Origin of the sequence: Streptomyces sp. NPDC047072, assembly GCF_040643855.1 — a bacterium.
Classification (GTDB): domain Bacteria; phylum Actinomycetota; class Actinomycetes; order Streptomycetales; family Streptomycetaceae; genus Streptomyces.
Genome location: NZ_JBEYVC010000009.1, coordinates 1 through 54,385 on the forward strand (window position 1 = coordinate 1; position 54,385 = coordinate 54,385).

Genomic DNA, 54,385 nt, shown 5'->3' on the forward strand with positions numbered 1-54,385 from the left:
GAGCGGTTCCTCGGGGGGCACGGCCGGGGGCGCGGCCGCCTCGGAGGGGCTGGGCGCGCCCGTGAAGGCCGGTATCGCGGCCGGTGTGGTCGCGGTGGCGGCCACGGCGGTGGCGCTCGCCCTGATGAACCACAGTGAGCCGGAGAAGAAGCCGGACGCCAAACCGCCCGCGTCCACACCGGTGATCGAGCCCGCCAGAAACACCCCGACACCCACGCCGACGACACCGGAACCACAGCCCCCGGTGATCGTCGCGGCAGCCTCCCCGACCCCGACGCCCACGCCGTCGCCCACCCCCACGCCGAAGCGCACCCCGACGCCGACACCGACCCCCACCCCGAAGCCCGAGCCGACCCCGACACCCACTCCCACCCCGACACCCGCCCCGGTCCCCCCGCCGCCACCGGCCGTCTACCAGTGGAGCGAGCTGTCGTACGACGTCTCGGGCGACGGCACCGGGCCCGAGATGCGGATCGGCGAGAGCAGCTGGGTCTGGCAGCGGTACGGCGTCTCGATCGGCGGCCGGGAGTACGCCCACGGGGTGACCGTCCACGGCGACTCCTCCGTCACCGTCGACCTCAACCGCGCGTGCACGTCGTACGACGCGCTCGTCGGCGTCGACGACATGACGCTGGGGCTCGGCAGGATGTACTTCTCGGTGTACGCCGACGGGGTGCGGCTGTGGAGGTCCGGGCTGGTGGCGGGCGGGGACCCGGCGGTGCCGGTCCATGTGAACCTCGCGGGGCGCACGACCGTACGCCTGGTGGTCGAGCCGCACAGTCACTGGGACGACCTGATGCTCGCCGACTGGGCCGAGTCGAAGTTCAGCTGCGGGTAGCCGCGCCGGGCCGGAGCGCCTCGTCCAGTTCTTCGAGGACCTGCCGCGGGGTGAGCGGGGTGCCTCGGGTGTGCTCCGCGGTGTAGCGGGCCGGGCCGAGCGTGGTGCGGGCCGTCGCCTCGGCCCGGTCGACCTGCTCGCGCTCCGGGTGCGGGCGGGGGCTGCCGTCGCGCCAGCGCTCGGCGGCGGCGAGCAGCCGTACCGCGCGCGGGAGGTCGCCCAGGTCGGTGAGGAGGGTGGCCGTGGCGTCGACGAGGGTGGCCACGACGGTGTCGGCGCAGCGCTTCTCGACCGCCTCGCGGACGGTCGCGGCCATCAGGGGCAGACCGTGCTCCGGGCCGGACTCGGCGACGGTCACCATCGCCTCCATCGAGTGGAACATCACGGTGAACTGAGGCGGCGCCGAGGTCTCCTGGACGTCCGCGCGGACCGCGTCGAGCAGTTCGCGCGCGCGGGCGACGTCCTTGTCCTCCAGGGCCATGTAGGCGTACAGCAGCCGGACGAAGGCCCAGGTCTCCGCGACGCCGTACCGGTCACCGGCCTCGCTCGCCTCCTCCAGGGCGGCCAGCGCGGCCTGCCGGTCGCCCGTGCGGTAGGCGACCTCGGCGAGCCGGGCGATGAGGAACGGCGTCTCGGCGTACGCCCCGACCTCGTAGGCGAGCCGCAGCGCCTCCTCGTACGCCTCCTTGGCCTCCGGGAGCCGGGTGCGGGCCATGGCCGCCTCACCGGCGGCGCTGCTGATCTGGGCGCGGAGCCAGCGGTCGCCGATACGGGGGCCGAGCACGCGCAGCTCCGCCAGGTCGTCGTCCACGCCGGCCAGGCCGCCCTGGGAGTCGACCGCGGTGTGGGTGCGGAACATCAGGACGACGGCCACCGCCCACGCGTCGCCGTGGGCACGGCAGTGGGCGACGGCCCTGTCCATGTCGGCCCGCAGCTCCAGGGAGTCCGCGAGGACCAGGCCGGTCAGCGGCCAGGCGATACCGGGCATCCGGGCTGCGTCCGGCCCGCCCTCCTTGAAGTGGGCCCGTACGACCTCGACGTACCGGCGGGTGTCCTGGTCAAGGCCGCGCTCCAGCTCGGTCTCCGCCCTGAGGAAGACGTCCAGCATCCGGACGTTCATCCGGAGCCGGTGGTGGGGTTCCTCGGGGCGCACCCGGTGGGGCACCGACGCCCCCGCCCCCAGCCGCAGCACCCGCCCGACCCAGGCCGCGCCCTCGCTCCGGTAGTTGCGCAGCCACCAGAACCAGCCCATGGCGAGCACCAGGGCGCCGGCCTCCTCTTCCGCGCCCGCGGTGAGGGCACGGTCCAGGGCGGTGCGGATGTTGTCGAGTTCGGTCTCCAGGCGGGAGATCCACGGCAGTTGACCGGCCGAGCGGAGCCGCGGCTCGGCCTCCTCCACCAGGGCGCGCACCCAGGCGCGATGGCGCAGTTCGGCGTCGGCACGCGCCCGAGGACGCTCGGCGGCCCGCTCGACGACGTACTCGTGGATCGTCTCCAGCATGCGGTAGCGCATACGGCCGTCGGCACCGGACCGCTCGCAAGGGGCGGCCACGATCAGGGACTTGTCGACGAGCGCACCGAGCACCTCGGCGACCGGCCCGCTGCACACGGCCTCGGCCGCCTCCAGCTCCCAGCCGCCCGCGAACACGGACGCCTCGCACAGCACCGTCCGCTCCCGCTCGTCGAGCAGCTCCCAGGACCAGTCGACGACGGCACGGAGGGTCTGCTGGCGGGGCAGGACCGTACGGCTCCCGGTGGTGAGGAGGCGGAAGCGGTCGTCGAGACGGTCGGCGATCTGGCGGGGTGTGAGCAGCCGCAGCCGGGCCGCCGCGAGCTCGATGGCGAGCGGCAGCCCGTCCAGACGCCGGCAGATCTCGGCGACGGCCTCCTCGTCGGCGAGCACGGCGGCCGCGTCGGGACGGACGGCGGCGGCACGCTCGGCGAACAGCCGGTGCGCCTGGTCGGGCAGGAGGGGCTCGACCGGCCGCACCGACTCCCCCGGCACGCCCAGGGGTTCACGGCTGGTGGCGAGGACGGTGAGCCCCGGGCAGCGGGTGAGGAGGGTCTCCGCGAGGCCGGCCACCGCGTCGATCACATGCTCGCAGTTGTCAAGGATCAGGAGTCGGCTGCGCGCGGCGCAGTACTCGACGAGCAGGGCGACCGGGTCGTCCTGCGGGGCGCTCAACTCGGTGGTCATGAGCACGGTCTCGCGCAGACCGAGCGCACTGACCACCGCGCCGGGCACCGCCTCCGGCCGGTCGAGCGGCGCCAGCTCGACCAGCCACGCCTGCGGAAGCCCGGCGGCGGCCTCCTCGGCGAGACGGGTCTTCCCCGAGCCGCCCGGTCCGGTGAGGGTGACGAGGCGGGCCCTGTGCATGTCGGAACGGATGGCGGCGAGTTCAGGTTCCCGCCCCACGAAAGAGGTGAGTCGCGTACGAAGGTTGCCGCTGCGTTCGATTCGTGGCCGCCTGAGCGAACCGGACGGCTCCGACGGCGCGAGCAGCTCTGCATGCAGGGCTCGCAGTTCAGCACCGGGGTCGGCACCGAGGCCGTCGGCGAGAACACGGCGGGCGCTCTCGTAGGCGGCGAGAGCGTCGGCCGGACGGCCACCGTCCCGCAGGGCGCGGATGAGAAGCACATGCAGCGGTTCGTCGTACGGATGCGCGGCGACCAGCTCCTGAAGCTCCGGCACGACGTCCTGGCCACGGCCGAGCAGCAGATACGCCTCCCCGCGGGCCCGGGTGGCCTCCAGCCGCAGCGCGTCGAGCCGGGTGGCGGCGGCCCGGTCGGGAAGATCGGCAAGAGCGGGACCGCGCCACAGCCCGAGGGCGGCGGTGAGATCCCGGGCGGCGGTGCCGGGATCACCGTGCCGGAGGGCGCCCGTACCCTGCCGTACGAGCTGTTCGAAAACCGCGATGTCCACGGCGTCCTCCGCCGCCGCGAGCCGATACCCACCGGGTTCGGAGACGATGGCGTCCCGCCCGAGAACCCGCCTCAGACGCCCGACCAAGGCCTGGAGCGCGGCGGGGGCATCCTGAGGCGGCGTCTCCGTCCAGATCTCGTCGATCAGGGTCTCGGGCAAAACGGTACGGCCCGGCCGGAGCGCGAGGAGGGCGAGCAGCGCGCGAAGACGCGGACCGCCGAGGGGTATGACGGCGCCGTGATCGTCCACCGCCTCTGTGACACCCAGGATTCTGTACCGCACCGGGTCATTGTCGCCTGAGGGGGTGGCGGGTTCGGCGGTTTGGCGGGTGCGGCCCGGTGGGGGCTGGTCGCGCAGTTCCCCGCGCCCCTAAAAGAGCTCACCTGAACGGTCTTTTGTCGGCCGCGTACGGCGCGCAGGGGTCGGGGGCGGGGGGTGTCCGCCCGCAGCGGCCGGCGTCCGTTATCCAGTACTTCTCAATCGACAGCACCGCCGGACCGAGGACGGATACCCCCCGCCCCCGGCCCCGACCCACCACCGAACCGTGGGCGTCTTTTAGGGGCGCGGGGAACTGCGCAAAACGCCCGCCCCCACCAAGCCGCACCGTACCCGGCCAACGCGCCGCAGGCCCCCGTACGCTTGACCCCGTGCAGGAACGACACGACGCCCCCCTCGCCCCCCTGACCACCTTCCGCCTCGGCGGCCCGGCCACCCGCCTCGTCACCGCGACGACCGACGCCGAGGTGATCGCGGCAGTCCAGGAGGCAGACGCCACCCGCACCCCCCTCCTGCTCATCGGCGGCGGCTCCAACCTCGTCATCGGCGACAAGGGCTTCGACGGCACCGCCCTCGCCATCGCCACCAAGGGCATCGACCTCACCGGCACCCACCTCGAACTGGCCGCCGGCGAAACCTGGACCGACGCCGTGGCGCACGCAGTGACCGCCGGACTCGCCGGTATCGAGTGCCTCGCCGGCATCCCCGGCTCCGCGGGCGCCACCCCGATCCAGAACGTCGGCGCCTACGGCCAGGAAGTCTCCTCGACGATCACGGAGGTCGTCGCCTACGACCGCCGTACCGGCGAGACGGTGACGCTCACCAACGAACAGTGCGCGTTCGCCTACCGGCACAGCCGCTTCAAGGCGGACCCCGACCGCTACGTCGTCCTCCGCGTCCGTTTCGAGCTGGAGGACGCGGACGGCCTCTCTGCACCCCTGCGGTACGCGGAGGCCACGCGAGCCCTCGGCGTGGAGCCCGGCGACCGCGTCCCGGTCGCCGACGCCCGCGCCGCCGTGCTGAAGCTGCGCGCGGGCAAGGGCATGGTCCTGGACCCCGAGGACCACGACACCTGGTCGGCGGGCTCCTTCTTCACCAACCCGATCCTGACCGACGAGCAGTTCGCGGCCTTCCACGCGCGCGTGCGCGAGCGTCTCGGCGACACGGCCGAGCCGCCCGCCTACCCGGCGGGGGAGGGCCGTACGAAGACCTCCGCGGCCTGGCTGATCGACAAGGCCGGCTTCACCAAGGGCTACGGCACCGGAAGGGCCCGTATCTCCACGAAGCACACCCTCGCGCTGACGAACCGGGGCGGGGCCACGACGGAGGACCTCCTGGCGCTGGCGAGGGAGGTCGTCGCGGGCGTGCGGGACACGTTCGGCGTGACCCTCGTCAACGAACCGGTGACGGTCGGAGTGAGCCTGTAGCACCCGACAGGGCGGAATCGCGGCTGAGGCTCACCGAGTTCAGACCCCGCACGCGCGCACGTTCGCGGCGGGCCGGGGGTCACCCCTACGAGGTTCTCGTTCGCTTCAAGGAGCCGGCCGGCTGATCCAGTCGTCCACCCCGGCCAGCAGCTTCGTCTTCATGTCCTCCGGCGCCGCCGAACCCCGGACCGACTGGCGGGCCAGCTCCGCCAGTTCCTCGTCCGTGAAGCCGTGGTACTGCCGGGCGATCTCGTACTGCGCGGCCAGTCGCGAGCCGAAGAGCAGCGGGTCGTCGGCGCCGAGCGCCATCGGCACCCCGGCCTCGAACAGCTTGCGCAGCGGCACGTCCTCCGGCTTCTCGTACACCCCGAGCGCCACGTTCGACGCCGGACACACCTCGCAGGTCACCTGCCGGTCCGCGAGCCGCTTCAGCATCCGCGGGTCCTCCGCCGCCCGCACCCCGTGCCCGACCCGGTCGGCGTGCAGATCGTCCAGGCAGTCCCGCACCGACGACGGGCCGGTCAGTTCACCGCCGTGCGGGGCAGAGAGCAGACCGCCTTCCCGCGCGATGTGGAACGCCCGGTCGAAGTCCCTCGCCATGCCCCGGCGTTCGTCGTTCGACAGCCCGAAGCCCACCACGCCCCGGTCCGCGTACCGCACCGCGAGCCGGGCCAGCGTGCGCGCGTCCAGAGGGTGCTTCATGCGGTTCGCGGCCACCAGCACCCGCATCCCGAGCCCGGTCTCGCGCGAGGTCGTCTCCACCGCGTCCAGGATGATCTCCAGCGCCGGGATCAGCCCGCCGAGCCGGGGGGCGTACGACGTGGGGTCGACCTGGATCTCCAGCCACCCCGAGCCGTCGCGGACGTCCTCCTCCGCGGCCTCCCGCACCAGCCGCCGGATGTCGTCGGGCTCCCTGAGACACGAGCGGGCGGCGTCGTACAGCCGCTGGAAGCGGAACCAGCCGCGCTCGTCCGTGGCCCGCAGTTTCGGGGGCTCCCCGCTGGTCAGTGCCTCGGTCAGCGCCTCGGGCAGCCGCACACCGTACTTGTCGGCCAGTTCCAGCACCGTCGCCGGGCGCATCGAGCCGGTGAAGTGCAGGTGCAGATGGGCTTTCGGCAGCTCAGAGACATCACGTACGTGCTCCATCCCAGGATCCTGCCGTACGGCACGGGCGTCCCGGTACCGCTTTCCCCTTTAGTGGTCTTGCTCGCACAAAGAAACAAGAGAGCACCCCCGAAATTTCGGAGGTGCTCTCGGCGGTGGCGGACCTCAGTCCCGGGCCTCCGCGAGCAGCTTCTGGATCCGGCTGACGCCCTCGACGAGATCCTCGTCACCCAGGGCGTACGACAGCCGCAGATAGCCGGGCGTGCCGAAGGCCTCGCCGGGGACGACCGCGACCTCGGCCTCCTCCAGGATCAGCGCGGCCAGCTCGACCGTGTCCTGCGGGCGCTTGCCGCGGATCTCCTTGCCGACCAGGGCCTTGACCGAGGGGTACGCGTAGAAGGCGCCCTCGGGCTCCGGGCAGAGCACGCCCTCGATCTCGCCCAGCATCCGCACGATGGTCTTGCGGCGCCGGTCGAAGGCCTCCTTCATCTCCTCCACGGCCGACAGGTCGCCGGAGACGGCGGCGAGCGCGGCCACCTGGGCGACGTTCGACACGTTGGAGGTGGCGTGCGACTGGAGGTTGGTCGCGGCCTTGACGACGTCCTTGGGGCCGATGACCCAGCCCACCCGCCAGCCGGTCATGGCGTACGTCTTGGCGACACCGTTGACCACGATGGTCTTGTCGGCCAGCTCGGGCACGACCACGGGCAGGGAGTGGAACTCGGCGTCGCCGTAGACCAGGTGCTCGTAGATCTCGTCGGTCAGGACCCACAGGCCCTTCTCGGCGGCCCAGCGGCCGATCTCCTCGACCTGCGCGCGCGTGTAGACGGCGCCGGTCGGGTTGGAGGGGGAGACGAAGAGCAGGACCTTGGTGTTCTCGGTCCGGGCCGCCTCCAGCTGCTCCACGCTCACGCGGTAGCCGGTGGTCTCGTCCGCGACGACCTCCACCGGGACACCGCCGGCCAGCCGGATCGACTCCGGGTACGTCGTCCAGTACGGCGCCGGGACGATGACCTCGTCGCCCGGGTCGAGGATCGCGGCGAAGGCCTCGTAGATCGCCTGCTTGCCGCCGTTGGTGACGAGCACCTGGGAGGCGTCGACCTCCCAGCCGGAGTCACGCAGCGTCTTCGCGGCGATCGCGGCCTTCAGCTCGGGGAGGCCGCCGGCCGGCGTGTAGCGGTGGTACTTCGGGTTCGAGCAGGCCTCGATCGCGGCCTGGACGATGTAGTCCGGGGTCGGGAAGTCGGGCTCGCCGGCGCCGAAGCCGATCACCGGACGCCCGGCGGCCTTGAGGGCCTTGGCCTTGGCGTCCACGGCGAGGGTGGCGGACTCGGAGATCGCGCCGACTCGGGCGGAGACCCGGCGCTCGGTGGGAGGGGTTGCAGCGCTCATGGGCCCATCGTTCCAGACCGGAAACGTGCCCGGCACGCGGGTTTCACAGACTGAACAACAGCTGAACAACCGTCCGGATTCACCCCCTGTGCTGGGCGATCTTCCGTGCCCAAGGCCCTTGCAGGTGCTTTCTGTTCGACGGAGGGCCACGGAGCACGTACACTCTCACCTCGTTGGCCTTCAACCGGGCATCCAAGCGGATGCGGTACGTTGGGGGACATCAAAGGGTCGTAGCTCAATTGGTAGAGCACCGGTCTCCAAAACCGGCGGTTGGGGGTTCAAGTCCCTCCGGCCCTGCTACACAACGTACGTACAGCAATGCACCGCCGTGCGGCTCAGACCGGGCGCGGCACGGCCACGACCCGGGAACAGGTGAGGACGAATGGCGGACGCCGTGGGCTCCATCGACACGCCTGATGCCCAGGACGAGGCGCCGGAGTCTCAGAAGAAGACTCGTAAGGGCGGCAAGCGCGCCAAGAAGGGCCCGCTGAAGCGTCTGGCGACCTTCTACCGGCAGATCATCGCCGAGCTGCGCAAGGTCGTCTGGCCCACGCGCAGCCAGCTCACCACGTACACGACCGTCGTGATCGTGTTCGTCATCGTGATGATCGGCCTGGTCACCGTGATTGACTATGGACTCAACCACGCCGCGAAGTACGTCTTCGGCTGAGCCGAGAGCGAAGGGCGCCGTCACCGGCGCCCCTTTCGCGTGTTCCACCCCTATGTATCCAGGAAGAAGCAGCCACAGTGTCTGACCCGAACCTGAACGAGGCCGTCGAAGCAGACGAGCTCGTGGATGACGAGCTCGACATCGTCGAGGGCGCGGACGAGGACCTGGACGAGGTCGAGGCTGCCGACGCCGAGCCCGGCGACGCCGAGGAAGAGTCCGGCGGCGACGTCGAAGACGTCGAGGACGAGGAAGAGGCGCTCGTCGAGGAGGAGCCGGCCGAGCCGGTGGACCCCGTCGCCGCCCTGCGCGAGGAACTGCGGACCCTGCCCGGCGAGTGGTACGTCATCCACACGTACGCCGGTTACGAGAACCGCGTGAAGACCAACCTCGAGCAGCGTGCCGTCTCGCTGAACGTCGAGGACTACATCTTCCAGGCCGAGGTGCCGCAGGAAGAGGTCGTCCAGATCAAGAACGGCGACCGCAAGACGATCCGCCAGAACAAGCTTCCCGGGTACGTCCTGGTCCGCATGGACCTGACGAACGAGTCCTGGGGCGTCGTCCGCAACACCCCCGGCGTGACCGGCTTCGTGGGCAACGCCTACGACCCGTACCCGCTGACCCTGGACGAGATCGTCAAGATGCTCGCCCCGGAGGCCGAGGAGAAGGCCGCCCGCGAGGCCGCCGAGGCCGAGGGCAAGCCGGCGCCGCAGCGCAAGGTCGAGGTCCAGGTGCTGGACTTCGAGGTCGGCGACTCGGTCACCGTCACCGACGGCCCCTTCGCCACCCTCCAGGCCACGATCAACGAGATCAACGCCGACTCCAAGAAGGTCAAGGGCCTGGTGGAGATCTTCGGCCGCGAGACCCCGGTCGAGCTGAGCTTCGACCAGATCCAGAAGAACTGAGTTCTTCCGGCAGAGCTTCCGACCAGGTCAGGCGGGCTTTCGCGGCCCGTCTGACCTGCTCGGTTTTTGGCCGCGCATCTATACCCGTTATCGTTGTGCGGTATGCCTGCGTTCGGGTGGTCCCCGCTCGCAGGCAGGACCCGAATCGAAAGGACCCGGAGAGCTATGCCTCCCAAGAAGAAGAAGGTCACGGGGCTCATCAAGCTCCAGATCAACGCCGGTGCGGCGAACCCCGCCCCGCCGGTCGGCCCCGCGCTCGGTCAGCACGGCGTCAACATCATGGAGTTCTGCAAGGCGTACAACGCCGCGACCGAGTCGCAGCGTGGCTGGGTGATCCCGGTGGAGATCACGGTCTACGAGGACCGCTCCTTCACCTTCATCACCAAGACGCCGCCGGCCGCCAAGATGATCCTCAAGGCCGCGGGTGTCGAGAAGGGCTCCGGCGAGCCGCACAAGACCAAGGTCGCCAAGATCACCGAGGCGCAGGTCCGCGAGATCGCCACGACCAAGCTTCCCGACCTGAACGCCAACGACCTGGACGCCGCGGCGAAGATCATCGCCGGCACCGCCCGCTCCATGGGCATCACGGTCGAGGGCTGAGCCCACCCCCCCCGTACAAAGCAGAAGTGGCAGGGCCGGCTCGGCCCGTACCACGACTCCTAAGCACACACAGGAGCAGTTGTGAGCAAGCGCAGCAAGGCTCTCCGCGCTGCGGACGCCAAGATCGACCGGGAGAAGCAGTACGCCCCGCTCGAGGCCGTCCGTCTCGCCAAGGAGACCTCCACGACCAAGTTCGACGGCACCGTCGAGGTCGCCTTCCGTCTGGGTGTCGACCCGCGCAAGGCCGACCAGATGGTCCGTGGCACCGTGAACCTCCCGCACGGCACCGGTAAGACCGCCCGGGTCCTGGTCTTCGCGACCGGTGACCGTGCCGAGGCCGCGCGTGCCGCGGGCGCCGACATCGTCGGCGCCGACGAGCTCATCGACGAGGTGTCGAAGGGCCGTCTGGACTTCGACGCCGTCGTCGCCACCCCGGACCTCATGGGCAAGGTCGGCCGCCTCGGCCGCGTGCTCGGTCCCCGTGGTCTCATGCCGAACCCCAAGACCGGCACCGTGACCCCGGACGTGACGAAGGCTGTCACGGACATCAAGGGCGGCAAGATCGAGTTCCGCGTCGACAAGCACTCGAACCTGCACTTCATCATCGGCAAGACGTCCTTCGACGACGACAAGCTGGTGGAGAACTACGGCGCGGCCCTGGAGGAGATCCTCCGTCTGAAGCCGTCCGCCGCCAAGGGTCGCTACATCAAGAAGGCCGCCATCAGCACCACGATGGGCCCCGGCATCCAGCTCGACCCGAACCGCACCCGCAACCTCCTCGTCGAGGAGGACCCGGCCGCGGTCTGAGACACCGGCAGGTTCCACGGGCCCCGCACCTTCGAGGTGCGGGGCCCGTTCCCGTGTGGGAAGGCCGTGCTCTGGGTTAGCGTGCGGACAGGGCACGGGCACAGGGGGACGGATGAAGCGCACGGCGACGGTGTCGGTCTGTTTCGCGCTGGCGCTCGCGCTGGCCGGCTGCACCTCCTCCGGCTCCTCCGACCGGTCCGCGAGGACACCCACCGCGAAGGCTCCCGTCGCCCTGCCCGCCCTGCGCACGGCCGAGCGCGCCACCGAGGGAGCGGACTCCGCCCGGGTCCGCTCTGCGACCGTGATGGGCAGCCAGCTCTCCCTCACCGCCGACGGGCTGCTGTCCTGGGGGGACGGCCTCTCCGGCACCCTGGAGATCGCGTACACCGGCGGCACCGCGGCCGAGACGATGCGCGGCCTCGGCGTGACCTCCATGGAGGCCCGCTATCTCACCGACGCCTACTACGCGCGCCTGGGCGACGCCTTCGCCGCGAAGATCGGCGGCAAGCACTGGCTGAAGTACGCGTACGACGATCTCAAGAACCTCGGCGGCGGCGCCGAGCTCGCCGACCAGATGCGCTCCACCACCCCCGACCAGTCGGTGAAGCTGCTGCTGCACTCCGCGGACGTGCGCGAGGTCGGCGAGGAGAGGGTCGACGGCCGGGCCACCACCCACTACTCCGGGACCGTGGCCACCGAGGACGTCACCGACGCGTCCCTGAAGGAGCGCCTGGAGGACGCCGGGGTCACCACCGAGACCGTCGACATCTGGATCGACGACCGCGACCTCCTCGTCAAGAAGGTCGAGAAGGCCGGCACCGCGAACGGCCGGGTGACCCAGACCGCCCACTACAGCGACTACGGCGTACCGGTCACCGTCCGCAGACCCCCGGCCGCCGACACGGCGGACTTCAAGACCCTCCTGAAGCCCTCTTGAGTCCCACGGAAACCAGGAGAGCATCGCAACCACACTCCGCTAGGCTCACGTCCTTGCTGTGTATCGGACATGCATTCCATGGGGGGCTGCTATGAGCACTTCTGTACGACGTTCCGCGCGCTGTCGGACCATCGGCGCCGGGATCGCCGCCGTCGCCCTCGCCGCGGGAGCGGTGAGCTGCGCCAAGGGCGGGGGCGAGGAGTCGCCGAAGATGACTCCGGCGGCCGCCGTCGCCAAGGCCGCGAAGAACACGGAGGCCATCACCTCCCTGCACTACCGGATGAAGGGCGAGTTCCCGGAGCAGGGGCAGGTCACGGCCGACGCCTCCATGCGGCTCAAGCCCACCGTCGCGATGACCATGAAGATGAAGGTGCCCTCCCAGGGCGCCCAGGGCACGGCGGAGATCCGGCTCGTCGACAAGGCCATGTACATCGGCGGCAACCCCGAGATGGCGAAGGAGATGGACGGCAAGAGCTGGCTCAAGTTCGACCTGTCCAGCCTGAGCGACGAGCAGCTCGGCGCGGCCGGAGCGGGCGCCGGCCAGGCCGAGCAGAACCCCACGGCCGAGGCCGGCTTCCTCACCGGCGCCAAGGACGTGAAGAAGGTCGGCACCGAGACCGTCGAGGGCGTGAAGACCACCCACTACCGGGGCACCGTCACCCTCGCCGACCTCAAGGCCTCCCTCAAGAAGGAGAGCAAGGACGTCCGCGAGGCGCGCGAGAAGAGCCTTCAGCAGTACGAGAAGCTCGGCATCGACAAGCTGACGATGGACATGTGGATCGACGGCCAGGACCACGCCAAGCAGCTCCGGATGAAGGGCCAGGCCGACAAGGGCCCGCTCGACATGACGATCACCTTCCTCGACTACAACAAGCCGGTCGACGTCACGGCCCCGCCCGCCAAGGACACCGCCGACCTCGCCGAGATGATGAAGGGACTCCAGAGCAGCTGAGCGCCGTAGGACCGGATTTGCTTGACAGGGATCCGGTCACGTACGCTCCTACAGAAGCCAAAGACCGCTGGTCGTTGCCGTGCGCTCGCGAGAGGGTGCGGTGGCCGAAGGATCCGCTGAACCGCGGACGACCCGCGCAGGTGACTGTGGAAGTGCTCCCGTCCGGATCCGTCCGTGAAGGTCGAGCTACGCCCCGTGCGCCTGCGCCGGGGCGTTTCGTTTTCCCCAGCCCCTTCCGAGCGGTCCTCATCACCCGGAAGGAGGCCGACGCTTATGGCAAGGCCCGACAAGGCCGCCGCGGTGGCCGAGCTCACGGAGCAGTTCCGTAGCTCGAACGCCGCTGTGCTGACCGAGTACCGGGGTCTCACCGTGGCGCAGCTCAAGACGCTGCGTCGTTCGCTCGGTGAGAACGCCCAGTACGCCGTGGTGAAGAACACGCTGACCAAGATTGCGGCCAACGAGGCCGGGATCTCGACGCTCGACGACCTGTTCAACGGTCCGACGGCGGTCGCCTTCGTCACCGGTGACCCGGTGGAGTCGGCGAAGGGTCTTCGTGACTTCGCCAAGGACAACCCGAACCTCGTCATCAAGGGCGGTGTCCTTGACGGCAAGGCGCTGTCCGCCGACGAGATCAAGAAGCTCGCGGACCTCGAGTCCCGCGAGGTTCTGCTCGCCAAGCTGGCGGGCGCCATGAAGGGCAAGCAGACGCAGACTGCACAGCTCTTCCAGGCGCTTCCCTCGAAGCTCGTCCGCACCGTGGACGCGCTCCGTGCCAAGCAGGACGAGCAGGGCGGTGCCGAGTAACTCGGCTCGCATCATGACCGCCGCCTGAGGCCCCCGGTCGCCAGGCAGAGGTCGTAGCGGGCCGACCGTACGCCCGCCAGACATGTACATCCGGCACCAGCCGAAATTAGTGGAAGGAAAGCCATCGTGGCTCTCACCCAGGACGAACTGCTCGCCGAGTTCGAGACGATGACCCTGATCCAGCTCTCCGAGTTCGTGAAGGCGTTCGAGGAGAAGTTCGACGTCACCGCCGCCGCCGCGGTCGCCGTCGCGGGCCCCGCCGGCCCGGCCGCCGTTGCCGACGCCCCGGAGGAGAAGGACGAGTTCGACGTCGTCCTCACCGGCGCCGGCGACAAGAAGATCCAGGTCATCAAGGTCGTGCGCGAGCTCACCTCCCTGGGCCTCAAGGAGGCCAAGGACCTGGTCGACGGTGCGCCGAAGCCGGTTCTGGAGAAGGTCAACAAGGAGGCCGCGGACAAGGCCAAGGAGGCGCTCGAGGGCGCCGGTGCCGCTGTCGAGGTCAAGTAACACCTCTCGCAGGTCCCGCTGGACCTGTAACGCGTAAGCGCCGAGGAGCGATCATCCATCCGGGTGGTCGCTCTTCGGCGTTCCTGGAGGGGTGGCCGCGGTTGCCTTGCTCCCGCCCCGGCGAGGGGTATGGTGATCTTCGTCGTGTCTCCCGAATGCCCTGGTTCGGGCTGGGGGGCCTTGACGAACCGCACGCAGCGCGCAATTCTCAGGACGCGTCGCCAGAACGGTCCGAATCCGAGGCATGGATCGGCGACGAAGAGGGCAGTATCAACGTGCGTTGAGGGCAGGCATGCCGAAGGCGTTGAGGGTGACGAGGACCAAAGAAAATCGGGGCTGGACATCAGTGCGCCAAGTGGCTACACTGACCCTTTGCGCTGCCTGTTAGCTGCCCCCTGCCCGTCACCAGGGGTCTGTCCTCGCCTCAGCAACGACGATCAAAACCTCCCTGACCAGGGATTTCATTCGTCGTGTGCAGGAGAGGGACCGGTACGCGCGTAGTGAGTCCGAGCCCTCGGAAGGACCCCTCTTGGCCGCCTCGCGCAATGCCTCGAACGCGAATACGAACCACGGCGCCAGCACCGCCCCGCTGCGCATCTCCTTTGCAAAGATCAAGGAGCCCCTCGAGGTTCCCAACCTGCTCGCGCTGCAGACCGAGAGCTTTGACTGGCTGCTCGGGAACACCGCTTGGCAGAGTCGGGTCGAGGAGGCTCTGGAGTCCGGTCAGGACGTCCCCACCAAGTCCGGTCTCGAGGAGATCTTCGAGGAGATCTCCCCGATCGAGGACTTCTCCGGGTCGATGTCGCTGACCTTCCGCGACCACCGCTTCGAGCCGCCGAAGAACAGCATCGACGAGTGCAAGGAGCGCGACTTCACGTACGCCGCCCCGCTCTTCGTGACGGCTGAGTTCACCAACAACGAGACCGGCGAGATCAAGTCCCAGACGGTCTTCATGGGCGACTTCCCGCTCATGACGAACAAGGGCACCTTCGTCATCAACGGCACCGAGCGTGTCGTGGTGTCGCAGCTCGTCCGTTCGCCCGGTGTCTACTTCGACTCCTCCATCGACAAGACCTCCGACAAGGACGTCTTCTCCGCCAAGATCATCCCCTCCCGGGGTGCCTGGCTGGAGATGGAGATCGACAAGCGCGACATGGTCGGTGTCCGTATCGACCGCAAGCGCAAGCAGTCCGTCACCGTGCTCCTGAAGGCTCTCGGGTGGACCACCGAGCAGATCCTCGAAGAGTTCGGCGAGTACGAGTCGATGCGCGCCACCCTGGAGAAGGACCACACCCAGGGCCAGGACGACGCGCTGCTCGACATCTACCGCAAGCTGCGTCCGGGCGAGCCGCCCACGCGCGAGGCCGCGCAGACGCTTCTGGAGAACCTGTACTTCAACCCGAAGCGCTACGACCTCGCCAAGGTCGGCCGTTACAAGGTCAACAAGAAGCTCGGCGCGGACGAGCCGCTGGACGCCGGCGTGCTCACCACCGACGACATCATCGCCACCATCAAGTACCTGGTGAAGCTGCACGCCGGTGAGACCGAGACGGTCGCCGAGTCGGGCCGCGAGATCATCGTCGAGACCGACGACATCGACCACTTCGGCAACCGCCGTATCCGTAACGTCGGTGAGCTGATCCAGAACCAGGTCCGTACGGGTCTCGCCCGTATGGAGCGCGTCGTGCGCGAGCGCATGACCACCCAGGACGTCGAGGCGATCACCCCGCAGACCCTGATCAACATCCGCCCCGTGGTGGCGTCGATCAAGGAGTTCTTCGGTACGTCGCAGCTGTCCCAGTTCATGGACCAGAACAACCCGCTGTCGGGGCTGACGCACAAGCGTCGTCTGAACGCCCTCGGCCCGGGTGGTCTCTCCCGTGAGCGGGCCGGCTTCGAGGTCCGTGACGTGCACCCCTCGCACTACGGCCGCATGTGCCCGATCGAGACGCCCGAAGGCCCGAACATCGGTCTGATCGGTTCGCTCGCCTCGTACGGCCGGATCAACCCGTTCGGCTTCATCGAGACGCCGTACCGCAAGGTCGTCGACGGCCAGGTCAGCGACGAGGTCGACTACCTGACGGCCGACGAAGAGGACCGATTCGTCATCGCGCAGGCCAACGCCACGCTCGACGACGACATGCGCTTCACCGAGAACCGCGTCCTGGTCCGCCGCCGTGGCGGCGAGGTCGACTACGTCCCCGGTGACGACGTCGACTACATGGACGTCTCGCCGCGCCAGATGGTGTCGGTCGCGACCGCCATGATCCCGTTCCTGGAGCACGACGACGCCAACCGTGCCCTCATGGGCGCGAACATGATGCGTCAGGCCGTGCCGCTCATCAAGAGCGAGTCCCCGCTCGTCGGCACCGGCATGGAGTACCGCTCCGCCGCCGACGCCGGTGACGTGGTCAAGGCCGAGAAGGCGGGTGTGGTCCAGGAGGTCTCCGCGGACTACATCACCACCAGCAACGACGACGGCACGTACATCACCTACCGGCTGGCCAAGTTCGCCCGCTCCAACCAGGGCACCTCGGTCAACCAGAAGGTCGTCGTCGACGAGGGCGACCGGGTCGTCGAGGGCCAGGTCCTCGCCGACGGTCCGGCCACCGAGAACGGCGAGATGGCCCTCGGCAAGAACCTGCTCGTGGCGTTCATGCCGTGGGAGGGTCACAACTACGAGGACGCGATCATCCTGTCGCAGCGCCTCGTGCAGGACGACGTCCTCTCCTCGATCCACATCGAGGAGCACGAGGTCGACGCCCGTGACACCAAGCTCGGCCCCGAGGAGATCACCCGGGACATCCCGAACGTCTCCGAGGAGGTCCTCGCCGACCTCGACGAGCGCGGCATCATCCGGATCGGTGCCGAGGTCATCGCCGGCGACATCCTCGTCGGCAAGGTCACGCCCAAGGGTGAGACCGAGCTGACCCCCGAGGAGCGCCTGCTGCGCGCGATCTTCGGTGAGAAGGCCCGTGAGGTCCGTGACACCTCGCTGAAGGTGCCGCACGGCGAGACCGGCAAGGTCATCGGCGTCCGCGTCTTCGACCGCGAGGAGGGCGACGAGCTTCCCCCCGGTGTGAACCAGCTGGTGCGCGTCTACGTCGCGCAGAAGCGCAAGATCACCGACGGTGACAAGCTCGCCGGCCGCCACGGCAACAAGGGCGTCATCTCCAAGATCCTGCCCATCGAGGACATGCCGTTCCTCGAGGACGGGACCCCGGTCGACATCATCCTCAACCCGCTCGGTGTGCCGTCCCGAATGAACCCGGGACAGGTCCTGGAGATCCACCTCGGCTGGCTCGCCAGCCGCGGCTGGGACGTCTCCGGTCTCGCCGACGACTGGGCGCAGCGCCTCCAGGCCATCGGCGCCGACCAGGTCGCCCCGGGCACCAACGTCGCCACGCCGGTCTTCGACGGTGCGCGTGAGGACGAGCTCGCGGGTCTGCTGAACCACACCATCCCGAACCGCGACGGCGAGCGCATGGTGCAGCCGACCGGTAAGGCGAGGCTGTTCGACGGCCGCTCCGGTGAGCCGTTCCCGGACCCGATCTCGATCGGGTACATGTACATCCTCAAGCTCCACCACCTGGTCGACGACAAGCTGCACGCCCGCTCGACCGGTCCGTACTCGATGATCACCCAGCAGCCGCTGGGTGGTAAGGCCCAGTTCGGTGGCCAGCGCTTCGGTGAGATGGAGGTGTGGGCGCTGGAGGCTTACGGCGCCGCGTACGCCCTCCAGGAGCTGCTGACCATCAAGTCCGACGACGTCACCGGCCGCGTGAAGGTCTACGAGGCCATCGTCAAGGGCGAGAACATCCCCGAGCCGGGCATCCCCGAGTCCTTCAAGGTGCTCATCAAGGAGATGCAGTCGCTGTGCCTCAACGTGGAGGTGCTGTCCTCGGACGGCATGTCCATCGAGATGCGCGACACCGACGAGGACGTCTTCCGCGCTGCGGAAGAGCTCGGCATCGACCTGTCCCGGCGCGAGCCGAGCAGCGTCGAAGAGGTCTGACGGGAGTCCGGCCGGAGGCCCTGGTGAGGAACCTCCGGCCGGCCCCTGGACCCCCGTTTCAGACCCCAAGACTTACAACCCTGAGAGGGATTGACGCATAGTGCTCGACGTCAACTTCTTCGATGAGCTCCGGATCGGTCTGGCCACCGCTGACGACATCCGTCAGTGGAGCCACGGCGAGGTCAAGAAGCCCGAGACCATCAACTACCGCACCCTCAAGCCCGAAAAGGACGGACTCTTCTGCGAGAAGATCTTCGGTCCGACCCGGGACTGGGAGTGCTACTGCGGCAAGTACAAGCGTGTCCGGTTCAAGGGCATCATCTGTGAGCGCTGCGGCGTCGAGGTCACTCGCGCCAAGGTGCGCCGTGAGCGGATGGGCCACATCGAGCTGGCCGCTCCCGTCACCCACATCTGGTACTTCAAGGGCGTTCCGTCGCGGCTGGGCTACCTGCTCGACCTCGCCCCCAAGGACCTCGAGAAGGTCATCTACTTCGCGGCGTACATGATCACGTACGTCGACGAGGAGCGCCGTACCCGCGACCTGCCCTCCCTGGAGGCGCATGTCTCGGTGGAGCGCCAGCAGGTCGAGAACCGCCGGGACGCCGACCTGGAGGCCCGCGCCAAGAAGCTCGAAGCCGATCTGGCCGAGCTGGAGGCCGAGGGTGCCAAGGCCGACGTGCGCCGCAAGGTGCGCGAGGGTGCCGAGCGTGAGATGAAGCAGCTGCGCGACCGTGCGCAGCGCGAGATCGACCGTCTCGACGAGGTGTGGACCCGCTTCAAGAACCTCAAGGTCCAGGACCTGGAGGGCGACGAGCTCCTCTACCGCGAGCTGCGTGACCGCTTCGGCACGTACTTCGACGGTTCGATGGGTGCCGCGGCGCTGCAGAAGCGCCTGGAGTCCTTCGACCTGGACGAGGAGGCCGAGCGCCTCCGCGAGATCATCCGCACCGGCAAGGGCCAGAAGAAGACCCGTGCGCTCAAGCGCCTCAAGGTCGTCTCCGCGTTCCTGCAGACCAGCAACAGCCCCAAGGGCATGGTGCTGGACTGCGTGCCGGTCATCCCGCCGGACCTTCGCCCGATGGTGCAGCTGGACGGTGGCCGCTTCGCGACCTCCGACCTGAACGACCTGTACCGCCGTGTGATCAACCGCAACAACCGCCTGAAGCGCCTTCTCGACCTCGGTGCGCCCGAGATCATCGTGAACAACGAGAAGCGCATGCTCCAGGAGGCCGTGGACGCGCTGTTCGACAACGGCCGTCGTGGCCGTCCGGTCACGGGCCCTGGCAACCGTCCGCTGAAGTCGCTGTCCGACATGCTCAAGGGCAAGCAGGGCCGCTTCCGTCAGAACCTGCTCGGCAAGCGAGTCGACTACTCGGCGCGTTCCGTCATCGTCGTCGGCCCGCAGCTGAAGCTGCACCAGTGCGGTCTGCCCAAGGCGATGGCGCTGGAGCTCTTCAAGCCGTTCGTGATGAAGCGGCTCGTGGACCTCAACCACGCGCAGAACATCAAGAGCGCCAAGCGCATGGTGGAGCGCGGTCGCACCGTCGTGTACGACGTCCTCGAAGAGGTCATCGCCGAGCACCCGGTGCTGCTGAACCGTGCACCCACCCTGCACCGCCTCGGCATCCAGGCCTTCGAGCCGCAGCTGGTCGAGGGCAAGGCCATCCAGATCCACCCGCTCGTCTGCACCGCGTTCAACGCGGACTTCGACGGTGACCAGATGGCCGTGCACCTGCCGCTGTCCGCGGAGGCGCAGGCCGAGGCCCGCATCCTGATGCTGTCCTCGAACAACATCCTCAAGCCCGCCGACGGCCGTCCGGTGACGATGCCGACCCAGGACATGGTCCTCGGTCTGTTCTTCCTCACCACCGACGGCGAGCTGCGGGACACCAAGGGCGAGGGCCGGGCGTTCGGCTCCACCGCCGAGGCGATCATGGCGTTCGACGCCGGCGAGCTCGCGCTCCAGTCGTCGATCGACATCCGCTTCCCGGTGGGCACCATCCCGCCGCGCGGCTGGACCCCGCCGGCCGTCGAGGAGGGCGACCCGGAGTACCAGATCGGTGACTCCTTCCGCCTGCGGACGACCCTGGGCCGCGCGCTCTTCAACGAGCTGCTGCCCGAGGACTACCCGTTCGTCGACTACTCGGTCGGCAAGAAGCAGCTCTCCGAGATCGTCAACGACCTCGCCGAGCGCTACCCCAAGGTCATCGTGGCGGCGACGCTCGACAACCTGAAGGCGGCCGGCTTCCACTGGGCGACCCGTTCCGGTGTCACCGTCGCCATCTCCGACGTCGTCGTTCCCGAGGCGAAGAAGGAGATCGTCAAGGGCTACGAGGCGCAGGACGAGAAGGTCCAGAAGCAGTACGAGCGCGGTCTGATCACCAAGGAAGAGCGCACTCAGGAGCTCATCGCGATCTGGACCAAGGCGACCAACGAGGTCGCCGAGGCGATGAACGAGAACTTCCCCAAGACGAACCCCATCTTCATGATGGTTGACTCGGGTGCCCGAGGAAACATGATGCAGATGCGGCAGATCGCCGGTATGCGTGGTCTGGTGTCGAACGCCAAGAACGAGACGATCCCGCGTCCCATCAAGGCGTCCTTCCGTGAGGGCCTGTCCGTGCTGGAGTACTTCATCTCCACCCACGGTGCCCGTAAGGGTCTGGCCGACACCGCCCTGCGTACCGCCGACTCGGGTTACCTGACCCGTCGTCTGGTGGACGTCTCGCAGGACGTCATCATCCGCGAGGAGGACTGCGGCACCGAGCGCGGTCTGAAGCTGCGGATCGCCTCGCGCGGCGCCGACGGCGTGCTGCGCAAGGCGGACGACGTCGAGACCAGCGTCTACGCCCGTATGCTCGCCGAGGACGTCGTCATCGACGGCAAGGTGATCGCGCCGGCCAACGTGGACCTGGGCGACGTGCTCATCGACCAGCTCGTGCACCACGGTGTCGAGGAGGTCAAGACCCGCTCGATCCTGACCTGTGAGTCCCAGGTCGGCACCTGCGCCATGTGCTACGGCCGCTCGCTGGCCACCGGCAAGCTGGTCGACATCGGTGAGGCGGTCGGCATCATCGCCGCCCAGTCCATCGGTGAGCCCGGTACCCAGCTGACGATGCGTACCTTCCACACCGGTGGTGTGGCCGGTGACGACATCACCCAGGGTCTGCCGCGTGTCGTCGAGCTCTTCGAGGCCCGTACCCCGAAGGGTGTCGCCCCGATCTCCGAGGCCCAGGGCCGGGTGCGGATCGAGGAGACCGAGAAGACCAAGAAGATCGTCATCACGCCGGACGACGGCAGCGACGAGACGGCGTTCCCGATCTCGAAGCGCGCGCGTCTTCTGGTCAGCGAGGGCGAGCACGTCGAGGTGGGCCAGAAGCTCACCGTGGGTGCCACCAACCCGCACGACGTGCTGCGCATCCTGGGCCAGCGTGCCGTCCAGGTCCACCTGGTCGGCGAGGTCCAGAAGGTCTACAACTCGCAGGGTGTGTCGATCCACGACAAGCACATCGAGATCATCATCCGGCAGATGCTGCGCCGGGTGACGATCATCGAGTCCGGCGACGCCGAGCTGCTGCCCGGTGAGCTGGTCGAGCGCTCGAAGTTCGAGGTCGAGAACCGTCGTGTGGTCCAGGAGGGCGGTCACCCGGCCTCCGGTCGTCCGCAGCTGATGGGTATCACCAAGGCCTCGCTGGCGACGGAGTCCTGGCTGTCGGCCGCCTCCTTCCAGGAGACGACCCGAGTCCTGACGGACGCGGCGATCAACGCCAAGTCCGACAGCCTCATCGGCCTCAAGGAGAACGTCATCATCGGTAAGCTCATCCCGGCCGGTACGGGTCTGTCCCGCTACCGCAACATCCGGGTCGAGCCGACCGAGGAGGCCAAGGCCGCGATGTACTCGGCCGTCGGCTACGACGACATCGACTACTCGCCGTTCGGCACGGGCTCCGGCCAGGCCGTTCCGCTGGAGGACTACGACTACGGTCCGTACAACCAGTGAGTGGTTGAACTGAGTTGAAGGGCGGTCACCCCGAGGGGTGGCCGCCCTTCGGCGTGTCAGCGACCCGTGAGTTCCACGACGGCCACGCCCGCGGTGGTGAGCGCCGCGAGGACGCCCACGCTGGCGAGTGGCCAGCGGGAGCGCTCCAGGGCGTCCAGGCGCCGTTCGTGGTCGGCGAGTTGCTTGTCGGTCTGGTCGCTGCGCTGGACGAGCAGGGCCAGCGAGCCGTCGACCCGGGCGAAGCCGGCCTCCAGCGAACCGCGCAGGCGCTCCAGTTCCAGGGCGACGGCGATCGGGTCGTTCAGGTCAGAGTCGGTCATCGGCGCCTCCCGTAGGGAGCGATGCCGAGAGTGGGCTGGAGGAGGGTGCGGAGCGTGCGCTTCGTCGTGTCCTTCACGGGTCAGACCTCCTTCACGTACGGCACCTTGAGCGCGGCCCAGGACTTCGCGCCCGGCCAGCCGTCGGCGGAGGCGCCGGTGTAGCCGAGCTTGCGCTGCCACTTGGCGTACGAGGCGCGGTCGGCGTCGGTCCACTGGGGGCCGGGGCCTTCGGCGTAGGCGGAGCAGCCGACCGCGGTCAGGCGCTTGCCCATGGCGGTGACGACGGCGGACCTGGGGTTCTTCCTGAACCAGGCGGCGCCGGGGAAGGGCTGGTGGGTGGGGGTGGCCGGAGAAGCCGGGGAGGCTTGGGACGCGGCGGGCTTCCTGGCGAGGCGGGCGGTGACCTGTTCGCGGAAGCCGGCCATCGTGAACCCGCGGGGGTCGATCTTGGCGCTGGTCCACTCCTTGTGGCCGATCACGGAGGCGGCGCTCCAGCCGTGCGCCCGGCACAGGGCGGCGGACGCGCGGGCCATGGCGTCCAGCTGGACCGCGGGCCAAGTGTCCTTACCGTCCCCGAGGTTGACGCACTCGAAGCCGTAGAAGCGGGTGTTGCCGTCGGTGTCGTTCTGGTTCGGGGCGGGCAGGGCGATGCTCTCGGCGGCGACCGCGCGCAGGACGTCGCCGTCGCCGCTGCCGGCGTGGTTGGCGCGCCCGTTGCCGACCAGGTGCACCGTGCCGTCCTTGGCTATGACGCCGTGGCAGAGCGGGCCGGGCAGGTCGGAGCGGCCGCCGAAGCAGAGGGCGACGGTGGCGGTGGTGCCGGAGGTGACGGTGTGGTGGATCATCACGCCGTTGACCGGACCCCAACTGCCCTTGTGGTTACGGTTGTTGGTGCGCCAGCCGGGGTGTTCGACGACGGTGACACCCTCCGCGCGCAGGGCGGCAACGAGGGCGTCGGCGGACAGGGGAGTGGCCATGCTGGGGTTCCTTCGGTGGAGCCGGGGGTGGACTACATCACCGGATCGACGCGGATGAACATCGTGTCGAAGGTGGCGGTGTTGGCGCTGTTGGCCGACCAGAAGCAGGGCACGGCGTTGTAGACCGTCCCCGGGGTGAGGCCTGTCACCAGGAACTGGGTCGAGCAGGACGACCTGTTGACGCTGTTGACGACGACGGCCCGGTCGGCGGAGGAGGCCAGGAACACCGACTTGTCGGAGGCCTTGTAGACGGTGGCGGACATGTAGGAGCCGTACGCCGCCGAGCTGTACATGTACGCGCCCAGGGTGACGATCGCCTGACCGCTCGGGGGTGCGGTGAACGCGGCGGTGACCGCGGTGGTCGCGGAGTCGGCGAGGATCTCCACCGCGGTGGTGGAGGCCGTGGTTCCGGCGTCGTTGTTGGCCTTGAAGACGGGAACGGGGGCGACCGGCGACCACACCGTGCCGGTGTAGTGCGTCAGCTGGCCGGGGGTGGTCAGCCAGGCGACCATGCCGGCCACGGGGGTGGTGATCGCGGCGTCGCGGGCGGCGGCGGTGGCGTAGCGCAGGACGGTCCGGCCGTCGATCGCCTCGGCCAGCGACTGAAGGTGCAGCGGGAGGTCGGCGGTGTCGGTGGGCTGGGGATAGGGGAGCGCGTTGAGGGGGGTGTACGCGGTCATGCGGTCTCCGTTCCGGGGGCGTCGGTGCCGGTGGTGGCCTGTGGTGCGGTGCTGACGGAGGTGGAGGGCTCGGGGGTCTCGCCCGTCCCGTCGTCTCCGCCCGTCCCGTCGTCTCCGTCCGTCCCGTCCTCCGTGTCTCCCGGCTCCTCCGCCACCGGATCCGGCACCACCACCGACACCTCGGCGGGGACGGCGATGACCGGCTCCTCGACCAGGTACTCGGCGAGTCCGCTGGTGACGGCGGCCGCGAGCTGGGCCAGCTGGTCGTCGTCCAGGGTGACCGGCACCGTTTCCGACGTGCTCTCGGGTGTGTTCTCAGACATACGCCGACTCCTTGATCTCGCCCCAGGTGAACCCGGAGGCGGTGAGCGCGGCCAGGGTCGGGAAGGCCGAGGTCACCGCGCTGTAGGTGGACAGGGTCACGGCGACCGGCGCCGCCGGGGCGTCGGGGCTCAGCCCGGTGTCGGCCGGTGTGCCGTTGGTCCGGGTGCCGCGCAGGGTGAGCGTCTGCCGTACGCCGCCGTCGGCGGACTCCGCCGTGCTGATGCCGACGACCCAGGCCAGGGTGTCCAGCCGGGTGCCCGAGGTGTCGGTCAGCTGCACCACGTCCCCGAGCTGGATGCGCGGGTCGTACAGGACCTCCACGTCGCCGATGACCGGCACGGGGTACACCCCGGCGCTGTACATCGCGTTCGCGATGGCCTGGGCAGAGGTCAGGTCCTGGATCCAGTCGGTGCTCTCCCCGGTGTGCTGCTGGCGGCCGTAGTACTTCTCGCTCGCGGTCCCCGCCACGTACGCGGTCGCCGACCGCTCCACGGGATCCGCCTTCGGCTTCTGCGTCTCCAGGTAGACGGACGGGGTGCCGTCCTTCTTCGCCGTGTAGAGGATCTGCGAGCTGCGGTTGGTGAACCGCACCACCAGATAGCCGTCCTCGCGGCGGGTCAGCACGTCGACCGCGCCCTTGACCGCCGTGGTGCCGGCCGCTGTGGTGGCGAAGCGGACCTGGGGGCCCACGGTGGTGACCGAGTCGTCGTCGGTGACCGGCGGCGCGATGTCGAACTCCTCGTCCGCCATGACGTACGACACGGTCAGGGTGCCGTTCGCGGGGATGGGCCGTACCGCCGTGTCGGTGTACGTGGTCCCCGCCTCGACCCCGAAGCTCTCGAAGACCTTCGCGGGCTGGACGACGTAGTTGCGGCAGGCGTCGATCTCCTCGGTGAGGGTGAGCGAGGCGATCTCCCGCACCGAGGTGAGGGAGAGGTCCGCCTTCGTGGGCGTGGTGCGGAAGCGGGTGTGGTTGCGCCAGCGGAAGATGCCCCGCTCGTCGAACTCGGCCGTCGACATGGCGGCCTTGGCGATCTGCCCGATGACCTCCCACTGCGATCCGGAGACCCGGGGCACCGCATGCAACGGCAGGATCACGTCGTCGAGTTCGGCGGCCTTGGTCCAGGTGCCGGTCTGCGCGAACTCCGTCTGCGAGGGGAAGGCGCCTAGCCCGCTGGTGAGTTGTACGCCCTCCACGGCCACGCCGGTGACGAGCCTCAACTCGCTGAGTTCCGCGGCCGGTTGGATGCCGTACTCGTGGCTGATCAGGTACGGCGCCCACTCCAGGACCGTGCCGTCCGGGCCGGTCAGCCGGGGCTGCACGGTGGGGTAGACGGTGTTGCCGGAGCTCACGCAGTCGAAGTAGGCGCCGATGTGCCAGACACCCTTGAGGGCCTGGAGGGAGGTCCAGTCCAGGAAGACGTTGAGGAAGGAGCCGTTCGTCGTGCCCGAGCCCATCTGGACCCGGCCGGTGGCGAAGTTGACCTCCATCGAGAGGGTGCCGCTGGTACCGCCGGTGCGGTCCAGGACCAGCTCCATCCGGAAGACGTCGCCCGAGCCGATGCCGCAGTTCACCCAGGCCTCGGCGAACAGCCGGCTGCCCGGGACGGTCACCCGGGAGCGCGGGTACCAACTCGCCGTGACGCCGGTGGACTTCGGCAGCAGGGCGATCTCGTGCGGGGCGCCGTCCCGGGTCCAGGTGTAGTCGGCCGGGGCGGGTAGGGCCTGCGGCTGGCCGTACGGCGTGGCGAAACCGCCGTGCAGGGAGGCGTGCACGAGGGTGAGCGGCTGCCCGGCGACGAACTCCGGGTAGCGGGGCGGCGGGGCGGAGTGGACACCGGCCTGGCGCAGCAGTTCGTCCACGCACCAGGTCGCGGAGGCGACGGGACGGCCGAGGCGGAAACCGGCGTACGGCTTCGGCAGCAGCGCCGGTCCGCGCAGCCGTTCGGCACCGTCCAGGGCGGTGATCTGCACGGTGTCCGAACCGGCCTGTGCGGAACGGGATCTGACGGTGCCCCGGAAGGCGGGCAGGGGTGTCGTGCCGACCCCGCCCTGGTGCACCACGGACTGTCCGGGACGGGCGATGTCGCCGGTGCCGCGGAGCGCCCAGGGGGCGTACAGCTCGGGTGCCGACACACCGCCCGTGCCCGACAGCTGGACCTGGAGCTGGGCCGCGGACGATCCGGAGAACGCCCGCATCGCGGCGGGCAGATCGGTCGCGTACGACCGCTCTACCTGCCAGGACTGCACTTGCGCGGAGACGTCCTTGCCGCCGAGCCGGGTGGTGTGCGCGGTGGTGCGTTCGCCGGCGGCGAGCGCGGACTCGGTGCTGTCGTCAGCCTGCTGCACTGGACACCTCCACGAGGTCGAGGCCGATGGAGCGGTAGGGGAGGGGGCGGCCGGGAGCGTCGGTGTAGGCGGTGACGGACATCGGGGGCAGGCCGTCGCCGGGGATGCCGTTCTCGGCCGTGCCGCCGTAGGTGAGGCAGGCGCCCGCGAGCGAGTACGTGCCGATCGCGCCGGGCATGGAGTACGGGGTCAGAGAGCAGGCTCCGGCCGGGGCGGTGGCCGTGAGGACGCTGCCGGTCACCCCGGTCGTGGACAGCGCGGCGCCGGTGCTGTCCCGCCAGGTGATCTGCACGGTCTGGGCGCCGACGCCGGTGAAGGACGCCGGGGGCCTGAAGGAGACCACGATGCCGGGGGCGACGGGGAAGCGGCCGTCGGGCCAGCGCGCGCTGCACCAGGCGGCCTTGCCGGCCGCGTCGGTGGAGTTGAGGACGTAGTCGCCGGCGGCCGTCGCGGTGATGGACCCGGAGCCGTTGCCCAGATACCACTGGACCATCGGCATTCCGGGATCGCGGCGGCCCAGAGCCTGCTGGGGGTCGAGCAGATTGCCGGCGGCGGGGTCGACGACGGCGACGGGCCGGCCGCTGTCGACGCGGCGGGCGATGCGGTCGAGGGCACGGGCGTGGGCGGGGGCGAGGAGGTCCCAGGCGAGTTTGAGGCGGCGTACGGGGGCGAGGTTGCGGGTGAGGGTGACCCGGCCGCCGAGCGATCTGAACTCACTGGTGCCGAGGTCGGCGGTGCGGTCGAAGGACTTGGCGGCCTGGTCGATCTCGACCATGGCCCCGGGTGGGCCGATCCAGAGGTTTCCCATGCGAGCTCCTGGGGTGGGCGGCGGTTCGCGGGCGCTGCGGATGTCGCGGGCGCTGTCGGCGTTGCGGGCGTTGCGGGCATGAAAAAGGCCGACGGGTGTGCCGTCGGCTTCGAAGTGCGGTGCCGGTGTTACCGCCGGGCGAGTTGCCGCTGGCCCAGGAACACGGCGCGGGCGATCTCCTGGGAGTCGACCTGGACGACGACGGGGCGGTCGGCGAGTTTCTCCACGGCCGAGGTCAGGGTGCGCAGGCCGCCGCCGTGGCCGAGCATCCGCTCCAGCTTGGACAGCGGGATGACGGCCTCGTGTTCGCCGGCCTCGCCGAGCAGGGCGAGGGTGCCGCCGTTGCGGGCCTGGACGACGCCGCCGGCCGCGAGGTGGGGGACCGGGACGTGCAGGGAGGGGAAGGAGAAGCCGCGGCCGCCGTACTTGGGGACCCAGTCGGGGATGCTGATCCGGATCCCGGCGAGGATCCCGAAGAGGGCGTTGAGGGCGTGGGCGAGGCCGGTCCAGGGGGTCAGCATGGCGTTGCCGAGGCCCCTGAGCAGCGGTCCGGCGTTCCTGACCAGCGAGCCGACGGCGCTGCCGATGTGCTTCATCGCGATCTCGACGCCCTTGCGCAGCAGGGCGGTGACCTTGTCCATGTTGATGAACTGGGAGATCAGCGGCGCCAGCAGGGTCATCACGAGCCCGAACGGGCTGGCCGCCATGGCCAGGTTCAGCCCCTTCTGCGCGAGCGAGGCGCCCTTGAGGCCCTTGCCGAGACCGCCCATGGACTTGCCGCCCTTGTCGGCGTTCTTGGCGGCCTTGCCGACGGACTTCTCGACAGCGTCGGCCTGGTTCTTGACGCTCTTCAGTTCACCCTGGGCGCCCTTGGCGGCGGACTTCAGCTTGTCGAAGGACGACTTCAGCTTGTCGGTGCCGGTACGGGTCTTGCCGAGCGCCGACTCGGCGTTCGTCAGGCCGCCGCGCATCGTGCGCACGGCACTGTCGCTCTGGGTGGCCGCGGTGCGGATGGCTCCCACCGAGCGGGACATCGATTCGGCGCTGCTCTTCGTTCTGCTCATGGCCGTGCCGGCACTGGTGAGCGAGCCACGCAGGGTGTTCAGCCTGGCTTCCACTCCCGCGACGGCCTGTTTGAGATCCATGTATGCCTCGATTCATTCGACAGCGGCTGTTCGGCGGCGGATATCAGATTCCCGCGAGCGCGTTGCTCAGTCCGGTCACGGAATTCCTGAGCTTGTTGTACTCCTCGCGCTTGTTCTTGGTGGGCTCGAAGCGTGCGTCCTTACCGGCGGACCGGAGTGTGTCCTTGAGTACGCGAACCTCGCGGGCGGCATGGTTGGCGGTCCGCTGTGCCTTTTCTATCTCCGTGTTCTTCCCCTTCTCCAGGAATGTCTCGCGGAGTTTCAGCATCAGTTTTTCCTCGGTCTTCGCCTTCTTCTCGTCCTCGACGCTCTTGACCCAGCTCCAGGTCACCTTCTGGTTTCCCCGGAAGGTGATGCCCTTCTCGTCGATCTTCCACAGGCTCATGTCGACCTTGAGGATCTGGGCGGACACGGTGACTGCGGAAAGGGCCACCTTGAGCCCGTCGATGTCGGCCTTGAGGCCGGGTACGGCGTCGCTGAAGCGCTTGACCTCCTTCTTCACGACGCCCATGTCGTTGAGGAGGGACGGGACGTGACTCGCCATTCTCGCGATGTCGTTCCCTATTTCCTTGACGTCGATTCCCATGCTGACCTCCAGCGGAGTTATTGCGACTGCGGCCGCGGCCGCGGTACCGTTCGGCCGTGACCCTTGACAGAGTTGATTCTCCCGCCCCTGGGCCGAGAGCCGGTAAAGGGCGAATTGCCATGATTCTGGCGGCCCGGCGTGGAGGAGTGCGCAGGAAATCCGCCAGGGTGGTGCTCGCTTTTTCCGGGGCTTCGCGGTTCGCCTTCGAGACCGGAATGACGGCTGATGTGGTACGCCGTACCGCCGCCCTGGGTGCCTTTCTGTCCGACACCTCGGAGGTGGATGCCTGGATATACACCTCCCAGGCCCACCGGCTGCCGCCCTTCAAGCCGGCGGAGGCGTCCGGGTGGATCCGGGACTGGGCGGTGCTGCCGAAGGATCCCCTCTTCACCGAGGACGCGGTGCCGGGCAACCCGCTCGCACGGCATGCGCGGGAGTACGGCCTCGGCCGCGAGGGAGGGGATGTGGACGCGGCGGTCCGCGACATCGCGCGGAGCATCCCCCGGGACGGTGTCCCCACCCTGGTGCTCTTCCATCTGTGGGGCGCCCACATCGAGGGAACGGCCCTGGCCGACCGGCTGCGGGCGACGGCGGACGCCAACGTCTTCTGGCAGTTCCTCGCGGAGAACAGCCCCGGCGACGAGGTGCAGACCCTCCTCGGGCGGCTGCCCGGCGAGGCACCGGACATCAGGAACGTCCATCTCTACACCGGGTGGGAGGAGCTCGAAGGCACCCCCGACTACTTCTTCTACCGGGGTGTCCTCAAAGCCTTCATGCGCTGGCGCCGGTCGGTATGACCGTCGGGCTGGAGACCTCGACGAGGTCGAGGCCGATGGAGCGGTAGGGGAGGGGGCGGCCGGGGGTGTCGGTGTAGGCGGTGACGGACATCGGGGGGAGGCCGTCGCCGGGGATGCCGTTCTCCGCGATGCCGCCGTACGTGAGGCAGGCGCCGGCGAGGGAGTAGCTGCCGGCGGTGCCGGGCTTGGCGGTCGGGGTGATGTAGGCGGCGCCGGCCGGGACGGTGCCGGTGACCAGGGCGCCGGTGGCCGTTGCCGAACTCAGGTACGTGCCGTCGGCCTTCTTGAAGTCGATGCCCACGCCGGCCGTGCCGAGCGCGGCGATCGCGGTCGGGGCGCGGAAGGAGACCTGCAGGCCGGGGGAGACCGGGAAGGGGCCGACGGTGCCGACGCAGCGCCAGCCCACCGAGCCGGTGGTGTCGGCCGCGGTGAAGCGGAAGGTGCCGGGCGCGGCGGCGTCGGGCGCGACCGCTCCGGTCGTCACCGCGAACCACTGGGCGAGGCCGGTGATTCCGGTGGCGCCCGCGACGCCGAGGCCGGCGGCCTGGGCGGGGGTCAGGACGTTGCCGGCGGCCGGGTCGACGACGAACACCGGGCCCGGGCGGTCGACGCGGCGGGCGATGCGGTCCAGGGCGCGGGCGTGCGCGGGGGCGAGCAGGTCCCAGGCCAGTTTCAGCCGTCGTACCGGGGTGAGCGTGCGGGTGAGGGTGACCCTGCCGCCGATGGACCGGTACTCGCTGATTCCGAGGTCGGCGGTGCGGTCGAAGGACTTGGCGGCCTGGTCGATCTCGACCATGGCGCCCGGTGGGCCGATCCAGAGGTTTCCCATGGCGCTGACTCCTGGGGTGCGGGCAGGAAAGAGGCCGACGGCGGTGCCGTCGGCCTGGGGGAATCGGGTGCGGTCCGGGTGAGCGGCTGTCAGGACGGATCGTCGTGCGGGTGAGGTCGTGCCGAGGAGGAGGTCGAGGAGTGCGGGAAGGGGAGGACCGTGGCGTCCGTGGCGCGGGGGTGGACCGGGGCCTGGGGCGGGGGCTGCGTTCTGCGGCGCTCCTCGTGTTCGACCCGGTCCCGCCAGCCCGCCGCGTACGCCTTGAACTCGCGGTTCTCGATGTCCGTGCGGGTCGTGACCACGAGGTCCGGCGGAAGGGGGCGGCCCCTGAAGCGTGCGGAGAGCGCGTGGCGCAGTTGGGCCATGGCCTCGGTCTCCGCCTCGGCCTGTGCGGACTCGGCCCGCCTCGTGTCGTCGTCCCTGGTCAATGAAGCCCCCCATCGCTTCGTACCGCCCGGCTCTCCATGATGTTCTATTCGAACACCTGAGCGATAACTGTTCGAAGGATAGCGCACGCCCCTGTGATCGAGAGGGGAAACGGAAGCGGTTTCAGGCCACCTCGTAGGAGCCGCCGATCCGGATCACGCTGCCGCTCGCCCAGGCCACGCCGAGGATGCCCGAGCTGCCGATCTGGCCCAGGTCGGGGGAGGTGGTCGAGGTCGGGCCCCACAGGGTGTAGGTCGTCGCGTTCGAGGACGCCGTGGGCTGGCAGCTGATCAGGCCCCGGACGTTGGTGGAGGTCGCGATGCCCTGGAACTGCGGCAGACCGCCCAGCGCGCCGGCCGGGACCGGGAAGCCGAAGGTGTAGTTGCCGCTGCCGAAGGTCGTCGTGGAGCCCGCGGTGAACAGGGCCGTGAAGTGGCAGACCTTGCCGACGATCGCGTACTTCCCGGTCAGCGTGCCGTTGCCGAGCGCGGGCGCCGTCGTCGCGGCGGCCCAGGCCGGGGTGTACGTGGTCCAGGCGCCCATCGCGACCCACGCGGAGCCGGTGTGGTAACTGAGCGTCCCGGGTGTCGTCAGCCAGGCGACCATGCCGGCCACCGGTGTCGTGATCTTCGTGTCCCGGTCGGCCGCCGTCGCGTACCGCAGGATCGTCCGGCCGTCGATGCCCTCGGCGAGGGACTGGAGGTGGAGCGGGAGGTTCGCCACGTCGGTGGGCTCGGGATAAGGGAGTGTGTTGAGCGGGGTGTAGAGGGTCATGGTGCGTCGCTCCTGGCGAGAGGTCGGGCCCGGCGAGCGGTCAGGTGAAGAACTGGGCGAGTTCGGCCGCGGTGGGGTTGCGGTGGTTGCGGACGGGTGGGGTGCGGGGCGGACCGGCGGGTTCCGTTTCCGGTGAGCTCAAGCCCGGCTCCGACCCCGACCCCGGCTCCGAGCCCGCCCCCGGCCTCGGCACCGGCTTCGGGTAGTCCAGCGGCTCCGCGTCCTCGTCCCGGTTGACGGTCGCGAACATCCAGTTGGCCTCGGCGAGCTGGTCGACGGCCGCGGCGAGCAGATAGTCGGTGACCGACCACTGCGCCGCCTCGCCGTGCAGGGCGTCGAGGGTCGCGCTGTCGCGTGGCAGGTGCTTGACCAGCACCGCGAGCCGGCGGGAGGAGAGCCGGCCGCGGTACCAGTCGAGCAGGTCCACGCCGTAGTGGCGGAGCAGGTCCGCCTCAAGGGCCTCGGCGTGTTCGTCCACGAACGCGCCGAGGCTCAGCCTTCCCCCAGGCCGAGCCCCGTCTCCTTGCCGTAGGCCTCCAGGATCGCGGCGATGTCCTGCATGGTGACCTCGTGCCCGTCGAAGCGTTCGAACTGGCCCTCGCCCAGCAGGACGCGCAGCAGCCCGTCCACGTCGTTGTCGTCGAGCTCGCGCAGTGCGCGGGCGGTCCTGCGGGTCAGTTCGGTGGGGAGCGTGAACGTGTCCCCGTCGAGGGTGAAGGACCAGCTACGGCCGAGGGCCTCCTGGCGCTGGGCGCGGGCGGCGGAGACGTCGAAACTCGCCATCGGGGCAACTCCTTGCTGAAGAACGATGAAGAACAGGGGATGGGGAAGAAGGGGGGGGGCGGTCCGTACCGCCCCCCCTCGGATCGGACGGAGGATCAGGCGGCGTACGCCGGGTCCTTCATCAGGAAGGTCGCCAGCGGCTTGGTGTCGTCGACCGCCAGCGCGGTGAAGGTGACGCCGAGCTTGACCGAGGCCGTGCGGGTCAGCGACAGCTCCTCGGTGTCGGTGACCTGGCCGCGCGGGAGGACGAAGCGGTACGTGATGGCGCTGCCGTCGGTGAACTCGATGCCCAGCGCCTTCTCGTTGAACTTCGGGTTGGAGGCGAGCTCGTACTTGTAGATGCCCGAGCCGGTGGCGGTCTCGGTGAGGGCGTCACCCCCCATGAAGAACGGCAGGGTGTCCTCGTTGAGCTGGAGCAGCTGGAACTTCACGGTCAGGTCGCGGTCCGAGTAGATGAACCGGGCCGGGGACACCGACTGCCAGGTCTCGACCGGGTCGAGCTTGTCCTTCTTGGACAGCTTGATGCCGTCCGTCGAGGTGTAGCCGAGGTCCTTCCAGGCCGCCGCCCACGCGGCGGTGGTGTCGGTCGGCGCGGCCGTGCCGACCGGGGCGACCAGGATGCGGCCGGTACCGGCGACGCGGATCTCGTTGGCGTTGTTGCCTGCCATGGGTGACTCCTTGTGAGTGGTGGGTCGTCGAGAGGTGCCGTGATACGGCGAAGGCCCCGCCGTTTCTCGAACGGGCAGGGCCTGATCAGGGGGAACGCGCGGGGCGCTCAGGCGGGGCGGATGTGCAGCCGCACCGTGGAGAGGTAGCGGTTCGCGGCGGCCCGGTTCCAGTCGGGCAGCCAGCGCGGTCCGTCGGCCTCGACGACATCGGAGACGTACGCCGTTCCGTACGACGTCCCGCGCAGCGCGAGCAGCGCCGAGCGGACCGTGAGGGCGAGCGTGTGGGCGCCGGTCTTGGTCGGGCCGTACACCTCGAAGTCGACGAGGGGCTGGTCCAGGTGCTGGTCGTCGATCCAGGCCCCGCCGGAACGGGAGACCAGGACGACCGGCTGGGTGCCGTCGAATCCGGTGGGCGGGACGTTGTCCACCGTCGCGGCGGCGAGTTCGGTGCAGTCGGTCAGGAAGTCGACGACGAGTCGCTCGACATCCGGGAAGGTGACCGTCGGATCGGCCACGTGTGGCTCCCTTCGTGGCGGGGCGGGCATACGGAACGGCGGGGCCGTCACCCGGTGTCGGGCGCAGCTCCGCCGCTGCACCAACTGTGACACGTTGCGAGCGCGCACGCAACTATTTGGGCTGCGGGGTCGTGCTGTCTTTGCATCGGCGCAGGTCGGACGGGTGGGGGCGGTTCGGAATCGGCGGGGTGCGGGCGTCGCGGGAGAACGCGGGAGGCGCGCCGCACGGACGCGGGAGCCCGGGGTGTGCCCGGGCCGGGCGGTCGGCCGGGTGTGAGGCCGGTGGCGGAACCGGTGGCGGAACCGGTGGGGAGACCGGCGGGGAGCCGGGTGTCGGACCGGCGGTGAGTCGAGTCCGTCGGGCGCGGTCGGCGAAGAGGCGTCCGCGCGGGCTGCGGGCAGGGCGAGTCCCGCCGCCACGGTGTCCGCTCGATCGGCTGATCGGCGTGGGGGAAGAGTGCGGTGCGGGCGGCTCGGAGGGGGACGGTGTGCGTACGGCCCCGCGCGGCTGCCGGCCGGGGCAGGTCAGTCGGAGGTCGGTGTGGTTCCCGTTGCCGCTTCCAGTGGGGGCTGGCCGGGTGCGGTCCCGGGGGTGGTCGGGAGGAACTGCTCGACCACCCTGACGAACATCTCCCGTCGGTCGGCCGGTACGCCGAGCAGGTCGGCGACCTCCTCCGGCGTGGGGCGGCGGCCGGGCTCGGTGCCGGGGGAAGGTGACGGGGCGCCGGGGTCGGTCAGTTCCTCGGCGGTCAGGCGGCCGGAGCGGATGAGCATGTCGCGGACCGGGACGCCCAGGACGCGGGCGAGCCTGCGGGTGGTCTCGAGGTCCGGCATGCTCTGACGCTGCAGCAGGCGGGTGACGGCGGCGCGGTGGACGCCGGCCTCGTCCGCGATACGGGACTTGCCGCCGCCGCGCGGACTGTCGATGTCGTAACCGCGGTCGCGCATCAGGTCCTCGACCCAAGCGGCGAACACTTCCAGATCCTGACTGGTCATCTGAGGGCTCGCTTCCTTTTTGGTGCGGCAAGTCTAGCTTGCTCGCGCGCAACAAATTACGTGCTCGCGCGCAAGCACAAGGGAAGAGTTTGGTGAAGGGGTCGCCGGCATGCCTGTTCGGCATATTTGTTGCGAGCGCGCACGCAATCTGTAAGTCTGGACGGCGCTTGTTTCCCATCCGCCACACCGGAACCGCACTGGGAGGCCCCGTGCCCGACCCCTCCGCCACCGCCGACACCTCCGCCCCCGACGACGCCGCCCTGTGGATCGCGACGCTCCTGCGCCAGTTCCCCGAACTCGCCACCGAGCTCGCCCCCGGCCGCACCGCTCCGGCCCACCGCCCCGCCGGACCCGGTCCCGCCCCCGGGCACCACGCGGCCCCGCTGCGGCTGCACATCTCCGACACCATCCGGGACATCACCGACGGGGTGGTCGAGCTGGAGGAGGCGGTGCGCGAGCGGCTCGGACTGGGGCGGCCCCGCCGGGCGACCGTGCCCGAGCGGCTGCGCCGTATCGCCGCGCTGTTCGACTCCATCGCCGCGGACCCCGTGCTCGCCGCCCATGTGAGGAACGAGACCCGGCGGATGGCCCGGCGCTGCGCCCGCGCGCTGGGTGACACCGAGACCGTCGTACGGGTCTCCGGGCGCTGCCCCTGGTGCGATTCCGTCTCGCTGCGGGCCTTCCCGGACCGCGCGGCCGTCCTCTGCGTCAACCCGGCCTGCCGCTGCTCGGCCGCGGACTGCGCCTGCCACGACGACCCCGCCTACCGGCACACCTGGAACGAGGGGGAGTGGAGCCGCCGGTGAGCGCCGACCTGCCGACCCTGATTCCGGGACCGCTCGCCGCCCAGGAGGCCGGCGTGGCGCCCGCGACCATCCGCAAGTGGGTCCAGCTCGGCCGTCTCGCCCCCGTCGGCCGGGCCGGACGCGCCCAGCTCTTCCGGCTGGAGGACGTGTTCGCGGCCGAGCGGGCGACCCGTGGGGCCCGGGCGCGGAACCGCTGACCCGTGGCGCGCGCCGACGCGGTCTGTGCCGGGAATGCCGGTTCGGCGCATCATGGAGGGACTCGGGGGGATCCGGGGAGGTACTCCGTGTCGCAACCGTCGTGGCAGTCGTGGGAGCACAAGGACCAGTCGTCGCCGGGCGACGGCGTTCCGGGCGAGCGGTGGGGGAGAGCTGTGCCGCAGCCCTGGCAGGGCGCGGCGGGCGCCCCCGTCCCGCAGCCGTGGCACGGCGGCCGCAGCACCGGCGCCATGCTCGCCTCGCACGCCGACCGGGAGCGCGCCGTCGACGTGCTGCGGGCCGGGTTCGGGGAGGGGCGGCTGGAGAAGGGGGAGTTCGACGAGCGGGTGGAGCGGGCGTACGGGGCCCGTACGGTGGGGGAGCTGGCGCTGCTCGTCGGTGACCTGCCGCTGGGCCCCGTACCGCAGCCGGCGCCCCTGACCGCCGTACCGCGGACGTTTCTGCCCGCGCCCCCGCCCCGTACGAACGGAAAGGCCGTCGGAGCCGTGGTGTGCGGGCTGCTGTGTGTGCCGACGCTGGGGTTCACCGGGGTTCCGGCGGTCATCCTCGGACACGCGGCGCGCTCGGAGATGCAGCGGACCGGGGAGCGCGGCGACGGGCTCGCGCTGACCGGGCTGGTGCTCGGGTGGCTGTCCACCGCGTTCTGGGTGGCCGTCCTGACGGCGCTGGTCATCGCGGGAATGTGAAAAGGAAGATCCACTACGGCGTTGGGGCTTGACACGCCGTGCATAACGATGCAGCCCGGGTCCATTTGTTTTGACCGCAGCGAATGAGCTGGGTACGCTCAGACCTTGTGCCTGGGGTGTGCCCTGGCCCTCGTGCGTGCCTACACACCGCACCGGGGCCGTGCGCGGCCACCGCAATCTGTGCAGTTTTCGCCTCGCGGCGGGGATCCGCCGGATTCGACACACCCGACCGCGTGGGTCGGCGACGTTCCAGGTTAGCTTCACCATTCGGCACACAGAAACCGGAGAAGTAGTGCCTACGATCCAGCAGCTGGTCCGCAAGGGCCGGCAGGACAAGGTCGAGAAGAACAAGACGCCCGCACTCGAGGGTTCCCCTCAGCGCCGCGGCGTCTGCACGCGTGTGTTCACGACCACCCCGAAGAAGCCGAACTCGGCCCTGCGTAAGGTCGCGCGTGTGCGTCTGACCAGCGGGATCGAGGTCACCGCTTACATTCCGGGTGAGGGACACAACCTGCAGGAGCACTCCATCGTGCTCGTGCGTGGTGGCCGTGTGAAGGACCTGCCGGGTGTTCGCTACAAGATCATCCGCGGTTCCCTTGACACCCAGGGTGTGAAGAACCGCAAGCAGGCCCGCAGCCGCTACGGCGCCAAGAAGGAGAAGTAAGAATGCCTCGTAAGGGCCCCGCCCCGAAGCGCCCGGTCATCATCGACCCGGTCTACGGTTCTCCTCTTGTCACGTCGCTCATCAACAAGGTGCTGCTGAACGGCAAGCGCTCCACCGCCGAGCGCATCGTCTACGGCGCCATGGAGGGCCTCCGCGAGAAGACGGGCAACGACCCGATCATCACGCTGAAGCGCGCTCTGGAGAACATCAAGCCGACCCTCGAGGTCAAGTCCCGCCGTGTCGGTGGTGCGACGTACCAGGTCCCGATCGAGGTCAAGCCCGGTCGTGCCAACACGCTCGCGCTGCGCTGGCTGGTCGGTTACTCCCGCGCCCGTCGCGAGAAGACCATGACCGAGCGTCTGCTCAACGAGCTTCTCGACGCTTCGAACGGCCTCGGTGCGGCCGTCAAGAAGCGCGAGGACACGCACAAGATGGCCGAGTCCAACAAGGCCTTCGCGCACTACCGCTGGTAGTCGCAGTCCACATCGAGACCGAGAGAAGACTGAAGCCTTATGGCTACCACTTCGCTTGACCTGGCCAAGGTCCGCAACATCGGGATCATGGCCCACATCGACGCGGGCAAGACGACCACCACCGAGCGGATCCTGTTCTACACCGGCGTTTCGTACAAGATCGGTGAGGTCCACGACGGCGCTGCCACCATGGACTGGATGGAGCAGGAGCAGGAGCGTGGCATCACGATCACCTCTGCTGCCACCACCTGTCACTGGCCGCTGGAAGACGTCGACCACACCATCAACATCATCGACACGCCGGGCCACGTCGACTTCACCGTCGAGGTGGAGCGTTCCCTTCGTGTGCTCGACGGTGCCGTGACGGTGTTCGACGGCGTCGCCGGCGTCGAGCCCCAGTCCGAGACGGTGTGGCGTCAGGCGGACCGCTACGGCGTTCCGCGCATCTGCTTCGTCAACAAGCTCGACCGGACCGGTGCCGAGTTCCACCGCTGCGTCGACATGATCTCTGACCGCCTCGGCGCTCAGCCGATCGTCATGCAGCTCCCGATCGGTGCCGAGGCCGACTTCAAGGGCGTCGTCGACCTGGTCACGATGAAGGCGTTCGTGTGGTCCGCCGAGGCCACCAAGGGCGAGATGTACGACATCGTCGACATCCCGGCCACGCACGCCGAGGCCGCCGAGGAGTACCGCGGCAAGCTCGTCGAGACCGTCGCCGAGAACGACGAAGAGATCATGGAGCTGTACCTGGAGGGCGAGGAGCCCTCCGTGGAGCAGCTGTACGCCGCGATCCGTCGTATCACCATCGCGTCCGGCAAGTCCAAGGACACCACGGTCACCCCGGTGTTCTGCGGTACCGCGTTCAAGAACAAGGGCGTCCAGCCCCTGCTCGACGCGGTCGTGCGCTACCTCCCCTCCCCCCTGGACGTCGAGGCCATCGAGGGTCACGACGTGAAGGACCCGGAGGTCGTGGTCAAGCGCAAGCCGTCCGAGGACGAGCCGCTGTCCGCGCTGGCGTTCAAGATCATGAGCGACCCGCACCTCGGCAAGCTCACCTTCGTCCGGGTCTACTCGGGCCGCCTGGAGTCGGGCTCCTCTGTCCTGAACTCCGTGAAGGGCAAGAAGGAGCGCATCGGCAAGATCTACCGCATGCACGCGAACAAGCGTGAGGAGATCGACGCGGTGGGCGCCGGCGACATCATCGCCGTGATGGGTCTGAAGCAGACCACGACCGGTGAGACGCTGTGCGACGACAAGGCCCCGGTGATCCTGGAGTCCATGGACTTCCCGGCGCCGGTCATCCAGGTCGCCATCGAGCCGAAGTCCAAGGGCGACCAGGAGAAGCTGGGTGTCGCCATCCAGCGTCTCGCGGAGGAGGACCCCTCCTTCCAGGTCCACTCGGACGAGGAGACGGGCCAGACCATCATCGGTGGTATGGGCGAGCTGCACCTCGAGGTGCTGGTCGACCGTATGCGCCGTGAGTTCAAGGTCGAGGCCAACGTCGGCAAGCCGCAGGTCGCGTACCGCGAGACGATCCGCAAGGCCGTCGAGCGCGTGGACTACACCCACAAGAAGCAGACCGGTGGTACCGGTCAGTTCGCCAAGGTGCAGATCGCGATCGAGCCGATCGAGGGCGGCGACGCCTCGTACGAGTTCGTGAACAAGGTGACCGGTGGCCGTATCCCGAAGGAGTACATCCCTTCGGTGGACGCCGGTGCGCAGGAGGCCATGCAGTTCGGCATCCTCGCGGGCTACGAGATGACCGGCGTGCGCGTCACGCTGATCGACGGTGGCTACCACGAGGTCGACTCGTCCGAGCTCGCGTTCAAGATCGCCGGTTCGCAGGCCTTCAAGGAGGCCGCGCGCAAGGCGTCCCCGGTTCTCCTTGAGCCGATGATGGCCGTCGAGGTCACCACGCCCGAGGACTACATGGGTGAGGTCATCGGCGACATCAACTCCCGCCGTGGTCAGATCCAGGCCATGGAGGAGCGGGCCGGTGCCCGCGTCGTGAAGGGCCTCGTGCCCCTCTCGGAGATGTTCGGTTACGTCGGCGACCTGCGCAGCAAGACGTCCGGCCGGGCCAGCTACTCCATGCAGTTCGACTCCTACGCCGAGGTTCCGCGGAACGTCGCCGAGGAGATCATCGCGAAGGCCAAGGGCGAGTAACGCACCGCGTTCCCACGCTTTAGGCTTGACTCCGGAGCCTCAGGGGGCATTCCGCCGCAATAGCGGTCGGACTGCCCCGGGGCCCGGGCTTTCCAGCAAAGATCACCTGGCGCCGATGAAGCAAGGCGTTCCAGAACCACTCCACAGGAGGACCCCGTGGCGAAGGCGAAGTTCGAGCGGACTAAGCCCCACGTCAACATCGGCACCATCGGTCACATCGACCACGGTAAGACGACCCTCACGGCCGCCATTACCAAGGTGCTGCACGACGCGTTTCCGGACCTGAACGAGGCCTCGGCCTTCGACCAGATCGACAAGGCTCCCGAGGAGCGCCAGCGCGGTATCACCATCTCGATCGCGCACGTCGAGTACCAGACCGAGACGCGTCACTACGCCCACGTCGACTGCCCCGGTCACGCGGACTACATCAAGAACATGATCACGGGTGCGGCGCAGATGGACGGCGCCATCCTCGTGGTCGCCGCCACCGACGGCCCGATGCCGCAGACCAAGGAGCACGTGCTCCTGGCCCGCCAGGTCGGCGTTCCGTACATCGTCGTCGCCCTGAACAAGGCCGACATGGTGGACGACGAGGAGATCCTGGAGCTCGTCGAGCTCGAGGTGCGTGAGCTCCTCTCCGAGTACGAGTTCCCGGGCGACGACCTGCCGGTCGTCAAGGTCTCGGCGCTCAAGGCCCTTGAGGGCGACAAGGAGTGGGGCCAGTCCGTCCTCGACCTGATGAAGGCCGTCGACGAGTCGATCCCGCAGCCCGAGCGTGACGTCGACAAGCCGTTCCTGATGCCGATCGAGGACGTCTTCACGATCACCGGTCGTGGCACCGTCGTCACCGGTCGTATCGAGCGTGGTGTCCTCAAGGTCAACGAGACCGTCGACATCATCGGCATCAAGACCGAGAAGACCACCACCACGGTCACCGGCATCGAGATGTTCCGCAAGCTGCTCGACGAGGGCCAGGCCGGTGAGAACGTCGGTCTGCTGCTCCGTGGCATCAAGCGCGAGGACGTCGAGCGCGGCCAGGTCATCATCAAGCCGGGCTCGGTCACCCCGCACACCGAGTTCGAGGCGCAGGCCTACATCCTGTCCAAGGACGAGGGTGGCCGCCACACGCCGTTCTTCAACAACTACCGTCCGCAGTTCTACTTCCGTACGACGGACGTGACCGGCGTCGTGACCCTCCCCGAGGGCACCGAGATGGTCATGCCGGGTGACAACACCGAGATGAAGGTGGAGCTCATCCAGCCCGTCGCCATGGAAGAGGGCCTGAAGTTCGCCATCCGTGAGGGTGGCCGTACGGTGGGCGCCGGCCAGGTCATCAAGATCAACAAGTGATCTCGACCTGACAGCTCTCTGAAGGGGCCCGCACGACTCCGGTCGGGCGGGCCTTTTCGCATGCCCGAGAGCCTCAGATCCGGGCCACGATCTGCCGGACGGGATGCCCGAGTGACTCGCCCACGGCGGCCAGCTCCCGCTCGTCGAACGGCTCCCGGTCCGGATCCCATACGGCGATCTCGAACCGTGCGAAGCCGCACGGCCAGTCGTACTCCAGGGCGTCCAGCGAGGTCGCCGCCCCACTACAGGGGACCGTGACGGCGAGTGTGGTGAAGCCGGTGTCGCAGTGGGTCTCCAGCAGATCGCCGTACCACTCGTGGTCGATCCGGGCGCCGCAGTGCGGGCAGCGGATCCGTGTCAGGTTCGATCCGCAGTCGACGGCGTTGACCGCGTCGTACCAGTCGACGTCGATCTCGGTGTCGAAGCCGCCGTCGCTCTCCGGGGCCAGCCGGGCCAGCAACGCCGCGGCCCGGTCGCCGGCGGCCCGCTCTGGCTGCCAGTGCGGGTCGGTCGGGATGACTGAGTACACGGTGCTGCTCACGGGCGTACTCCGCCTCTTCGGTTGTCCATGGGCGTGATCCTCGGGGCCGGGGAAGCGGAGGGCAATATGCCGGGTGAAGCCTCGGGGAATTCTCGGCGGCGGTGTGGCGAGCGTTGGGGCAAATCCCCCGCTCCCGGGTCCGGATTGTTCTTGTCTGCTCGCTGTGGGGTGGTTGTGACGGCCGTAGCGTAAGACGTTCCGGTGTCGTTGGGGCCCGGGGTTCTCGTGAGGACGGATGGGCAGGGCGTGGCGACGCAGGGGGCGGAGAGCAGTACCTCGATACCCAGACAGGTCGTCGGCGGGTTGCAGCGGCCGTTGCCGCCGCTCGCGGCGCCGCCGCAGGACGTGTCGCCGTCGTCGCGTGCCGTCGTGCGGGAGCGGGGCGGTCGTCGGCTCTACGCCATCGACGGGATCCGGTTGCTTGCCGCGTTGATGGTCGCCGTGCATCACTACGCCGGGACGAACCGGGTGAACCAGCCGGGGAACCTTGTCTGGGACCGGCCGGTGTCGGAGATCATGCCGACCGTGTTCCGGTTCGCGTCCTACGGGTGGATCGGTGTCGAGATCTTCTTCGTGATCAGCGGCTTCGTGATCTGCATGTCCTGCTGGGGGCGTACGCCGCGGCAGTTCTTCACCTCGCGGGTGATCCGGCTCTATCCGGCGTACTGGGTCGCGATCGTGTTCACCACAGCCGTCCTGGTGGCCCTGCCCGGCGTGTGGGACACGCTGCGGACCCGGGACGTCCTGCTCAACTTCACGATGCTCCAGTCCGGTTCGGGCGTGATGAACGTCGACGGCGTCTACTGGACGCTCTGGTCGGAGCTGCGCTTCTACCTGCTCTTCCTGGTCGTGGTCTGGAGCGGTCTGACGTACCGCAAGGTCGTCGTCTTCTGCTGTGTGTGGGGCGCGGCCGCGATGCTCGCGCCGGTCGCGAAACTGCCCCTGCTGGACCTCGTCGCCAACCCGTCCGGCGCCTGGTACTTCATCGCGGGGCTCGCGCTCTATCTGATGCACCGCTTCGGGCAGGACCTGCTGCTGTGGGGCATCCTCGCGATGGCCTGGCTGATGGGGCAGCGGGAGCTGGGCGTCCGCATCGACGAGGTCGAGCACGTCTCCGGGTGGCGGGGGAGCGTGCTGATCTTCACCGTCTTCCTGCTCGCCATGGTCGCCATCGCCCTCGGCGCGACGGACCGCGTCCGGTGGCGGTGGCTGGTGACGGCGGGCGCGCTGACGTACCCGCTCTATCTCATGCACTACGCGGCCGGTACGACCTTCATCAACCGCCTGCGCGACACGATGGACGCCCGCCTCCTGGTCGTCTCCGTGATCGCCGGGTTCATGCTGCTGAGCTGGCTGGTGCACCGGTTCGTGGAGCGGCCGGTGGCGGGGCTGCTGAAGCGCGGGCTGGACACGTCGTTCGCGCGGCTGCGCAACGCGGGCGGCTGAGACGCGTAGAGCGTTCGTGTTTTCTGAGTACGAACGCTCATGCGGGCGGGGGCGGTTGGGCGCTGGGATGGTGCCATGCCGGACAACACACTGGACGACCGCGCACGCGGAGCCTGGGCGGCCCCGCTGATCTCGACCCTGCTCACGCTTCCCGCGTGCCTGGTCGCCTACGCCCGGGCCGACCGCCTCGACGCGAGCCTCGGCCTGGCCTTCCCGGTGCTGCTCGGGGGCCTCGGAGTCGCGCTGTTCCTGCTGGCGGGCAGCTGGGCGATGCCGTGGGAGCGCCACGACTCCGTCCGCCGACGGGGTCTCGCGGTGGCGGCCTTCTGCACGGTGCCGCTGGCGTACGCGGTCTTCGCCGCCCTCATCGACCGGGCGTAGGTCGAGCGAGGGTCATGATCGGGTCATGGGATAGTCTGCCTGCTTCTTTTCGGGCACCACGCCCGCTCCGCGAAAGAGGTGGTAATGACCACTGGCAGACGTACGGCCACCGGGGCCGCGCTCGTGGGGGCGCTGACCCTCACCCTCCTGAACGCCCCGGCGGCCCAGGCCCAGGACACCGGCATCAAGGTGTCCGACATCGTGATCAACAAGGGCAAGCCGATCGTCGTCGGCACCGCGAAGGTGGTCGAGCCGTCGCTCACCTTCACGATCACCCTGCCGTCGGGGTACAGCACGAGCGACCCCTCCCGGTACGACGCGCACCCCTTCCTCTACCGGGGGCGCCTGCCGCAGGATCTGGCCGCCGACTTCGACAACTACATCGGCCCGGGCGGCTACACCTGCTACGAGCAGAGCGCCAGGAAGGCCGAGTGCGAGGGGTCCCTCTACATCGACCCCGACCGGAGTCATGACGAGGTCGACTCCAACAGCGACGCCACCGTCTGGAAGACTGGCGTCTCCCTGCTCCTGTTCAAGGCCAACGGCAACCTCGCGGCCCACGAGCGCGAGACCCGGGCGCTGACCGTCCGGCTCAGGCGGGCGTCGAAACTGACCGTGGACGCCTCGCCGGAGCCGGTCGTCAAGGGCAAGAAGATCACCGTCACCGGCAAGGTCTCCCGGGCGAACTGGGCGACCAAGAAGTACGACGGCTACGGCGGCCGCTCGGTCAGCCTCCAGTTCCGCGAGACGGGCACCAGCACCTTCGTCACCGTCAAGAAGGTCACGTCGAGCAGCACAGGCGCCCTGAAGACCACGGTCACCGCGTCGAAGGACGGGATCTGGCGCTGGTCGTACGGCGGCAACGACACGACGGGCGCGACGACGAGCGGCGGGGACCGCGTCGACGTGCGCTGATCGTACGTACGTTTTCATCCAGCCCCTCCTGGGTTTTGTCCACGCGTGTCCGGGCTTGTCGGCGGCTGCCGCGGGGCAGGGCACGCGGGAGATGTCGGTACGACGGAGGGGCGCGGGATGTCGGTGGACGACGACGCGGTACGGCTGAGGACCGAGGCGGACGAGCCGGGCTGGGAGGTGGATCCGGACGATGCGTGGGGGCTCGCGGTCATCGAGACCGTGGGGCGGCAGTTGAGGCTGCGGCGCGAGGCCGCAGGGTTGCGGGCCGCCGAGTTCGGGGACGCCGTCGGGTACGGCGAGGACATGGTCTACAAGATCGAGAGCGGGCGGCGGATCCCGCGGCAGGAGTATCTGGAGCGGGCCGACGAGACGCTGGGCGCGGAGGGGCTGATCGCGGCCGCGTGGGAGGACGTCAAGAAGGTCCGCTACCCGAAGAAGGTGCGCGACCTCGCCCAGGCGGAGTCCAAGGCGGTCGAGCTCCAGCTCTACGACCCTCTGAACGTCCACGGGCTGCTCCAGACCCCGGAGTACGCCCGCGGCCTGCTGCTGATGCGGCGCCCCGCGTACACCGAGGAGGAGGTCGAGCGCTTCATCGCGGCCCGCCTGGCCCGCAAGGCCGTGTTCGAGCGGGACCCCGCACCCGAGATCAGCTTCGTCCTGGAGGAGTGGACGCTACGACGTCCCCTGGGCGGCCGGGAGTTGCTGCGCCGCCAGCTGCACCACCTCCTGGAGGTGGGGGAGTTGCGGAACGTCGAGCTTCAGGTGATGCCGATGGACCGCGAGGAGCACGCCGGAATCGCCGGCAGCATCGAGGTGCTGAAGTTCGAGGACGGCTCGGCGGTGGGGCGGTCCCCGATCGTCTCCAACGGACGCCCTGTATCCGAGCCGAGGCAGCTCCGTATCCTGGAACTGCGGTATGGGATCATCCGAGCCCAGGCGCTCACTCCGCGTGAGTCGACCGCCTTCATCGAGCATTTGCTGGGGGAGACATGATCCGCAACGCCTCCGAGCCGACGTGGTTCAAGAGCAGCTACAGCAGCAGCAGCGAGGGCGACTCCTGCGTCGAGATCGCCGTCGCGCCCGGCACCGTCCTGGTCCGCGACTCCAAGCAGACGGACGGCCCCCGGCTCGCCCTCCAGCCGGAGACCTGGACCGCCTTCCTCTCCGAGGCCCGTCACCACGACGGCGGTTCGTAGTACCAGGGCGGCCGGGCCGGGTCGGACGCCCTGGCCCGGCAGTCCTCGGTGAGGGGATGGCCGGGGCCGAGGTGACGCTCGCAGTCGTCGAGCAGGGCCCTCAGCAGGTCCGCCGCCTCGTCCCGGTCGCCCAACAGCCCGGTCCACAGGGCCTGTTGATGGCGTCCGGCGAGGGTGAGTTCGTGGTCGTGGCCCAGTGCCCGTGCCGAGTCGTCGACCGTCGCGGTCAGCAACGACTGTGCCTCGGGTAACCGGCCCGTCTCTCCGTGGAGGCCGGCGAGCTGGAGACGGCCGGCGAAGGTCCGCGGGTGGTCGGGGCCGAAGACGAGCGCCCGGACGTGGACGACCTTCGTGAGGATCCGCAGGGCCTCGTCGGTGTCGCCCGACGAGGCCAATGCACCGGCCAGGTTCCAGAGTGCGTAGTGAGTGAAGCGGTCGAGGTCGCCCAGGACGCGGCCGGTGTCGGCCGCGAGATCCCGCCACAGCCGGACCGCCCCGCCGTCGCGCGTCCACACCGTGACTTCGAAACGGGCGAGGAAGGTCAGCGGGTGGTCGGGGCCGAACAGCCGTAGGGCACGCTCCTGGCCGTCGAGGGACAGCGTCAGCGCCTCCTCGGTCCGGCCGAGGGTGCCCGTCCAGCGGGCGACGTTCCGTGCGATGCCGATGGTGGTCGCGTGGTCGTCTCCGTACCGGGCCCGGGCCTCCTCACGCAGGGTGGTGACCAGGTCGAGGGCTTCCTCGGCGTTGCCCGCTCCGCCGCTCCACCAGGCCAGGGACGAACGCAGGGCGATCAGCGTCTCCGGTGCCGTGTCGGGGGGAGCCGTGGCGAGCGTGGTGCGCAGGACCCGGCAAGCCTCCTCGATCTGGAACCGGTCCGCGAGGATCTCCGCCTGGCCGGAGGCCGCGGTGAGGACTCCGCCGTCCAGGGCCCGGGTGAAGGCGTCCAGAGCCGCCGTTGGGCATACATGACCGAGGGCCGCCCAGCCCAGGTCCTCGCACAGGTCCGGATCGGCCGCCGCGATCAGCCGGATCCAGGTGGTCTCGGGGATCGGTGGGGGCGCGGGGTCGGCGCTCACCGCGTCGGGCAGGTAGTCGAAGACGTAGTAGTCGTCCGGCCGGTCCTGGGGGAGGAGCAAGCTGCTCGTGGCGTGCAGCGGGGTCGTGGCCCAGGTCAGCGCCTCGCTCCAGCTCTCCGGGCGGAGCAGCGGGCCGCCGCGCGCGGCCAGGTGGTCTTCGTGGAGCTCGCGCAGGAGCGTGACCGGCAGCGGACGGCTCCATCCCGCCCTACGGGCCTCGACCGCGGCGCTCACCAGCGCGGCCCCGCGGACGTGCCCGCTCTCGGGTGCCCAGGCGTCCTGCCAGGCCGTCAGTAACTGCGGGCCGGCCGCCAGGAACTCGGCGATGCCGTAGCGCTCCGCGCTGTCGACGGCCCGTGCCAGGCGGTCGTCGCGGTGGTGCTCCCGGGCCCGGGCCACCTCCTCGCGGTGCCAGCGGCGGTCGAGCCGGATCTCGTGGGCCGGCCCCAGTACGTCCCGGACCACGCGCGCGCCCAGGGCGTCGCCGGCCTCCCTGGCGTTCGTGAGGCGGGCCCGCTCCTGCGCCCGGATCGTCGCCACGACGACGGAGGTACGGCCGGGGCCGGGGGAGAGGAGCCTGCGCAACAGGGACGGCGTGAGTCCTCCGGCTCCCAGATACCGGTCGACGTCGTCCAGCCAGACGACGGAGGAGTTCTCGCGCCGGACCGCGGCCGCCGCCGCCCGGAGCGCGGAGGGGGCTGAGGGGTCGGGTGAGAGGAAGGCGGCCTCGGGGTGCACCGCGCGGACGGACTCGTAGGCCGCGCGGCTCTTGCCCGCCGTCGACTCGCCGACCACCAGGACGAAGGGGCGGGTGCGCACCGCCTCGTCGATCTCGCCGCTCAGGTCACGGCGGACGAAGGGCGGGACCCGGGCGCCGGGGCTTGAGGCGTCGCCTACCGGGGCGGCCGGATGGACCCCGGCATCGAGGGGATCCAGCAGGTCCCGCACCCGGGGGACGCGGCCGCGGTCGTCGACCAGCAGCTCCTCCCGGAAGGCCAGGGTCTGCCGTACGCCCTCGTCGACGAGCCGCTGTCCGCGCTGGGACAGCAGCGCCCCGACGGTCGCCGCTACGGCGACCAGCGCACCGCCCACCACGCCCGGCAGCGTCCGGACCGCCACCCAGGAGACGACCGACACCCCCGCGGCTCCACCGACGACCAGCCACCAGCCGCCCCCACGGATCCCCCGTGACCCCCACATCCGCATGCAGTTCATGAGAGCACCGCCACGGAGGCCGGTCCACGGTGCCTGCGGGCGACGCGTTCCGCCCGGAAGGGGACTCGTGTTTGACCTGCGTCACTCTCGGGGTATTCTCTCCGGCTCGATTGGCCAGGCCCCTGCCCCGTATGGCAGACTAGCGGGGTTGCTCGGTCGAGTGTTGATGCTGTGCGCCTCCCGCCGGGGGGACCGGAAGCGAGTCCCACAGTACTCGTCGCCCTAACTGCCCATGCGGGCAGCGCTGGGGCGGACGTACGGGAATCTTCCGGGAAGTGCGGTGCGGCACTGGCCAGGCACCCGGTGAACTTCTTTCCCAGGCAAGGGATGTTCGAACAAGGGACATCTGTGTCAGTGAAAGTGCGACACGCCCGACCGCGTGGGTCGGCGGAAGTCGAGGGAACACCGGGTTCCAGAGCTGTAAGAGACAGGACTACGGAGTAGCCATGGCGGGACAGAAGATCCGCATCCGGCTCAAGGCCTACGACCACGAGGTCATCGACTCCTCGGCGAAGAAGATCGTCGAGACGGTGACCCGCACTGGTGCGTCGGTCGCGGGCCCGGTGCCGCTGCCCACTGAGAAGAACGTGTACTGCGTCATCAAGTCGCCGCACAAGTACAAGGACTCGCGCGAGCACTTCGAGATGCGCACGCACAAGCGCCTGATCGACATCCTCGACCCGACCCCCAAGACCGTTGACTCTCTGATGCGACTCGACCTCCCGGCCGGTGTCGACATCGAGATCAAGCTCTGAAGGCCGGTGATCTGAGAATGGCTAAGCAGATCAAGGGCATCCTGGGCGAGAAGCTCGGCATGACGCAGGTGTGGGACGAGAACAACCGTGTTGTTCCGGTCACCGTCGTCAAGGCCGGCCCCAACGTCGTCACCCAGGTCCGCACCAACGACGTCGACGGCTACGAGTCGGTCCAGATCGCCTTCGGCGAGATCGACCCGCGCAAGGTGAACAAGCCCCTCAAGGGCCACTTCGCCAAGGCCGACGTCACGCCCCGCCGTCACCTCGTCGAGATCCGCACCGCGGACGCCTCCGAGTACACGCTGGGCCAGGAGATCTCCGCGGAGGTCTTCGAGGCCGGCGTCAAGGTGGACGTGACCGGCAAGAGCAAGGGCAAGGGCTTCGCCGGTGTCATGAAGCGTCACAACTTCAAGGGCCTCGGCGCCGGTCACGGCACCCAGCGCAAGCACCGCTCTCCCGGCTCCATCGGTGGCTGCGCCACCCCGGGCCGTGTGTTCAAGGGCCTCCGCATGGCGGGTCGCATGGGCAACGAGCGGGTCACCACCCAGAACCTGACCGTTCACGCCGTTGACGCGGAGAAGGGCCTGCTCCTCATCAAGGGCGCGGTTCCTGGTCCGAACGGCGGCCTCGTCCTGGTCCGCACCGCGGCCAAGGGGGCCTGAGGACTATGAGCACCATTGACATTCTGTCGCCCTCCGGCGACACCGCCGGGACCGTCGAGCTCCCGGCCGAGATCTTCGGCGTCGAGAAGGTCAGCATCCCGCTGATCCACCAGGTCGTCGTCGCGCAGCTGGCCGCCGCCCGTCAGGGCACGCACAAGGTCAAGACGCGTGGCGAGGTCCGCGGTGGCGGCAAGAAGCCGTACCGCCAGAAGGGCACCGGCCGCGCCCGTCAGGGTTCGACCCGCGCCCCGCAGTTCGCCGGTGGTGGCGTCGTGCACGGTCCCGTGCCGCGTGACTACTCGCAGCGGACCCCGAAGAAGATGAAGGCCGCGGCCCTGCGCCACGCCCTCACCGACCGGGCCCGCCACAACCGCATCCACGTCGTCTCCGGCGTCATCGAGGGTGAGAACCCGTCGACGAAGGCCGCCAAGACGCTGTTCGGCAAGATCTCGGAGCGCAAGAACCTGCTCCTGGTCGTCGAGCGCGCCGACGAGGCCGCGTGGCTGTCCGCCCGCAACCTGCCCCAGGTCCACATCCTGGAGCCGGGCCAGCTGAACACGTACGACGTTCTCGTCTCGGACGACGTGGTCTTCACCCAGGCCGCTTTCGAGTCCTTCGTGTCCGGCCCGAAGGCCAACGACACCGAAGGGAGCGAGGTCTGATGGCTATCCGTCACCCCTCCATCGCCTCGAAGGCCGCCAAGGCCGCCAAGGCCGCGCGCGTCGCCAAGGCGCGCCGTCACGCCGCCGAGGGCAAGAACACCGTCGTCACCGCGCCCAGCAAGGCGTACACGGACCCCCGTGACGTGCTGCTGAAGCCGGTCGTGTCGGAGAAGAGCTACGCGCTCCTGGACGAGAACAAGTACACGTTCATCGTCGACCCGAACGCCAACAAGACCCAGATCAAGCAGGCCGTCCAGGCGGTCTTCTCGGTCAAGGTCACCGGGGTCAACACGATCAACCGCCAGGGCAAGCGCAAGCGGACCCGCACCGGCTTCGGCCAGCGTGCGGCGACCAAGCGCGCGATCGTGACCCTCGCCGAGGGCGACCGTATCGACATCTTCGGCGGTCCGTCCGCGTAAGCGGGTCGGATCGTCCGATATCGGACGAGGACTGAGAAATGGGAATCCGCAAGTACAAGCCGACTACGCCGGGCCGTCGTGGTTCCAGCGTCGCCGACTTCGTCGAGGTCACGCGGTCCACGCCGGAGAAGTCGCTGGTCCGCCCGCTGCACAGCAAGGGCGGCCGTAACAACGCCGGTCGTGTGACCGTTCGCCACCAGGGTGGCGGACACAAGCGCGCCTACCGTGTCATCGACTTCCGTCGCCATGACAAGGACGGCGTGCCGGCGAAGGTCGCGCACATCGAGTACGACCCCAACCGCACCGCGCGCATCGCGCTGCTGCACTACGCGGACGGCGAGAAGCGCTACATCCTCGCCCCGCGCAACCTGCAGCAGGGTGACCGCGTCGAGAACGGTCCCGGGGCCGACATCAAGCCGGGCAACAACCTGGCGCTCCGCAACATCCCGGTCGGTACCACGATCCACGCGATCGAGATCCGTCCCGGTGGCGGCGCCAAGTTCGCCCGCTCCGCCGGTGCCTCGGTGCAGCTGCTCGCGAAGGAGGGCACCATGGCCCACCTCCGCATGCCCTCCGGTGAGATCCGCCTGGTCGACCAGCGCTGCCGCGCCACGGTCGGCGAGGTCGGCAACGCCGAGCAGAGCAACATCAACTGGGGCAAGGCCGGCCGCAAGCGCTGGCTGGGCGTCCGCCCGACCGTTCGCGGTGTGGCGATGAACCCGGTTGACCACCCCCACGGTGGTGGTGAGGGCAAGACCTCCGGTGGTCGCCACCCGGTCAGCCCCTGGGGTCAGAAGGAGGGTCGTACTCGTTCGCCGAAGAAGGCTTCGAACAAGTACATCGTCCGCCGCCGCAAGACGAACAAGAAGCGCTAGGAGCGGGTTTAGATGCCGCGCAGTCTCAAGAAGGGGCCCTTCGTCGACGACCACCTGATCAAGAAGGTGGACGCCCAGAACGAAGCCGGCACCAAGAACGTCATCAAGACCTGGTCCCGTCGCTCCATGATCGTGCCGGCCATGCTCGGCCACACGCTCGCGGTGCACAACGGCAAGACCCACATCCCGGTGTTCGTCACCGAGTCGATGGTCGGCCACAAGCTCGGCGAGTTCTCGCCGACGCGCACCTTCCGGGGTCACGTCAAGGACGACCGGAAGTCGAAGCGCCGCTAACAGCGGATCGCATTCAGACACGTAAGTAACTGAGAGGGACAACCATGGAAGCCAGGGCCCAGGCGCGGTACATCCGCGTTACGCCCATGAAGGCCCGCCGCGTGGTGGACCTTATCCGTGGCATGGACGCCACGGAGGCTCAGGCTGTTCTGCGATTCGCTCCGCAGGCAGCCTCCGTGCCCGTCGGCAAGGTGCTCGACAGCGCCATCGCCAACGCCGCGCACAACTACGACCACACCGACGCCGACAGCCTCTTCATCTCCGAGGCGTACGTCGACGAGGGTCCGACCCTGAAGCGGTTCCGGCCGCGCGCCCAGGGCCGTGCCTACCGGATCCGCAAGCGGACCAGCCACATCACCGTGGTCGTCAGCAGCAAGGAAGGAACCCGGTAATGGGCCAGAAGGTTAACCCGCATGGGTTCCGGCTCGGTGTCACCACGGACTTCAAGTCCCGGTGGTACGCCGACAAGCTGTACAAGGACTACGTCAAGGAAGACGTCGCCATCCGTCGGATGATGACGTCCGGCATGGAGCGCGCCGGCATCTCGAAGGTGGAGATCGAGCGCACCCGTGACCGTGTGCGTGTGGACATCCACACCGCGCGTCCCGGCATCGTCATCGGCCGCCGTGGCGCCGAGGCCGACCGCATCCGCGGTGACCTCGAGAAGCTCACGGGCAAGCAGGTCCAGCTGAACATCCTCGAGGTCAAGAACCCCGAGACCGACGCTCAGCTGGTCGCCCAGGCCGTCGCCGAGCAGCTCTCCTCCCGCGTCTCCTTCCGCCGCGCCATGCGTAAGAGCATGCAGTCGGCGATGAAGGCCGGCGCCAAGGGCATCAAGATCCAGTGCGGTGGCCGCCTCGGTGGCGCCGAGATGTCCCGCTCGGAGTTCTACCGCGAGGGCCGTGTGCCCCTGCACACGCTCCGCGCGAACGTGGACTACGGCTTCTTCGAGGCCAAGACGACCTTCGGCCGCATCGGCGTGAAGGTCTGGATCTACAAGGGCGACGTCAAGAACATCGCCGAGGTCCGCGCCGAGAACGCCGCTGCCCGTGCCGGCAACCGCCCGGCCCGTGGTGGTGGCGGTGCCGACCGCCCGGCCCGTGGTGGCCGTGGTGGCGAGCGGCGCGGTCGCAAGCCGCAGCAGGCTGCCGGTGCCGAGGCCCCCAAGGCCGAGGCCCCCGCCGCCGCTCCGGCTGAGGCGCCGTCCTCTTCTACTGGCGGAACGGAGGCCTGACCGACATGCTGATCCCCCGTAGGGTCAAGCACCGCAAGCAGCACCACCCGGGGCGCTCCGGCGCCGCCAAGGGTGGCACGACGGTTGCGTTCGGCGAGTACGGCATCCAGGCGCTCACCCCGGCGTATGTGACGAACCGTCAGATCGAGGCCGCTCGTATCGCCATGACGCGTCACATCAAGCGTGGTGGCAAGGTCTGGATCAACATCTACCCGGACCGTCCCCTCACCAAGAAGCCCGCCGAGACCCGCATGGGTTCCGGTAAGGGTTCGCCGGAGTGGTGGATCGCCAACGTCAAGCCCGGACGCGTGATGTTCGAGCTGTCGTACCCCAACGAGAAGATCGCCCGTGAGGCGCTGACCCGTGCGGCCCACAAGCTGCCGATGAAGTGCCGGATCGTCAAGCGCGAGGCAGGTGAAGCGTGATGTCGGCCGGTACCAAGGCGTCCGAGCTGCGCGAGCTGGGCAACGAGGAGCTGCTGAACAAGCTCCGCGAGGCCAAGGAAGAGCTGTTCAACCTCCGCTTCCAGGCGGCGACCGGTCAGCTCGAGAACCACGGTCGGCTCAAGGCCGTCCGTAAGGACATCGCGCGGATCTACACCCTGATGCGTGAGCGCGAGCTGGGCATCGAGACGGTGGAGAGCGCCTGATGAGTGAGAGCAACGTGACTGAGCAGACTGCAGAGGCCCGCGGCTTCCGCAAGACCCGCGAGGGTCTCGTCGTCAGCGACAAGATGGACAAGACCGTCGTCGTCGCCGTCGAGGACCGCGTCAAGCACGCGCTGTACGGCAAGGTCATCCGCCGTACGAACAAGCTCAAGGCGCACGACGAGCAGAACGCCGCCGGCGTCGGCGACCGGGTCCTCCTCGCGGAGACCCGCCCGCTGTCCGCCACGAAGCGGTGGCGCGTCGTCGAGATCCTCGAGAAGGCCAAGTAATTTCCTGCGGGGCATTCCTCGCAGGACAGTTCCGCCAGGCTCGGCAGGGGCTCGACTCCCGTAAGGGATAAGGCCCCTGCCGGGAACCGGCAGACAAACAGGAGATAGACGTGATCCAGCAGGAGTCGCGACTGCGTGTCGCCGACAACACTGGTGCGAAGGAGATCCTTTGCATCCGTGTGCTCGGTGGCTCCGGTCGCCGCTACGCGGGCATCGGTGACGTCATCGTCGCCACCGTCAAGGACGCGATCCCCGGTGGCAACGTGAAGAAGGGTGACGTCGTCAA

58 protein-coding genes and 1 tRNA gene (1 of these 59 cut by a window edge) are annotated in these 54,385 nt (G+C 69.3%); 38 read left to right on the forward strand and 21 right to left on the reverse strand.

Features of this window, described 5'->3' with window-relative positions:
- A partial coding sequence (locus ABZ896_RS05940) for an NPCBM/NEW2 domain-containing protein (RefSeq protein WP_360922586.1) occupies nucleotides 1-838 on the forward strand: 838 nt, incomplete at its 5' end.
- Here the strand turns inward: ABZ896_RS05940 and ABZ896_RS05945 are convergent.
- Nucleotides 825-4,043: a BTAD domain-containing putative transcriptional regulator gene (locus ABZ896_RS05945; RefSeq protein ID WP_360922589.1), complete on the reverse strand. Its 3,219-nt coding sequence runs from the start codon at nucleotides 4,041-4,043 to the stop codon at nucleotides 825-827. The genes ABZ896_RS05940 and ABZ896_RS05945 overlap by 14 nt on opposite strands.
- Nucleotides 4,044-4,408: 365 nt before the next feature.
- Between ABZ896_RS05945 and ABZ896_RS05950 the strand changes: the two genes are divergently transcribed.
- The gene (locus tag ABZ896_RS05950; protein WP_360922592.1) at nucleotides 4,409-5,464 is read left to right on the forward strand and encodes a UDP-N-acetylmuramate dehydrogenase; all 1,056 of its coding nucleotides are present in this window, start codon (nucleotides 4,409-4,411) and stop codon (nucleotides 5,462-5,464) included.
- A 105-nt stretch (nucleotides 5,465-5,569) separates the two neighbouring features.
- Here the strand turns inward: ABZ896_RS05950 and ABZ896_RS05955 are convergent, their stop codons facing one another.
- Together ABZ896_RS05955 and ABZ896_RS05960 are read right to left on the reverse strand one after the other, a co-directional pair.
- The gene (locus ABZ896_RS05955; protein WP_360922595.1) at nucleotides 5,570-6,610 is read right to left on the reverse strand and encodes an adenosine deaminase; all 1,041 of its coding nucleotides are present in this window, start codon (nucleotides 6,608-6,610) and stop codon (nucleotides 5,570-5,572) included.
- 123 nt (nucleotides 6,611-6,733) lie between these two features.
- Nucleotides 6,734-7,960 carry a pyridoxal phosphate-dependent aminotransferase gene (locus ABZ896_RS05960; protein WP_360922598.1) on the reverse strand — a complete coding sequence of 409 codons (1,227 nt, stop codon included), beginning with the start codon at nucleotides 7,958-7,960 and terminating at the stop codon, nucleotides 6,734-6,736.
- 224 nt (nucleotides 7,961-8,184) lie between these two features.
- Here ABZ896_RS05960 and ABZ896_RS05965 point away from each other — a divergent pair.
- From ABZ896_RS05965 to ABZ896_RS06015, 11 genes are all read left to right on the forward strand, one after another.
- Nucleotides 8,185-8,257: transfer RNA gene (locus ABZ896_RS05965), tRNA-Trp, on the forward strand.
- Nucleotides 8,258-8,342: 85 nt separating this feature from the next.
- Entirely contained in the window at nucleotides 8,343-8,630 is a 288-nt protein-coding gene (secE, locus tag ABZ896_RS05970; protein ID WP_360922601.1) for a preprotein translocase subunit SecE, read from the forward strand.
- 77 nt (nucleotides 8,631-8,707) lie between these two features.
- Complete coding sequence (gene nusG / locus ABZ896_RS05975; RefSeq protein WP_360922604.1) at nucleotides 8,708-9,532, forward strand: transcription termination/antitermination protein NusG; 825 nt, start codon at nucleotides 8,708-8,710, stop codon at nucleotides 9,530-9,532.
- 165 nt (nucleotides 9,533-9,697) lie between these two features.
- Nucleotides 9,698-10,132, forward strand: a complete 435-nt coding sequence (gene rplK / locus ABZ896_RS05980; RefSeq protein WP_286256205.1) for a 50S ribosomal protein L11 — start codon at nucleotides 9,698-9,700, stop codon at nucleotides 10,130-10,132.
- 81 nt (nucleotides 10,133-10,213) lie between these two features.
- Nucleotides 10,214-10,939: a 50S ribosomal protein L1 gene (gene rplA / locus ABZ896_RS05985; RefSeq protein ID WP_360922608.1), complete on the forward strand. Its 726-nt coding sequence runs from the start codon at nucleotides 10,214-10,216 to the stop codon at nucleotides 10,937-10,939.
- Between the two features lie 112 nt (nucleotides 10,940-11,051).
- Nucleotides 11,052-11,876 carry an LppX_LprAFG lipoprotein gene (locus ABZ896_RS05990; RefSeq protein ID WP_360922611.1) on the forward strand — a complete coding sequence of 275 codons (825 nt, stop codon included), beginning with the start codon at nucleotides 11,052-11,054 and terminating at the stop codon, nucleotides 11,874-11,876.
- A 91-nt stretch (nucleotides 11,877-11,967) separates the two neighbouring features.
- On the forward strand, nucleotides 11,968-12,828 hold the full coding sequence (locus tag ABZ896_RS05995; protein WP_360922614.1) for a DUF1396 domain-containing protein: 861 nt from the start codon (nucleotides 11,968-11,970) through the stop codon (nucleotides 12,826-12,828).
- A 273-nt stretch (nucleotides 12,829-13,101) separates the two neighbouring features.
- On the forward strand, nucleotides 13,102-13,632 hold the full coding sequence (gene rplJ / locus ABZ896_RS06000) for a 50S ribosomal protein L10 (RefSeq protein WP_351748947.1): 531 nt from the start codon (nucleotides 13,102-13,104) through the stop codon (nucleotides 13,630-13,632).
- 123 nt (nucleotides 13,633-13,755) lie between these two features.
- Nucleotides 13,756-14,139, forward strand: coding sequence for a 50S ribosomal protein L7/L12 (rplL, locus tag ABZ896_RS06005; RefSeq protein ID WP_360922879.1), 384 nt, complete (start codon nucleotides 13,756-13,758; stop codon nucleotides 14,137-14,139).
- A gap of 529 nt (nucleotides 14,140-14,668) precedes the next feature.
- A complete protein-coding gene (gene rpoB, locus ABZ896_RS06010) occupies nucleotides 14,669-18,154 on the forward strand; it encodes a DNA-directed RNA polymerase subunit beta (protein WP_360922618.1) in 3,486 nt (1,161 codons plus the stop codon).
- Between the two features lie 100 nt (nucleotides 18,155-18,254).
- Nucleotides 18,255-22,154 carry a DNA-directed RNA polymerase subunit beta' gene (locus ABZ896_RS06015; protein ID WP_360922620.1) on the forward strand — a complete coding sequence of 1,300 codons (3,900 nt, stop codon included), beginning with the start codon at nucleotides 18,255-18,257 and terminating at the stop codon, nucleotides 22,152-22,154.
- 56 nt (nucleotides 22,155-22,210) lie between these two features.
- Here ABZ896_RS06015 and ABZ896_RS06020 read toward each other — a convergent pair whose 3' ends face one another.
- From ABZ896_RS06020 to ABZ896_RS06055, 8 genes are all read right to left on the reverse strand, one after another.
- The gene (locus tag ABZ896_RS06020; protein ID WP_360922623.1) at nucleotides 22,211-22,474 is read right to left on the reverse strand and encodes a hypothetical protein; all 264 of its coding nucleotides are present in this window, start codon (nucleotides 22,472-22,474) and stop codon (nucleotides 22,211-22,213) included.
- An 80-nt stretch (nucleotides 22,475-22,554) separates the two neighbouring features.
- A complete protein-coding gene (locus ABZ896_RS06025; protein WP_360922626.1) occupies nucleotides 22,555-23,451 on the reverse strand; it encodes a peptidoglycan-binding protein in 897 nt (298 codons plus the stop codon).
- A 32-nt stretch (nucleotides 23,452-23,483) separates the two neighbouring features.
- Entirely contained in the window at nucleotides 23,484-24,131 is a 648-nt protein-coding gene (locus ABZ896_RS06030) for a hypothetical protein (protein WP_360922629.1), read from the reverse strand.
- Nucleotides 24,128-24,454 carry a hypothetical protein gene (locus ABZ896_RS06035; protein WP_360922632.1) on the reverse strand — a complete coding sequence of 109 codons (327 nt, stop codon included), beginning with the start codon at nucleotides 24,452-24,454 and terminating at the stop codon, nucleotides 24,128-24,130. Before ABZ896_RS06035 ends, ABZ896_RS06030 begins: the two co-directional genes overlap by 4 nt.
- Nucleotides 24,447-26,804, reverse strand: coding sequence for a hypothetical protein (locus ABZ896_RS06040; protein ID WP_360922635.1), 2,358 nt, complete (start codon nucleotides 26,802-26,804; stop codon nucleotides 24,447-24,449). Before ABZ896_RS06040 ends, ABZ896_RS06035 begins: the two co-directional genes overlap by 8 nt.
- Entirely contained in the window at nucleotides 26,791-27,612 is an 822-nt protein-coding gene (locus tag ABZ896_RS06045; protein WP_360922638.1) for a hypothetical protein, read from the reverse strand. Before ABZ896_RS06045 ends, ABZ896_RS06040 begins: the two co-directional genes overlap by 14 nt.
- 128 nt (nucleotides 27,613-27,740) lie before the next feature.
- On the reverse strand, nucleotides 27,741-28,757 hold the full coding sequence (locus tag ABZ896_RS06050; RefSeq protein ID WP_360922641.1) for a hypothetical protein: 1,017 nt from the start codon (nucleotides 28,755-28,757) through the stop codon (nucleotides 27,741-27,743).
- Nucleotides 28,758-28,800: 43 nt separating this feature from the next.
- Nucleotides 28,801-29,343, reverse strand: a complete 543-nt coding sequence (locus ABZ896_RS06055; RefSeq protein WP_360922644.1) for a hypothetical protein — start codon at nucleotides 29,341-29,343, stop codon at nucleotides 28,801-28,803.
- A gap of 215 nt (nucleotides 29,344-29,558) precedes the next feature.
- Here ABZ896_RS06055 and ABZ896_RS06060 point away from each other — a divergent pair, with 215 nt between their 5' ends.
- Nucleotides 29,559-30,140 carry a VWA domain-containing protein gene (locus ABZ896_RS06060; protein WP_360922647.1) on the forward strand — a complete coding sequence of 194 codons (582 nt, stop codon included), beginning with the start codon at nucleotides 29,559-29,561 and terminating at the stop codon, nucleotides 30,138-30,140.
- Here ABZ896_RS06060 and ABZ896_RS06065 read toward each other — a convergent pair.
- From ABZ896_RS06065 to ABZ896_RS06100, 8 genes are all read right to left on the reverse strand, one after another.
- Entirely contained in the window at nucleotides 30,115-30,969 is an 855-nt protein-coding gene (locus ABZ896_RS06065) for a hypothetical protein (protein ID WP_360922650.1), read from the reverse strand. The genes ABZ896_RS06060 and ABZ896_RS06065 overlap by 26 nt on opposite strands.
- Nucleotides 30,970-31,058: 89 nt before the next feature.
- A complete protein-coding gene (locus ABZ896_RS06070) occupies nucleotides 31,059-31,397 on the reverse strand; it encodes a hypothetical protein (RefSeq protein WP_360922653.1) in 339 nt (112 codons plus the stop codon).
- Between the two features lie 121 nt (nucleotides 31,398-31,518).
- Nucleotides 31,519-32,169 carry a hypothetical protein gene (locus tag ABZ896_RS06075; RefSeq protein ID WP_360922656.1) on the reverse strand — a complete coding sequence of 217 codons (651 nt, stop codon included), beginning with the start codon at nucleotides 32,167-32,169 and terminating at the stop codon, nucleotides 31,519-31,521.
- 40 nt (nucleotides 32,170-32,209) lie between these two features.
- Nucleotides 32,210-32,596 carry a hypothetical protein gene (locus tag ABZ896_RS06080; protein ID WP_360922882.1) on the reverse strand — a complete coding sequence of 129 codons (387 nt, stop codon included), beginning with the start codon at nucleotides 32,594-32,596 and terminating at the stop codon, nucleotides 32,210-32,212.
- Nucleotides 32,597-32,661: 65 nt separating this feature from the next.
- Nucleotides 32,662-32,952: a hypothetical protein gene (locus ABZ896_RS06085; protein WP_360922659.1), complete on the reverse strand. Its 291-nt coding sequence runs from the start codon at nucleotides 32,950-32,952 to the stop codon at nucleotides 32,662-32,664.
- A 95-nt stretch (nucleotides 32,953-33,047) separates the two neighbouring features.
- Nucleotides 33,048-33,620, reverse strand: coding sequence for a phage tail protein (locus ABZ896_RS06090; RefSeq protein ID WP_360922662.1), 573 nt, complete (start codon nucleotides 33,618-33,620; stop codon nucleotides 33,048-33,050).
- 107 nt (nucleotides 33,621-33,727) lie between these two features.
- The gene (locus ABZ896_RS06095) at nucleotides 33,728-34,135 is read right to left on the reverse strand and encodes a hypothetical protein (RefSeq protein ID WP_360922665.1); all 408 of its coding nucleotides are present in this window, start codon (nucleotides 34,133-34,135) and stop codon (nucleotides 33,728-33,730) included.
- Between the two features lie 525 nt (nucleotides 34,136-34,660).
- Nucleotides 34,661-35,131, reverse strand: coding sequence for a helix-turn-helix transcriptional regulator (locus ABZ896_RS06100; RefSeq protein ID WP_360922668.1), 471 nt, complete (start codon nucleotides 35,129-35,131; stop codon nucleotides 34,661-34,663).
- 209 nt (nucleotides 35,132-35,340) lie between these two features.
- On the opposite strand from ABZ896_RS06100, the gene ABZ896_RS06105 reads away from it, so the two are divergent.
- The 7 genes from ABZ896_RS06105 to tuf all read left to right on the forward strand — a co-directional run bounded on the left by ABZ896_RS06105 (nucleotide 35,341) and on the right by tuf (nucleotide 41,492).
- Nucleotides 35,341-35,937, forward strand: a complete 597-nt coding sequence (locus ABZ896_RS06105; RefSeq protein WP_360922670.1) for a hypothetical protein — start codon at nucleotides 35,341-35,343, stop codon at nucleotides 35,935-35,937.
- Nucleotides 35,934-36,134, forward strand: coding sequence for a hypothetical protein (locus ABZ896_RS06110; RefSeq protein ID WP_360922673.1), 201 nt, complete (start codon nucleotides 35,934-35,936; stop codon nucleotides 36,132-36,134). The genes ABZ896_RS06105 and ABZ896_RS06110 overlap by 4 nt, the downstream gene beginning before the upstream one ends.
- A gap of 249 nt (nucleotides 36,135-36,383) precedes the next feature.
- Complete coding sequence (locus ABZ896_RS06115) at nucleotides 36,384-36,839, forward strand: DUF1707 and DUF4190 domain-containing protein (protein WP_360922885.1); 456 nt, start codon at nucleotides 36,384-36,386, stop codon at nucleotides 36,837-36,839.
- A 292-nt stretch (nucleotides 36,840-37,131) separates the two neighbouring features.
- On the forward strand, nucleotides 37,132-37,503 hold the full coding sequence (gene rpsL, locus ABZ896_RS06120; protein ID WP_003948652.1) for a 30S ribosomal protein S12: 372 nt from the start codon (nucleotides 37,132-37,134) through the stop codon (nucleotides 37,501-37,503).
- A gap of 2 nt (nucleotides 37,504-37,505) precedes the next feature.
- Nucleotides 37,506-37,976: a 30S ribosomal protein S7 gene (rpsG, locus tag ABZ896_RS06125; protein ID WP_003992340.1), complete on the forward strand. Its 471-nt coding sequence runs from the start codon at nucleotides 37,506-37,508 to the stop codon at nucleotides 37,974-37,976.
- A 39-nt stretch (nucleotides 37,977-38,015) separates the two neighbouring features.
- Nucleotides 38,016-40,142: an elongation factor G gene (gene fusA / locus ABZ896_RS06130; protein ID WP_360922676.1), complete on the forward strand. Its 2,127-nt coding sequence runs from the start codon at nucleotides 38,016-38,018 to the stop codon at nucleotides 40,140-40,142.
- Between the two features lie 156 nt (nucleotides 40,143-40,298).
- Nucleotides 40,299-41,492 (forward strand): elongation factor Tu, encoded by a 1,194-nt coding sequence (gene tuf, locus ABZ896_RS06135; RefSeq protein ID WP_360922680.1) that lies wholly within the window; start codon nucleotides 40,299-40,301, stop codon nucleotides 41,490-41,492.
- Between the two features lie 73 nt (nucleotides 41,493-41,565).
- Here tuf and ABZ896_RS06140 read toward each other — a convergent pair whose 3' ends face one another.
- Nucleotides 41,566-42,033, reverse strand: a complete 468-nt coding sequence (locus ABZ896_RS06140) for a hypothetical protein (protein ID WP_360922683.1) — start codon at nucleotides 42,031-42,033, stop codon at nucleotides 41,566-41,568.
- 246 nt (nucleotides 42,034-42,279) lie between these two features.
- Between ABZ896_RS06140 and ABZ896_RS06145 the strand changes: the two genes are divergently transcribed.
- The 5 genes from ABZ896_RS06145 to ABZ896_RS06165 all read left to right on the forward strand — a co-directional run bounded on the left by ABZ896_RS06145 (nucleotide 42,280) and on the right by ABZ896_RS06165 (nucleotide 45,971).
- Nucleotides 42,280-43,479: an acyltransferase gene (locus ABZ896_RS06145; protein ID WP_360922686.1), complete on the forward strand. Its 1,200-nt coding sequence runs from the start codon at nucleotides 42,280-42,282 to the stop codon at nucleotides 43,477-43,479.
- Between the two features lie 75 nt (nucleotides 43,480-43,554).
- Nucleotides 43,555-43,860 carry a hypothetical protein gene (locus ABZ896_RS06150; RefSeq protein WP_360922689.1) on the forward strand — a complete coding sequence of 102 codons (306 nt, stop codon included), beginning with the start codon at nucleotides 43,555-43,557 and terminating at the stop codon, nucleotides 43,858-43,860.
- Nucleotides 43,861-43,944: 84 nt separating this feature from the next.
- Nucleotides 43,945-44,775 (forward strand): hypothetical protein, encoded by an 831-nt coding sequence (locus ABZ896_RS06155; RefSeq protein WP_360922692.1) that lies wholly within the window; start codon nucleotides 43,945-43,947, stop codon nucleotides 44,773-44,775.
- Nucleotides 44,776-44,892: 117 nt separating this feature from the next.
- Nucleotides 44,893-45,768 (forward strand): helix-turn-helix transcriptional regulator, encoded by an 876-nt coding sequence (locus tag ABZ896_RS06160; protein WP_360922694.1) that lies wholly within the window; start codon nucleotides 44,893-44,895, stop codon nucleotides 45,766-45,768.
- On the forward strand, nucleotides 45,765-45,971 hold the full coding sequence (locus ABZ896_RS06165) for a DUF397 domain-containing protein (RefSeq protein WP_360922697.1): 207 nt from the start codon (nucleotides 45,765-45,767) through the stop codon (nucleotides 45,969-45,971). The genes ABZ896_RS06160 and ABZ896_RS06165 overlap by 4 nt, the downstream gene beginning before the upstream one ends.
- Here the strand turns inward: ABZ896_RS06165 and ABZ896_RS06170 are convergent.
- Nucleotides 45,950-48,262, reverse strand: a complete 2,313-nt coding sequence (locus ABZ896_RS06170) for a tetratricopeptide repeat protein (RefSeq protein ID WP_360922699.1) — start codon at nucleotides 48,260-48,262, stop codon at nucleotides 45,950-45,952. The two genes, ABZ896_RS06165 and ABZ896_RS06170, sit on opposite strands and share 22 nt — an antisense overlap.
- Nucleotides 48,263-48,708: 446 nt before the next feature.
- Here ABZ896_RS06170 and rpsJ point away from each other — a divergent pair, with 446 nt between their 5' ends.
- The 12 genes from rpsJ to rplN form a co-directional block, all read left to right on the forward strand.
- A complete protein-coding gene (gene rpsJ / locus ABZ896_RS06175) occupies nucleotides 48,709-49,017 on the forward strand; it encodes a 30S ribosomal protein S10 (protein WP_003948644.1) in 309 nt (102 codons plus the stop codon).
- 17 nt (nucleotides 49,018-49,034) lie between these two features.
- A complete protein-coding gene (gene rplC / locus ABZ896_RS06180) occupies nucleotides 49,035-49,679 on the forward strand; it encodes a 50S ribosomal protein L3 (RefSeq protein ID WP_005481233.1) in 645 nt (214 codons plus the stop codon).
- 5 nt (nucleotides 49,680-49,684) lie between these two features.
- Nucleotides 49,685-50,341 carry a 50S ribosomal protein L4 gene (gene rplD / locus ABZ896_RS06185; RefSeq protein WP_360922703.1) on the forward strand — a complete coding sequence of 219 codons (657 nt, stop codon included), beginning with the start codon at nucleotides 49,685-49,687 and terminating at the stop codon, nucleotides 50,339-50,341.
- Nucleotides 50,341-50,760: a 50S ribosomal protein L23 gene (rplW, locus tag ABZ896_RS06190; protein WP_360922706.1), complete on the forward strand. Its 420-nt coding sequence runs from the start codon at nucleotides 50,341-50,343 to the stop codon at nucleotides 50,758-50,760. Before rplD ends, rplW begins: the two co-directional genes overlap by 1 nt.
- Before the next feature lie 38 nt (nucleotides 50,761-50,798).
- Nucleotides 50,799-51,635: a 50S ribosomal protein L2 gene (rplB, locus tag ABZ896_RS06195; protein WP_030039757.1), complete on the forward strand. Its 837-nt coding sequence runs from the start codon at nucleotides 50,799-50,801 to the stop codon at nucleotides 51,633-51,635.
- Nucleotides 51,636-51,647: 12 nt separating this feature from the next.
- Nucleotides 51,648-51,929 (forward strand): 30S ribosomal protein S19, encoded by a 282-nt coding sequence (gene rpsS / locus ABZ896_RS06200; RefSeq protein WP_003992359.1) that lies wholly within the window; start codon nucleotides 51,648-51,650, stop codon nucleotides 51,927-51,929.
- Between the two features lie 44 nt (nucleotides 51,930-51,973).
- The gene (gene rplV / locus ABZ896_RS06205) at nucleotides 51,974-52,321 is read left to right on the forward strand and encodes a 50S ribosomal protein L22 (RefSeq protein ID WP_003974262.1); all 348 of its coding nucleotides are present in this window, start codon (nucleotides 51,974-51,976) and stop codon (nucleotides 52,319-52,321) included.
- Entirely contained in the window at nucleotides 52,321-53,163 is an 843-nt protein-coding gene (gene rpsC / locus ABZ896_RS06210; protein ID WP_360922710.1) for a 30S ribosomal protein S3, read from the forward strand. Before rplV ends, rpsC begins: the two co-directional genes overlap by 1 nt.
- A 5-nt stretch (nucleotides 53,164-53,168) precedes the next feature.
- Complete coding sequence (rplP, locus tag ABZ896_RS06215; protein ID WP_007494765.1) at nucleotides 53,169-53,588, forward strand: 50S ribosomal protein L16; 420 nt, start codon at nucleotides 53,169-53,171, stop codon at nucleotides 53,586-53,588.
- Nucleotides 53,588-53,812 carry a 50S ribosomal protein L29 gene (gene rpmC / locus ABZ896_RS06220; protein WP_010036720.1) on the forward strand — a complete coding sequence of 75 codons (225 nt, stop codon included), beginning with the start codon at nucleotides 53,588-53,590 and terminating at the stop codon, nucleotides 53,810-53,812. Before rplP ends, rpmC begins: the two co-directional genes overlap by 1 nt.
- On the forward strand, nucleotides 53,812-54,099 hold the full coding sequence (gene rpsQ / locus ABZ896_RS06225; protein WP_007384073.1) for a 30S ribosomal protein S17: 288 nt from the start codon (nucleotides 53,812-53,814) through the stop codon (nucleotides 54,097-54,099). The genes rpmC and rpsQ overlap by 1 nt, the downstream gene beginning before the upstream one ends.
- 110 nt (nucleotides 54,100-54,209) lie before the next feature.
- On the forward strand, nucleotides 54,210-54,385 hold the 5' portion of the coding sequence (rplN, locus tag ABZ896_RS06230; RefSeq protein WP_003998823.1) for a 50S ribosomal protein L14. It continues 193 nt past the right edge of the window; the window shows 176 of its 369 coding nt (coding positions 1-176); it begins with the start codon at nucleotides 54,210-54,212; the stop codon falls past the right edge of the window.

Excerpts from the sequence above, each read along its gene's own strand:
- ABZ896_RS05955 (WP_360922595.1), bottom strand. The coding sequence starts at position 6,610 with ATGGAGCACGTACGTGATGTCTCTGAGCTGCCGAAAGCCCATCTGCAC.
- ABZ896_RS05960 (WP_360922598.1), bottom strand. The coding sequence starts at position 7,960 with ATGAGCGCTGCAACCCCTCCCACCGAGCGCCGGGTCTCCGCCCGAGTC.
- secE (WP_360922601.1), top strand. The coding sequence starts at position 8,343 with ATGGCGGACGCCGTGGGCTCCATCGACACGCCTGATGCCCAGGACGAG.
- rplK (WP_286256205.1), top strand. The coding sequence starts at position 9,698 with ATGCCTCCCAAGAAGAAGAAGGTCACGGGGCTCATCAAGCTCCAGATC.
- ABZ896_RS05990 (WP_360922611.1), top strand. The coding sequence starts at position 11,052 with ATGAAGCGCACGGCGACGGTGTCGGTCTGTTTCGCGCTGGCGCTCGCG.
- ABZ896_RS05995 (WP_360922614.1), top strand. The coding sequence starts at position 11,968 with ATGAGCACTTCTGTACGACGTTCCGCGCGCTGTCGGACCATCGGCGCC.
- rplJ (WP_351748947.1), top strand. The coding sequence starts at position 13,102 with ATGGCAAGGCCCGACAAGGCCGCCGCGGTGGCCGAGCTCACGGAGCAG.
- ABZ896_RS06020 (WP_360922623.1), bottom strand. The coding sequence starts at position 22,474 with ATGACCGACTCTGACCTGAACGACCCGATCGCCGTCGCCCTGGAACTG.
- ABZ896_RS06025 (WP_360922626.1), bottom strand. The coding sequence starts at position 23,451 with ATGGCCACTCCCCTGTCCGCCGACGCCCTCGTTGCCGCCCTGCGCGCG.
- ABZ896_RS06030 (WP_360922629.1), bottom strand. The coding sequence starts at position 24,131 with ATGACCGCGTACACCCCCCTCAACGCGCTCCCCTATCCCCAGCCCACC.
- ABZ896_RS06035 (WP_360922632.1), bottom strand. The coding sequence starts at position 24,454 with ATGTCTGAGAACACACCCGAGAGCACGTCGGAAACGGTGCCGGTCACC.
- ABZ896_RS06045 (WP_360922638.1), bottom strand. The coding sequence starts at position 27,612 with ATGGGAAACCTCTGGATCGGCCCACCCGGGGCCATGGTCGAGATCGAC.
- ABZ896_RS06050 (WP_360922641.1), bottom strand. The coding sequence starts at position 28,757 with ATGGATCTCAAACAGGCCGTCGCGGGAGTGGAAGCCAGGCTGAACACC.
- ABZ896_RS06055 (WP_360922644.1), bottom strand. The coding sequence starts at position 29,343 with ATGGGAATCGACGTCAAGGAAATAGGGAACGACATCGCGAGAATGGCG.
- ABZ896_RS06060 (WP_360922647.1), top strand. The coding sequence starts at position 29,559 with ATGACGGCTGATGTGGTACGCCGTACCGCCGCCCTGGGTGCCTTTCTG.
- ABZ896_RS06065 (WP_360922650.1), bottom strand. The coding sequence starts at position 30,969 with ATGGGAAACCTCTGGATCGGCCCACCGGGCGCCATGGTCGAGATCGAC.
- ABZ896_RS06075 (WP_360922656.1), bottom strand. The coding sequence starts at position 32,169 with ATGACCCTCTACACCCCGCTCAACACACTCCCTTATCCCGAGCCCACC.
- ABZ896_RS06085 (WP_360922659.1), bottom strand. The coding sequence starts at position 32,952 with ATGGCGAGTTTCGACGTCTCCGCCGCCCGCGCCCAGCGCCAGGAGGCC.
- ABZ896_RS06090 (WP_360922662.1), bottom strand. The coding sequence starts at position 33,620 with ATGGCAGGCAACAACGCCAACGAGATCCGCGTCGCCGGTACCGGCCGC.
- ABZ896_RS06100 (WP_360922668.1), bottom strand. The coding sequence starts at position 35,131 with ATGACCAGTCAGGATCTGGAAGTGTTCGCCGCTTGGGTCGAGGACCTG.
- ABZ896_RS06115 (WP_360922885.1), top strand. The coding sequence starts at position 36,384 with ATGCTCGCCTCGCACGCCGACCGGGAGCGCGCCGTCGACGTGCTGCGG.
- rpsG (WP_003992340.1), top strand. The coding sequence starts at position 37,506 with ATGCCTCGTAAGGGCCCCGCCCCGAAGCGCCCGGTCATCATCGACCCG.
- fusA (WP_360922676.1), top strand. The coding sequence starts at position 38,016 with ATGGCTACCACTTCGCTTGACCTGGCCAAGGTCCGCAACATCGGGATC.
- ABZ896_RS06150 (WP_360922689.1), top strand. The coding sequence starts at position 43,555 with ATGCCGGACAACACACTGGACGACCGCGCACGCGGAGCCTGGGCGGCC.
- ABZ896_RS06155 (WP_360922692.1), top strand. The coding sequence starts at position 43,945 with ATGACCACTGGCAGACGTACGGCCACCGGGGCCGCGCTCGTGGGGGCG.
- ABZ896_RS06160 (WP_360922694.1), top strand. The coding sequence starts at position 44,893 with ATGTCGGTGGACGACGACGCGGTACGGCTGAGGACCGAGGCGGACGAG.
- ABZ896_RS06165 (WP_360922697.1), top strand. The coding sequence starts at position 45,765 with ATGATCCGCAACGCCTCCGAGCCGACGTGGTTCAAGAGCAGCTACAGC.
- ABZ896_RS06170 (WP_360922699.1), bottom strand. The coding sequence starts at position 48,262 with ATGAACTGCATGCGGATGTGGGGGTCACGGGGGATCCGTGGGGGCGGC.
- rpsJ (WP_003948644.1), top strand. The coding sequence starts at position 48,709 with ATGGCGGGACAGAAGATCCGCATCCGGCTCAAGGCCTACGACCACGAG.
- rplC (WP_005481233.1), top strand. The coding sequence starts at position 49,035 with ATGGCTAAGCAGATCAAGGGCATCCTGGGCGAGAAGCTCGGCATGACG.
- rplD (WP_360922703.1), top strand. The coding sequence starts at position 49,685 with ATGAGCACCATTGACATTCTGTCGCCCTCCGGCGACACCGCCGGGACC.
- rplW (WP_360922706.1), top strand. The coding sequence starts at position 50,341 with ATGGCTATCCGTCACCCCTCCATCGCCTCGAAGGCCGCCAAGGCCGCC.
- rplB (WP_030039757.1), top strand. The coding sequence starts at position 50,799 with ATGGGAATCCGCAAGTACAAGCCGACTACGCCGGGCCGTCGTGGTTCC.
- rpsS (WP_003992359.1), top strand. The coding sequence starts at position 51,648 with ATGCCGCGCAGTCTCAAGAAGGGGCCCTTCGTCGACGACCACCTGATC.
- rplV (WP_003974262.1), top strand. The coding sequence starts at position 51,974 with ATGGAAGCCAGGGCCCAGGCGCGGTACATCCGCGTTACGCCCATGAAG.
- rpsC (WP_360922710.1), top strand. The coding sequence starts at position 52,321 with ATGGGCCAGAAGGTTAACCCGCATGGGTTCCGGCTCGGTGTCACCACG.
- rplP (WP_007494765.1), top strand. The coding sequence starts at position 53,169 with ATGCTGATCCCCCGTAGGGTCAAGCACCGCAAGCAGCACCACCCGGGG.
- rpmC (WP_010036720.1), top strand. The coding sequence starts at position 53,588 with ATGTCGGCCGGTACCAAGGCGTCCGAGCTGCGCGAGCTGGGCAACGAG.
- rpsQ (WP_007384073.1), top strand. The coding sequence starts at position 53,812 with ATGAGTGAGAGCAACGTGACTGAGCAGACTGCAGAGGCCCGCGGCTTC.